The sequence below is a fragment of the Pseudomonas sp. Leaf127 genome, assembly GCF_001423155.1.
Taxonomy (GTDB): Bacteria; Pseudomonadota; Gammaproteobacteria; order Pseudomonadales; family Pseudomonadaceae; genus Aquipseudomonas; species Aquipseudomonas ovata.
In genome coordinates this window covers 15998-73206 of record NZ_LMOA01000006.1, presented here as the reverse complement: position 1 = coordinate 73206, position 57209 = coordinate 15998, and the positions used below count along the sequence as shown (strand labels likewise).

47 protein-coding genes, 1 tRNA gene and 1 pseudogene are annotated in these 57209 nt (G+C 63.1%); 26 read left to right on the top strand and 23 right to left on the bottom strand.

Going from position 1 to position 57209, the window contains the following annotated elements:
• Nucleotides 1-313 precede the first annotated feature (313 nt).
• Genes ASF84_RS06475 through ASF84_RS06465 form a run of 3 tightly spaced genes read left to right on the top strand, consistent with a single transcriptional unit; the run spans nt 314 to nt 5021 of the window.
• Entirely contained in the window at nt 314-1666 is a 1353-nt protein-coding gene (locus ASF84_RS06475) for a TolC family outer membrane protein (protein WP_082481395.1), read from the top strand.
• Nucleotides 1663-3822 (top strand): type I secretion system permease/ATPase, encoded by a 2160-nt coding sequence (locus ASF84_RS06470; RefSeq protein WP_056836428.1) that lies wholly within the window; start codon nt 1663-1665, stop codon nt 3820-3822. Before ASF84_RS06475 ends, ASF84_RS06470 begins: the two co-directional genes overlap by 4 nt.
• Nucleotides 3819-5021, top strand: a complete 1203-nt coding sequence (locus tag ASF84_RS06465) for an HlyD family efflux transporter periplasmic adaptor subunit (protein ID WP_056836426.1) — start codon at nt 3819-3821, stop codon at nt 5019-5021. The genes ASF84_RS06470 and ASF84_RS06465 overlap by 4 nt, the downstream gene beginning before the upstream one ends.
• Before the next feature lies 1 nt (nt 5022).
• Here the strand turns inward: ASF84_RS06465 and ASF84_RS06460 are convergent, their stop codons facing one another.
• Together ASF84_RS06460 and ASF84_RS06455 are read right to left on the bottom strand one after the other, a co-directional pair.
• Nucleotides 5023-5559 (bottom strand): trypsin-like peptidase domain-containing protein, encoded by a 537-nt coding sequence (locus ASF84_RS06460; RefSeq protein WP_236709377.1) that lies wholly within the window; start codon nt 5557-5559, stop codon nt 5023-5025.
• Nucleotides 5560-5956: 397 nt separating this feature from the next.
• The gene (locus ASF84_RS06455) at nt 5957-6292 is read right to left on the bottom strand and encodes a hypothetical protein (RefSeq protein ID WP_056836422.1); all 336 of its coding nucleotides are present in this window, start codon (nt 6290-6292) and stop codon (nt 5957-5959) included.
• A 205-nt stretch (nt 6293-6497) separates the two neighbouring features.
• Here ASF84_RS06455 and ASF84_RS06450 point away from each other — a divergent pair, with 205 nt between their 5' ends.
• Nucleotides 6498-6956 carry a thiol-disulfide oxidoreductase DCC family protein gene (locus tag ASF84_RS06450; RefSeq protein ID WP_056836420.1) on the top strand — a complete coding sequence of 153 codons (459 nt, stop codon included), beginning with the start codon at nt 6498-6500 and terminating at the stop codon, nt 6954-6956.
• Nucleotides 6957-6964: 8 nt separating this feature from the next.
• Here ASF84_RS06450 and hisN read toward each other — a convergent pair whose 3' ends face one another.
• Nucleotides 6965-7756 carry a histidinol-phosphatase gene (hisN, locus tag ASF84_RS06445; protein ID WP_056836418.1) on the bottom strand — a complete coding sequence of 264 codons (792 nt, stop codon included), beginning with the start codon at nt 7754-7756 and terminating at the stop codon, nt 6965-6967.
• Between the two features lie 230 nt (nt 7757-7986).
• On the opposite strand from hisN, the gene ASF84_RS06440 reads away from it, so the two are divergent.
• The gene (locus ASF84_RS06440) at nt 7987-9057 is read left to right on the top strand and encodes an RNA-guided endonuclease InsQ/TnpB family protein (protein ID WP_056836417.1); all 1071 of its coding nucleotides are present in this window, start codon (nt 7987-7989) and stop codon (nt 9055-9057) included.
• Nucleotides 9058-9360: 303 nt separating this feature from the next.
• Nucleotides 9361-10323: an endonuclease gene (locus ASF84_RS06435; RefSeq protein ID WP_056836415.1), complete on the top strand. Its 963-nt coding sequence runs from the start codon at nt 9361-9363 to the stop codon at nt 10321-10323.
• Between the two features lie 90 nt (nt 10324-10413).
• Here the strand turns inward: ASF84_RS06435 and ASF84_RS06430 are convergent, their stop codons facing one another.
• From ASF84_RS06430 to ASF84_RS06415, 4 genes are all read right to left on the bottom strand, one after another.
• Nucleotides 10414-12948 (bottom strand): PAS domain-containing protein, encoded by a 2535-nt coding sequence (locus ASF84_RS06430; protein ID WP_082481386.1) that lies wholly within the window; start codon nt 12946-12948, stop codon nt 10414-10416.
• 248 nt (nt 12949-13196) lie between these two features.
• Nucleotides 13197-14123, bottom strand: coding sequence for a carbon-nitrogen hydrolase family protein (locus tag ASF84_RS06425; RefSeq protein WP_056836413.1), 927 nt, complete (start codon nt 14121-14123; stop codon nt 13197-13199).
• 94 nt (nt 14124-14217) lie between these two features.
• The gene (locus ASF84_RS06420) at nt 14218-15123 is read right to left on the bottom strand and encodes a LysR family transcriptional regulator (protein ID WP_056836411.1); all 906 of its coding nucleotides are present in this window, start codon (nt 15121-15123) and stop codon (nt 14218-14220) included.
• 102 nt (nt 15124-15225) lie between these two features.
• The gene (locus ASF84_RS06415; protein ID WP_152035045.1) at nt 15226-15630 is read right to left on the bottom strand and encodes a hypothetical protein; all 405 of its coding nucleotides are present in this window, start codon (nt 15628-15630) and stop codon (nt 15226-15228) included.
• A gap of 229 nt (nt 15631-15859) precedes the next feature.
• Here ASF84_RS06415 and ASF84_RS06410 point away from each other — a divergent pair, with 229 nt between their 5' ends.
• The gene (locus tag ASF84_RS06410; protein ID WP_056836407.1) at nt 15860-16378 is read left to right on the top strand and encodes a hypothetical protein; all 519 of its coding nucleotides are present in this window, start codon (nt 15860-15862) and stop codon (nt 16376-16378) included.
• On the opposite strand, the gene ASF84_RS06405 is transcribed toward ASF84_RS06410, so the two are convergent.
• Nucleotides 16338-16892, bottom strand: coding sequence for an Lrp/AsnC family transcriptional regulator (locus ASF84_RS06405; protein WP_056836405.1), 555 nt, complete (start codon nt 16890-16892; stop codon nt 16338-16340). The two genes, ASF84_RS06410 and ASF84_RS06405, sit on opposite strands and share 41 nt — an antisense overlap.
• Before the next feature lie 119 nt (nt 16893-17011).
• Between ASF84_RS06405 and ASF84_RS06400 the strand changes: the two genes are divergently transcribed.
• The 4 genes from ASF84_RS06400 to ASF84_RS06385 all read left to right on the top strand — a co-directional run bounded on the left by ASF84_RS06400 (nt 17012) and on the right by ASF84_RS06385 (nt 22207).
• Complete coding sequence (locus tag ASF84_RS06400; protein WP_056836403.1) at nt 17012-18046, top strand: histone deacetylase family protein; 1035 nt, start codon at nt 17012-17014, stop codon at nt 18044-18046.
• Nucleotides 18047-18092: 46 nt separating this feature from the next.
• On the top strand, nt 18093-19145 hold the full coding sequence (locus tag ASF84_RS06395; protein ID WP_056836402.1) for an ornithine cyclodeaminase: 1053 nt from the start codon (nt 18093-18095) through the stop codon (nt 19143-19145).
• Nucleotides 19146-19313: 168 nt separating this feature from the next.
• Nucleotides 19314-20729 (top strand): amino acid permease, encoded by a 1416-nt coding sequence (locus tag ASF84_RS06390; protein WP_056836399.1) that lies wholly within the window; start codon nt 19314-19316, stop codon nt 20727-20729.
• A 341-nt stretch (nt 20730-21070) separates the two neighbouring features.
• Nucleotides 21071-22207: a sensor histidine kinase gene (locus tag ASF84_RS06385; RefSeq protein ID WP_056836397.1), complete on the top strand. Its 1137-nt coding sequence runs from the start codon at nt 21071-21073 to the stop codon at nt 22205-22207.
• Between the two features lie 26 nt (nt 22208-22233).
• Here the strand turns inward: ASF84_RS06385 and ASF84_RS06380 are convergent.
• The 3 genes from ASF84_RS06380 to ASF84_RS06370 all read right to left on the bottom strand — a co-directional run bounded on the left by ASF84_RS06380 (nt 22234) and on the right by ASF84_RS06370 (nt 24455).
• Nucleotides 22234-22306: transfer RNA gene (locus ASF84_RS06380), tRNA-Thr, on the bottom strand.
• Nucleotides 22307-22371: 65 nt separating this feature from the next.
• Nucleotides 22372-22764, bottom strand: a complete 393-nt coding sequence (locus ASF84_RS06375; RefSeq protein WP_056836395.1) for a hypothetical protein — start codon at nt 22762-22764, stop codon at nt 22372-22374.
• A 50-nt stretch (nt 22765-22814) separates the two neighbouring features.
• Nucleotides 22815-24455 (bottom strand): hybrid sensor histidine kinase/response regulator, encoded by a 1641-nt coding sequence (locus ASF84_RS06370; RefSeq protein WP_164708444.1) that lies wholly within the window; start codon nt 24453-24455, stop codon nt 22815-22817.
• A gap of 144 nt (nt 24456-24599) precedes the next feature.
• Between ASF84_RS06370 and ASF84_RS06365 the strand changes: the two genes are divergently transcribed.
• A complete protein-coding gene (locus ASF84_RS06365) occupies nt 24600-26735 on the top strand; it encodes a TonB-dependent receptor family protein (RefSeq protein WP_056836390.1) in 2136 nt (711 codons plus the stop codon).
• 217 nt (nt 26736-26952) lie between these two features.
• On the opposite strand, the gene ASF84_RS06360 is transcribed toward ASF84_RS06365, so the two are convergent.
• The 6 genes from ASF84_RS06360 to ASF84_RS06335 form a co-directional block, all read right to left on the bottom strand.
• Entirely contained in the window at nt 26953-28491 is a 1539-nt protein-coding gene (locus ASF84_RS06360; protein WP_056836388.1) for a methyl-accepting chemotaxis protein, read from the bottom strand.
• An 82-nt stretch (nt 28492-28573) separates the two neighbouring features.
• Complete coding sequence (locus ASF84_RS06355; protein WP_056836386.1) at nt 28574-29512, bottom strand: SphA family protein; 939 nt, start codon at nt 29510-29512, stop codon at nt 28574-28576.
• A gap of 40 nt (nt 29513-29552) precedes the next feature.
• The gene (locus tag ASF84_RS06350; RefSeq protein ID WP_056836384.1) at nt 29553-30086 is read right to left on the bottom strand and encodes a flavin reductase family protein; all 534 of its coding nucleotides are present in this window, start codon (nt 30084-30086) and stop codon (nt 29553-29555) included.
• A 47-nt stretch (nt 30087-30133) separates the two neighbouring features.
• Nucleotides 30134-31372: a styrene monooxygenase/indole monooxygenase family protein gene (locus tag ASF84_RS06345; RefSeq protein ID WP_056836382.1), complete on the bottom strand. Its 1239-nt coding sequence runs from the start codon at nt 31370-31372 to the stop codon at nt 30134-30136.
• A 76-nt stretch (nt 31373-31448) separates the two neighbouring features.
• Nucleotides 31449-32252 carry an SDR family oxidoreductase gene (locus ASF84_RS06340; RefSeq protein ID WP_056836380.1) on the bottom strand — a complete coding sequence of 268 codons (804 nt, stop codon included), beginning with the start codon at nt 32250-32252 and terminating at the stop codon, nt 31449-31451.
• A gap of 9 nt (nt 32253-32261) precedes the next feature.
• A complete protein-coding gene (locus ASF84_RS06335; protein WP_056836378.1) occupies nt 32262-33506 on the bottom strand; it encodes a dienelactone hydrolase family protein in 1245 nt (414 codons plus the stop codon).
• Between the two features lie 294 nt (nt 33507-33800).
• Between ASF84_RS06335 and ASF84_RS06330 the strand changes: the two genes are divergently transcribed.
• Nucleotides 33801-34829, top strand: coding sequence for an AraC family transcriptional regulator (locus ASF84_RS06330; protein WP_056836377.1), 1029 nt, complete (start codon nt 33801-33803; stop codon nt 34827-34829).
• Between the two features lie 51 nt (nt 34830-34880).
• Here the strand turns inward: ASF84_RS06330 and pcaD are convergent, their stop codons facing one another.
• Nucleotides 34881-35672 carry a 3-oxoadipate enol-lactonase gene (gene pcaD, locus ASF84_RS06325; RefSeq protein ID WP_056836375.1) on the bottom strand — a complete coding sequence of 264 codons (792 nt, stop codon included), beginning with the start codon at nt 35670-35672 and terminating at the stop codon, nt 34881-34883.
• A gap of 120 nt (nt 35673-35792) precedes the next feature.
• Between pcaD and ASF84_RS06320 the strand changes: the two genes are divergently transcribed.
• Complete coding sequence (locus tag ASF84_RS06320) at nt 35793-36149, top strand: MmcQ/YjbR family DNA-binding protein (protein WP_056836373.1); 357 nt, start codon at nt 35793-35795, stop codon at nt 36147-36149.
• 102 nt (nt 36150-36251) lie between these two features.
• Here the strand turns inward: ASF84_RS06320 and ASF84_RS06315 are convergent, their stop codons facing one another.
• From ASF84_RS06315 to gnd, 4 genes and pseudogenes are all read right to left on the bottom strand, one after another.
• A complete protein-coding gene (locus ASF84_RS06315) occupies nt 36252-38078 on the bottom strand; it encodes a glycoside hydrolase family 15 protein (RefSeq protein ID WP_056836371.1) in 1827 nt (608 codons plus the stop codon).
• A 31-nt stretch (nt 38079-38109) separates the two neighbouring features.
• Complete coding sequence (locus ASF84_RS06310) at nt 38110-38925, bottom strand: Cof-type HAD-IIB family hydrolase (RefSeq protein ID WP_056836370.1); 816 nt, start codon at nt 38923-38925, stop codon at nt 38110-38112.
• Nucleotides 38918-40444 (bottom strand): glucose-6-phosphate dehydrogenase, encoded by a 1527-nt coding sequence (gene zwf, locus ASF84_RS06305; protein ID WP_056836367.1) that lies wholly within the window; start codon nt 40442-40444, stop codon nt 38918-38920. Before zwf ends, ASF84_RS06310 begins: the two co-directional genes overlap by 8 nt.
• A pseudogene (gnd, locus tag ASF84_RS06300) lies at nt 40444-41424 on the bottom strand (phosphogluconate dehydrogenase (NAD(+)-dependent, decarboxylating)); the annotation flags it as partial. The pseudogene gnd and the gene zwf, both read right to left, overlap by 1 nt.
• 298 nt (nt 41425-41722) lie before the next feature.
• Here gnd and ASF84_RS29445 point away from each other — a divergent pair.
• Nucleotides 41723-41899, top strand: a complete 177-nt coding sequence (locus tag ASF84_RS29445) for a DUF6026 family protein (RefSeq protein WP_164708443.1) — start codon at nt 41723-41725, stop codon at nt 41897-41899.
• 37 nt (nt 41900-41936) lie between these two features.
• On the opposite strand, the gene ASF84_RS06295 is transcribed toward ASF84_RS29445, so the two are convergent.
• Nucleotides 41937-42428: a GNAT family N-acetyltransferase gene (locus tag ASF84_RS06295; RefSeq protein WP_056836362.1), complete on the bottom strand. Its 492-nt coding sequence runs from the start codon at nt 42426-42428 to the stop codon at nt 41937-41939.
• A gap of 122 nt (nt 42429-42550) precedes the next feature.
• Here ASF84_RS06295 and ASF84_RS28990 point away from each other — a divergent pair, with 122 nt between their 5' ends.
• From ASF84_RS28990 to ASF84_RS06245, 11 genes are all read left to right on the top strand, one after another.
• Nucleotides 42551-42859 carry a hypothetical protein gene (locus ASF84_RS28990; RefSeq protein WP_156684162.1) on the top strand — a complete coding sequence of 103 codons (309 nt, stop codon included), beginning with the start codon at nt 42551-42553 and terminating at the stop codon, nt 42857-42859.
• A gap of 151 nt (nt 42860-43010) precedes the next feature.
• Nucleotides 43011-44600, top strand: coding sequence for a glycogen synthase GlgA (glgA, locus tag ASF84_RS06290; protein WP_056836494.1), 1590 nt, complete (start codon nt 43011-43013; stop codon nt 44598-44600).
• 17 nt (nt 44601-44617) lie between these two features.
• Entirely contained in the window at nt 44618-46429 is a 1812-nt protein-coding gene (gene treZ, locus ASF84_RS06285) for a malto-oligosyltrehalose trehalohydrolase (protein WP_056836361.1), read from the top strand.
• The gene (malQ, locus tag ASF84_RS06280) at nt 46422-48500 is read left to right on the top strand and encodes a 4-alpha-glucanotransferase (protein WP_056836359.1); all 2079 of its coding nucleotides are present in this window, start codon (nt 46422-46424) and stop codon (nt 48498-48500) included. Before treZ ends, malQ begins: the two co-directional genes overlap by 8 nt.
• Complete coding sequence (locus ASF84_RS06275; RefSeq protein ID WP_056836357.1) at nt 48497-51301, top strand: malto-oligosyltrehalose synthase; 2805 nt, start codon at nt 48497-48499, stop codon at nt 51299-51301. Before malQ ends, ASF84_RS06275 begins: the two co-directional genes overlap by 4 nt.
• Nucleotides 51302-51318: 17 nt before the next feature.
• On the top strand, nt 51319-51708 hold the full coding sequence (locus tag ASF84_RS06270; protein WP_056836355.1) for a DUF2934 domain-containing protein: 390 nt from the start codon (nt 51319-51321) through the stop codon (nt 51706-51708).
• Nucleotides 51709-51870: 162 nt separating this feature from the next.
• Nucleotides 51871-54042 (top strand): glycogen debranching protein GlgX, encoded by a 2172-nt coding sequence (gene glgX / locus ASF84_RS06265; RefSeq protein WP_056836354.1) that lies wholly within the window; start codon nt 51871-51873, stop codon nt 54040-54042.
• A gap of 5 nt (nt 54043-54047) precedes the next feature.
• On the top strand, nt 54048-55049 hold the full coding sequence (locus ASF84_RS06260) for an acyl-CoA dehydrogenase (protein ID WP_201783667.1): 1002 nt from the start codon (nt 54048-54050) through the stop codon (nt 55047-55049).
• On the top strand, nt 55046-55816 hold the full coding sequence (locus tag ASF84_RS06255; RefSeq protein WP_056836352.1) for a PIG-L deacetylase family protein: 771 nt from the start codon (nt 55046-55048) through the stop codon (nt 55814-55816). The genes ASF84_RS06260 and ASF84_RS06255 overlap by 4 nt, the downstream gene beginning before the upstream one ends.
• On the top strand, nt 55813-56439 hold the full coding sequence (locus ASF84_RS06250) for a class I SAM-dependent DNA methyltransferase (RefSeq protein WP_056836350.1): 627 nt from the start codon (nt 55813-55815) through the stop codon (nt 56437-56439). Before ASF84_RS06255 ends, ASF84_RS06250 begins: the two co-directional genes overlap by 4 nt.
• A complete protein-coding gene (locus tag ASF84_RS06245; protein ID WP_056836348.1) occupies nt 56408-57079 on the top strand; it encodes a glycosyltransferase in 672 nt (223 codons plus the stop codon). The genes ASF84_RS06250 and ASF84_RS06245 overlap by 32 nt, the downstream gene beginning before the upstream one ends.
• Nucleotides 57080-57209: the final 130 nt, after the last annotated feature.

Here is a 57209-nt window from a genome sequence, read left to right as displayed (position 1 = left end):
GCGCGGCGCCGAACCGCCGACCGATCCGGCCTTGACCGAAGTGAGTCCCACCCGCCTGCAAAAACCGCGGCTGGATCCGGGCGCCATCCCGGCGCCGGCCGCCACGCGCCTGTCCAGTCAGCCGGCTGACAGCGTTCAGGCGCAGGATTCCCGGCCGGCTCAGGCGCCGCCGCAGCCACACGCCAGCCGAATGGACAACGCCCGGCAACACGACCCGGGTGCCGTGACGGTCGTGCCGCAACCATCAGCGCCGAGGTTCGACAGCGCACGGCAACAGGCATCACCCCCTGTGGCGGCTGCACCAGCGCCGTCAATGCCAACACCGGCACCACGGCCTGGCGCAGGCCAGAACCAGCCTTCCTACCGTGCAGCGCCAGCCGCAGCGCCACCACCGGTGCCACGCGCGGCCAGCGTTCCCACCGGCCAGCGCCTGTCGCTGGACGAAGCCGTGCGCCAGGCCGTCGGCTGGCACCCCGACATCGCCCAGGCGGTGTCCACGCTGTACCAGCAAGGCGAAGGCATCAATGTGGCTGAGGCGGGCTATTACCCGCAGATCACCGGCGGCATCCGTGGCGGCATGGACACCGGCTACGGCAGCGACCGCAATTCCCAGGCCATGAGCATTTCGCTCAAGCAGATGCTGTACGACTTCGGCAAGGTCGATAACGCCGTCGAGGCCGCCCGTGCCCGTGTGGCGCGTAGCCAGGCGCAGATTCTGCTGAGCATCGACCAGATCGCCCGCGACACCGCCTACGCCTGGGTCGAGGTGCAGCGCTACCGCCACCTGAGCGAAATCGCCCGCAAACAGATCCAGGGCGTAGGCGATATCGTCGAACTGGCCCGCCAGCGCAGCGACATGGGCGCCAGCACCCGCTCGGACCTGGTGCAGGCACAATCCCGGGCCGAGGGTGCGATGGCCAGCCTGGAAGACTACAAGGCGCAATACGCCCGCTGGCAGGCGACCTTGAGCAACCTGATGGGCCGCACCACCACCGCCGAGGTGGCCGATGAATTCCCACAGGAATCGATGACCGCCTGCTCACGCTCGCAGCCGGCCACCGACATTCTGCCCGCCGTGCTGGTCGCCCAGGCCCAGCGCACCCAGGCCGAGGCCGAGCTGGCCGGGGCCCGGGCCGATGCCTACCCGACGCTGTCGCTGGAACCGACAGTCAACCATTACCTGGACAGCGGCTACAACGACAACAACCCGGCCATCGACCGCACCCAGGCCGGCATCTACCTGAACTTCGAGGTGCCGATCTACCAGGGCGGCGCCACCAGCGCCCGCAGCCGCGCCGCCGGGCACGCCCTGAGCGCCGCCGATGCCGCCCAGGACGCCGCCCTGCTGCAAGCCAGCCAGGGCCTGGCCGAGGCACGGGCGCAAACCTCCAGCCTGGCCCTGCGCCTCAATGCCTTGCAGCGACGCCAGGGCAGCATCAGCGAAGCGCGCGAGCTGTATGGTCGCCAGTACCTGGACCTGGGCACCCGGCCGCTGCTCGACCTGCTCAATGCCGAGCAGGAAATCCACCAGTCGCGCTTTGAACTGGCCGGCACCCAGGCGGACCTGCGCCGCCTGCAGATCGACTGCCTGTACAACAGCGGCGGCCTGCGTCGCGCCTTCGACCTGGAAGCGCGCACGGTGCAGGGCGTGAGGATTCTGCCATGAACGATGCCGTGATCATCACCACTCCCGACCCCGGCCAGGCCGAGCAGCCGCCCGACTATTCGCAATGGATGGAAGCCATCCTGCTGGTGGCCCGTCATTACCGCATGGACGTCTCGGAAGAAACCGTGCGCATTGCCGCCCAGCGCCCCGACCGTGATGTCGAGGACGTGGTGCGCCAGATGGCGCGCCAGGCCGGGCTGACGATCAAGTTCGGCGGGCGCCGGTCCCACGACCTGGGCCGCTGGCGCACGCCACTGGTGGTCGAGCTGCAGGACGGTCAGATCGGCGTGGTGCAAAGCCTGAGCGAGGGCGAAGTCGGCATCGCGCTGTCTGGCGATCAGGGCCTGCAACAGCGCATGCCCTTGCAGGCGCTGGGCGAGCGGCTGCGACGCACGGTGATCATGCGCCCGGCCCGGCCGCTGTCGGATGTGCGCACCGATGACTATGTGCAGCCCTTCGATGAGCACTGGTTCCGGCGCATCGTGCTGCGCGACCTCAAGCCCTACGGCCATGTGATGATCGCCTCGCTGGTGGCCAACCTGCTGGCGATGGCCGGCGTGCTGTTTTCCATGCAGGTCTACGACCGGGTGATCCCCGCCGAATCATTGCCCACGCTCTACGTGCTGTTTGCCGGCGTGCTGCTGGCGGTGCTGTTCGACTTCACCTTGCGCATCATGCGCCTGCGCATCACCGACCTGCTGGGCAAGCGCGCCGACCTGCGCGTCTCGGACCTGGTCTACGGTCATGCGCTGCGCCTGCGCAACTCGGTGCGGCCGCGCTCCACGGGTTCGTTCATCGCCCAGTTGCGCGAGCTGGAACAGGTGCGCGACATGATCACCTCCAGCACCGCCACGGCACTGGCCGACCTGCCGTTTTTCTTTCTGTTTTTGTTCGTGTTCTGGCTGATCGGCGGGTCGCTGGTCCTCATCCCGCTGGCGGCGCTGGTGTGCATGCTGCTGCCGGGCCTGTTGTACCAGCGCCGGCTGGCGCGGCTGGCCAATGCCAACATGCGCGAGTCGGCGCTGCGCAATGCCATGCTGGTGGAAAGCATCCAGGGCATGGACGACATCAAGGCCCTGCAAGCCGAACAGCGCTTTCAGGAGCAGTGGAACCGCCTCAACGCCACCACCGCCGACACCGGCCTGCAACTGCGCAGCCTGACCAACGGCCTGGTGACCTGGACGCAAAGCGTGCAAGGCGCGGTGTTTGCCATTGTCATCGTGTTCGGCGCGCCCATGGTGATCGCCGGTGACCTGACCACCGGCAGCCTGGTGGCCGCCTCGATGCTGGCCTCGCGGATGATGGCGCCGATGGCCCAGCTCAATCATGTGCTGACCCGCTGGCAGCAGGCCAAGGTCGCGCTCAAGGGCCTCAACCACCTGATGCAGCTGCCGGTCGATCATCCGGAAAACAGCAAGCGGGTGCACCTGCCGGTGATTCGCGGCGACTTTCATATCAGGGACTCGGCGCTGCGCTACGACCCGATGGCGCCGGTGGCGCTGCACATCAACGAGCTGCGCATCCGCCCTGGCGAGCGCATTGCCGTGCTGGGCCGCAACGGTGCAGGCAAATCCACTCTGCTGCAGGCGCTGGCCGGGGCGATGGACCTGGCCACTGGCGAGCTGAGCATCGATGGCATTGCCATGAGCCACCTTGACCCGGCCGACCTGCGCCGTGACGTCGGGCTGTTGCAACAGCATGCACGGCTGTTTCACGGCACTCTGCGCGACAACCTGGTGCTGGGCGCCGGACGTGCCAGCGACCAGGAGCTGCTGGCGGCGCTGTCGATCAGCGGCGCCCTGGAATTCATCCGGCACCTGCCCAAGGGCCTGGACCACCTGATTCTGGAGGGCGGGCTGGGCCTGTCCGGCGGCCAGCGCCAAAGCCTGCTGCTGTCGCGCTTGCTGCTGCGCCAGCCCAATGTGCTGCTGCTTGACGAACCTACGGCGTCGCTGGACGACGTCACCGAAAAACGCCTGCTCGATGACCTGCTGCTGTGGTGCGAGGGCCGCACGCTGGTCATGGCCACCCACCGGCTCAGCGTGCTGCAGCGGGTCGAGCGCATCATCGTGGTCGACAACGGCCGCATCGTCATCGACGCGCCACGGGAAGCGGCCCTGGCGCAACTCAGACAACCCAGCGGGGTGCGCCCATGAGCCGTGAAGTCGCATTTCACCTGCCGTCGGCGCCCTCCTCTTACCTGGACGGTGCCGACGAAGCCGACGTGCTGCGCGCCACCCGCGTGGTGTGGATCTGCGCGCTGATGCTGGGCTGCTTTCTGCTCTGGGCGGCTTTTTTCCAAGTGGTCGAAGTGTCGAGTGGCACCGGCAAGGTGGTGCCCAGTTCGCGCGAGCAGGTCATCCAGTCGCTCGAAGGCGGGATCATCACCGAAATGAATGTCAGCGAAGGCTCACGGGTCGAGCGCGGCGATATCCTGGCGCAACTGGACCCGATCAAGACACAGTCCAATGTCGGCGAAAGCGAAGCCAAGTACCGCGCCGCGCTGGCCAGCGTCAGTCGCTTGCAGGCTGAAGTCAGCGGCAAGCCACTGGTGTTTGCCGAGTCGCTCAAGGCCTGGCCGGAGCTGACCCGCGCCGAGACCGAGCTCTACCAGACCCGCCAGCGCGGGCTCAAGGAAACCCTGGCCGGCATCGAGCAATCGTTGAAACTGGTGCGCAGCGAGCTGACCATCACCGAGAACCTGGCCAAGGCCGGTGCCTCCAGCCGGGTCGAGGTGATCCGCCTGAATCGCCAGCGCTCGGAACTGGAACTCAAGGCCAGTGAAGCGCGCTCGGACTACATGGTCCAGGCCCGCCAGGACCTGGCCAAGGCCAGCGCCGAGGCCGACTCGCTGGCCGAAGTGGTGCGGGGTCGCGCCGACTCCTTGACCCGCCTGACCCTGCGCTCGCCGGTGCGCGGCATCGTCAAGGACATCGAGGTGACCACCATTGGCGGGGTGATACCGCCCAACGGCAAGCTGATGCAGATCGTGCCGCAAGACGACCAGTTGCTGATCGAGGCGCGCATCGCGCCCCGGGACATTGCCTTTATCCACCCCGACCAGGTGGCCAAGGTGAAGATCACTGCCTACGACTATTCGATCTACGGCAGCCTGGACGGCAAGGTGGTGACCATCTCGCCGGACACGATCCAGGACGAGTTCAAGCCGGAGGTCTTCTATTACCGGGTGTTCATCCGCACCGGCGCCGACGTGCTGTACAACAAGGCCGGCAAGCCGTTTGCCATCGTCCCCGGCATGGTGGCCACCGTGGACATCCGCACCGGAGAGAAAACCATCCTCGATTACCTGATCAAGCCGCTGAACAGGGCCAAGGAGGCCCTGCGCGAACGATGATCTAGTGCATCGTGGCGACCGAGACACCGACCGGGGCCGGTACCGGCCTGCCAGTGCCCTGCTGGCTGGCGTAACGCTGCCACTCACGGCTGATCTCGGCGTACGGCATGAAGATGCTGACCTGCTCCTGCACCGGCAGGTCGGCGCGCTTGAGCTTTTGCAGGTCATCCTGCTCCAGGTAAGCAACGTTGATGCCGACCACGGTGCCGTCGGCGGCGTACACCGGCCCCCCGGACATGCCCTGCACGGTCGGGCCATCATGGGTGCCGTACATCACGCCCCCGTCCTTGGCGTCCAGGCGCACCATGGCACTCAGCGCACGGCCCTGGCCCTGGCTTTTCATGTACATGGAGTTGTAGCCGACCGCCGTGAGCGTTTCGCCGGGGCGGTACTGGCGCCACATGGGCGCGCGCTGACCGGCCTTGTGACGGAAGAACTGCACGTCGCCTCGCCCCTGGAAGACCGCCCCTGGTACATAGGGAAGATGCTTGACCGTTACGGCATATTCATCGTTCCACTGCACGGCGCTGGCCATCATCAGTAACGCCAGAGGACCTCCGGCATGAACGAGAAACGCTTGGTCTTGAACAGGATCCTTTACATACGCGGTGGACATTCCATTGCACCCGCTGATCAGCACACAGGCTGCCAGAAGTGACTTGAGGGGGGTCATGCGGCTCACATTGGGATGGATTGAAAGGTGGTGCGAATATGTCACTGAGCCATCACCAAGGCAATATGCCATTAGTGCAAGTCGACGGACGGTGGGTTTTTGTCGCCATTTTTTCGGCGCCTGAAAAAATGCTGCCGGGTACATGGAATGACCTGGCACAGGTTGACTGCGCAACCTTGCGAACCGGAAATGGACGGTCTGCTCAAGACACAGCAGGGGCTATGCAGATCGCTCGCCCCTGCTGCATCGGCACCCAAGGGATTTACCGGGGCGTGTTCAGCTTGATCACATCACCGGAAACAGTCGTGGTGTAGCCGTTGAGGACCCATGCCCAGAACCACTTTTCCTGCACCTGGGTATTGATCAGCGCATCGCCACCCTTGGCTTTGATTGCCGCATTCTGCGCACGTACAAATCGGGAGTTCTGCTGGATAGGGATCAGGTTGAACAGCATCAGACCTGTCGCACTGGCCTCGCTGTGGCCGATGACGGTGTACTCGCTGCTGTCGTAATGCTCAGTCTTCATGGGGGTGCCGGTGCAACCCGCCAGGACCAGACCACAGGCTGCAACCACAACGGCTTTGCTCAAAAACTTCACGATAAAACTCCATGCAATAACGCCCGGATCCAATTATCGGGCGGGCGGCAGTCTACCTGTAAGGCGGGTGCGTGTGAAATTTTACGCCGGCGCCCCCTCCGCCGGCTGTTAATGCCCGGGTTCATCAGTGCCCCCGGCAAATGTGCTGTTGCAGGCCTGGAGAGTTGGGCATACCTTGTCAAAAACCTATACAGAGGCACTGTTGATGTACAAGAAACCCACGTGGCCGCTGACGCTCTACTTTGACGGCGCCTGCCCGTTGTGTGCTCGGGAAATCAGGATCCTGCGGGCAAGGGCAGCGCCCGATCGCCTGCAATTCGTCGATATCAGCGCTGAGGCGTTCGAGGCCGGATCGGCAGGACTGACGCATGCGCAGATGGCGTCGCTGTTGCACGCCAGATTTGATGATGGCACCTGGGTCACCGGCCTGGACGCCACGCTCTGGAGCTGGCGGGCAGCGGGCCTGGGTGCCTGGGCAGCGCCGTTGTCGTGGCGTCTGACCCGGCCGCTGCTGGACCTTGGCTATCGGCTTTTCTGCCGCTGGCGCCCGCACCTGACCTGGCTGCCTCACCCTGACGGCAGTGCCCGCTGTCAGGATGAGCACTGCGCCGTTTCGCCTACCGGCACTGCCCCGCACGATCGCTCAGCGCCTGACAAACGCTAGCCGTGTCCTTAATCGGCCTGCTTCAACCACTCGATCACCTGCGCATGCAACTGCGGATCGCCGCACGCCACAATGGCGCCGCCATGTTGCGCAGTGCCACCGTCCCAGGCGGTCATCACGCCACCGGCGCCTTCGATGATCGGGATCAGGGCCTGGACGTCATACGGCTTGAGACTGGCCTCAATGATGACGTCGACAAACCCCGACGCCAGCATGCAGTAGGCATAGCAGTCACCGCCCCAGCGCATCAGGCGGGTCTGGCTGGCCACGCGATCAAAGGCTTCGCGCTGGCCGGGTTCGGTGAACATGTCAGGCGTAGTGGCCATCAGAATGGCCGAAGACAGGCTGTCGCAGCGACGGGTTTTCAGCGGCACGCCGTTGCACCAGGCGCCTTCGGGGGTGCCGATGTAACGCTCGCCGGTGAATGGCTGGTTCATCATGCCGAGCACCGGGCGCTGGCCGTCGTTGAGTGCGATCAGCGTGCCCCACAGCGGCAGGCCGGTGATGAAGGCACGTGTGCCGTCGATGGGGTCCAGCACCCAGGTCAGACCGCTGCGGCCGGTGACGTCCTCTTCTTCCTCACCCAGAATGCCGTCCTCGGGGTACTGGGCCAGGATATGCTCGCGCATCACCCGCTCGGCGGCCTTGTCGGCCACGGTGACCGGGTCGAAATGCGCGCCGCCCTTGTCCTCCACCGTCATCTGCGCCCGGAAATAAGGCTGGATGGCCGTGCCCGAGGCATCTGCCAGACGGTGGGCAAAGGCCAGGTACTCTTGCAAGGTGTCGTTGCTCAGGGTCATGAGGGTTTCCTGTTCTGGAGGCGCGTGATGCAGGCGCACGTGGCGTGCAGGCGCGGATCATACCGCACCTGCTGTCCTGGGCGAGGCAACCTGACGATCCTCTCTGAGTCGCATTGCAAGACCAATCAGTTTCTCTTGTGCGAATATTCTGAACATTGAGTGACAGGCTTGTTTGATTTATTTGGCTGCTTAATATTGCTGCCAGTACATTCAGCCTCCAGCCCATCGCCATGAAATCCTTCAAGACCCTCAGAGTTCGAGTGCGAGACAAGCATGCAGCACAACTGCGCAAGGCCTCTCGTGCCGTGAATTTCGTGTGGAATTACGTGAATGAGTTGAGCAGCCGGGCGATTCGCGAGCGCGGGCGTTTTCTATCCAGATTCGATATGCATCCGTATGTCAAAGGCTCCAGCAAAGTGCTTGGGCTTCACAGCCATACCATCCAGAGCGTAACGGATGAATATGTGAACCGTCGCAAACAGTTCAAAAAGCGTCGGCTCCACTGGCGTTGCTCGGATGGTGCCCGGCGCAGCCTGGGTTGGGTGCCCTTCAAGACAGGTGCTGCCGTCTGGAGAAACGGTCAGATCCTCTTCAACAAGCAGCACTTCCAGGTCTGGGACAGCTACGGCCTGGCGGGTTACTCATTCAGATCAGGAAGCTTTAATGAAGATACCCGTGGACGTTCGTATTTCAACGTCACGGTCGAGATCGAATGCACGCTATCACCGGGTCAAGACACCCTGGGTATCGACCTGGGCCTGAAAACCACCGCCACATGCAGCGACGGCGAAAAGCTTGAAAGTGGCCAATTCTATCGGGATCTGGAGGCGGCTTTGGGCATTGCCCAACGTGCCGGCAAAAAGGCGCGAGTGAAAGCAATTCATGCAAAGATTGCAAATCGGCACAAGGACGCCTTGCACAAATTCAGCAGCGCTCTGGTTGCGCGTTGCGGATTGATTGTTGTGGGCGATGTAAGCTCACTGAAACTCGTGAAAACCCGCATGGCCAAGTCGGTGCTCGACGCCAGCTGGGGTCAACTGAAAACGATGCTGGCCTATAAATGCGATCACGCAGGTATCATTTTCAGGGTTGTCAGCGAGAGAAACACCACCCAGACCTGCTCGACCTGCAAGCAATTGCCAGCGTCGAGGCCGAGAGGTATCGCAGGGCTTGGAATAAGGGAATGGACTTGTTGTGAGTGCGGTGCCACTCACGACCGCGACATCAATGCCGCCAGGAACATTCTCGCGCTCGGGCATGAGCGTCCATCTGTGGGAATCTCTGTCCTCAAGGACAGGTAAGATGCCAACCCGCCGTGTAACCTCAGGGAAATCGTAAGTTCTCCGTCCAGGCAATCACGTCTCTGACAAATCAATATGCCGGTTAAGCATTTCTAACTTGTGGAGGTGTCTGCACTGTGGCATTGAGGCTGAGTAAACGCCTTTGCCTGCCTGAAAAGGGTCCCTGTCCAGCCCGCTCACACGCCTGCGATTGAGGCATGTCCTTTCCAGCCCCTGCGCGCGCCTTTAAATTTTTCCCATTTATCAGCCCTCTCCCTGTTAGGGCTATAATGCGCGCGCCTTTATTCTGATTATGACGTCCTTATGAAAACCCTGTTTTTCGCTGTACTGCTGTCGCTGTCACTGGGCAACTTTGCCTTCGCCGCGCCGCCCGCAACCTTTGCCGACGCCAAAGTGGTCGCCAAGGAAAAGATTTACATGGATCAGGCCAACAGTGCCCAAGGCGAGTTGTATTGCGGCTGCCAGTGGAACTGGGTCGGTAAATCGGGCGGCCAGGTCGATGCCAAATCCTGTGGTTATAAAACCCGCAAACAGGAAAACCGCGCCGAGCGCACCGAGTGGGAACACATCGTGCCGGCCTGGACGTTCGGGCATCAGCGCCAGTGCTGGGCCAACGGCGGACGCGAGCATTGTATTGATGACGACCCGGTGTTCCGCAGCATGGAAGCCAACCTGTTCAATCTTTACCCGGCGGTGGGTGAAGTGAATGGCGACCGCAGCAACTACAACTACGGCATGGTCTCTGGTGTGGCGCCGCAATATGGTCAATGCACCACCAAGGTGGACTTTGAACAGCGCGTGGCCGAACCGCGTGATGAAGTCAAAGGCCTGGTGGCACGGACCACGTTCTATATGTTTGATCGCTACAAGCTGAGTATGTCGCGTCAACAGCAACAGGTCTTGATGGCGTGGAACAAACAGCACCCGGTCAGTGCCTGGGAAAAGGAACGTAATAACCGCATCACCGCGATCATGGGCCACACCAACCCATTCGTGACCGGTGCGCGCACCTGGACCCTGGATTACAAGCCGGTCGGCGATGGCCTGGTCAGCCCGATCCCGGCACGGGCGCAAGCAGCCACCGCGCCGGCAGCGGCGACCACCGCCTCGGCCGGCTCGATCATCGGCAACCGCACCAGCCAGATCTACCACCTGCCCAGCGGCTGCCCGAGCTACGACAAGGTGTCGGCCAAGAACCAGGTCGCGTTCGAATCCGAGTCCCAGGCAGTAGCCGCCGGGTACAGGAAGGCCGGGAACTGCAAGTAAGCCTGGACGCTATCTTCGCAGGAGCGGCTTTAGCCGCGAAAAGGCAAACACCTTCGCCGCCCAGCCGCTCCTGCCCACCTATCGGGGCCATTACGCCCCCATCAACGCCCTCACCCGCCCCGCCAGCGCCTCGGCGGTAAAAGGCTTGGTCAGTACCAGCCTGCCTGGACCCAGTTGCGCATCGCCAAGCGCTGCACTTTCGGCGTAGCCGGTGATGAACAGGGTCTTGAGGCCGGCACGAATCTCCTGGCCGGCGTCGGCCATCTGACGCCCGTTCATACCGCCGGGCAGGCCCACATCGGTGACCAGCAGGTCGATGCGCGCATCCGAGCGCAGCACCTTGAGCCCGGCCATGCTGTCGCCGGCCTCGATCACGGTGTAGCCCAGATCGCCCAGCACATCGGCCAGCAGCATGCGCACCGTGGGTTCGTCATCGACCACCAGGATGGTTTCGCCGACCCCGGCAAGTGCCGCCGGTATCGGCTCAATGTCGCCTTCGCTGTCTGTCGCCGTACCGAAATAGCGCGGCAAATAGAGGCACACCGTAGTCCCCTGGCCGACGGTCGAGGCAATGCGCACCTGCCCGCCAGACTGCTTGGCAAAGCCATAGATCATCGACAGTCCAAGCCCGGTGCCCTGGCCGATCGGCTTGGTGGTGAAAAACGGATCGAAGGCCTTGGCCATGATGTCCGGGGTCATCCCGGTGCCGGTATCGGTCACGCACAGACACAGGTACTGGCCTTCAGGCAGATCGTAGGCATGGGCGGCAGCAGCGTCCATGCAGTGGTTGGCGGTCCTGATGGTAATGCTGCCACCGTCCGGCATCGCGTCGCGGGCGTTGAGGCACAGGTTCAGCAGTGCGTTTTCGAGCTGGCTGGCATCGACCAGGGTCGGCCACAGCGTGGGCGCCTCCAGGGCTTCGACGTGGATGCCAGGGCCGACCGTGCGTTGAATCATCTCGACCATGCCGGCGACCAGCGCATTGACATGGGTGGGCCTGGGGTCGAGGGTCTGGCGCCGGGAAAAGGCCAGCAGCCGGTGGGTCAGGGACGCGGCGCGACGGGCGGCCCCCTGGGCGGCGCCGATGTATTTGCCGATGTCGGTCAGGCGGCCCTGGGTGATGCGCATGTCGATCAGTTCCAGGGACCCCGAAATGCCGGCCAGCAGGTTATTGAAGTCGTGCGCCAGTCCCCCGGTCAGTTGTCCGACCGCCTCCATTTTCTGCGACTGCCGCAGTTTTTCTTCGGCCTGCATCAATTCGGCCGTGCGCTCGGCCACACGGTGCTCCAGCGTGTCATTCATGGCCCGCAGCGCGGCGGTGGCACGGTCACGCTCGGCCTCGACGGTACGACGCTCCTGCACATCGATCAGCACCCCGGGAAAGCTCAGGCCCGTGCGGTCCTCGGCCAGGTCGACCCGCCCGTTGGCCTCGATCCAGTAATAATTGCCATCGGCACGCCGTACCCGGTACTGGTGGGCATAGGCGCCACCGCGCCGGATCACCTCATGGATGGCGGTAATCAAGCCGTCCTGGTCATCGGGGTGCACGGTGGTGATCACCTGCACCAGGCTCAGCCCCGTGCGCCCCAGTGCCGGGTCAAGACCAAAGGCGTCGGCAAAACCTTCATCGACCGTAAAGCGGTCCGTCAGCAGATCCCAGTGCCAGGTACCGATGATTGCTCCTGCCGCCAGCGCCAGTTGCACCCGCTGCACGTTTTCACGCGCCAGCAACTCGCTGGCGCGCAAGCGCTCCTGGGCATTGCGGCGTTCGGTCACATCGCTGAAAAAGATACCGATCGTGCGTTCGGCCGGATCGCCGACCCGCACGGCCCGCACGTCAAACCAACGCTCGAAGGCCTCGGCATAGTTCTCGAAGTTGGCCGGCTCGCCGGTCTTGGCCACATGCCCGTAGGCCTTGAACCAGAATGGCTCCAGGTCCGGTGCAAATTCGGTGACCCACTTGCCGCGCAGGTTGACCCCGGCCTGTTGCTCGAACGCGGCATTGACCTCGACAAAGCGGTAGTCGATCGGCTGATCATCGGCGTCGAACTTGACCTGGACAATCGCAAACGCCGCCTCGATGGTCTCCAGAATGGTGCGGTACAGCGCCTCGCTTTTTAGCAGGGCCTTTTCCGCACGCCGCACCCGGGTCAGGTCAAGCATCGCGCCGATCATGCGCACGGCCTGACCTTGCACGTTACGGATCACATGGCCACGGTCAAGCACCTCGGCCCAGGAGCCGTCGGCGCGATGAAAACGATACTCGTCGGACCAGGCATCGCCCTGGCCGTCGATCAAGGCATGGATCGAGTCGTGGATACGCGCCCTGTCATCGGGATGAATCTGCGCAATCCACCAGTCGCCGGTCATGTCCTGCGCGGTCAGGCGATGGCCATAGGCGTCTCGCAGGGCGTCGTTCCACTGCACATGATTGGCCTGCAGGTCCCAATCCCAGATCGCGTCGTTGGTGGCCTTGGCCGCCAGCCGATAGCGCTCCTGGGTTTCTTCGATCGCAAGCCCCGTCACTGGCGTGCAGTGTGGCGTGGCCAGGGTCAGGGCATGGGATGTCTGCACCTGCGGTACGGCGTCGAGGCCGGCGGTCTCAAGCAGACTGTGCAGGCGCATGACCTCGGCCTCCAGCGCCTCTCGGGAAAGGTGTTTCAGCACGGCCCCCACCTACGCATGTTTGTAACCACTGACGGACTCTCTGAGATCATATTAATAGCACATGGCCAGACCGGGAGCAGGATACTCCCGGCGGTCAGGCCCGCCAAAATAATCTCTTTCATCCGTTTGCGTATCGAAAAAGTGCCTTGTGCAGAGGCCATCGCGCAACAAGTGGCAGGCCGGCCCGATAAAACCGATGGCCGGTCTTATCGATTGATGAAAACCACCCCCGACCTTGCCCGCTCGTCCACGGTCAGTTCAAAGACATCCGGTCGCGAGTAATGCCCGACCACGTCAAAGTCATACCGCGCCCTGACCAGTTCACCGGTATCGATCTCGGCGGTCAGCAAGCCGGCCGCGCCCTTCAACGGCCCCGCCAGTACATCGCCCAGCGGGCCAACGATCAGGCTGCCGCCATTGATCAAAGGCCGATCGTTGTCCCAGCCCGGCACCTGGGTGCCCAGATCGGCAGGCGACGGCTGGACCTGGCAGGCGCTGATCACAAAGCAGCGGCCCTCATGGGCGATATGGCGCATCGAACTGTGCCACACATCGCGCTCATCCACGGTCGGTGCACACCAGATCTCGACGCCCTTGGCGTACATCGCGGTGCGCAGCAACGGCATGTGGTTTTCCCAGCAGATCGCCGCGCCGATGCGGCCGGCCGGCACATCGAACACCGGCAGGGTCGAGCCATCGCCCTGCCCCCAGATCAGCCGCTCGGTGCCGGTGGGCATCAGCTTGCGGTGCTTGCCGACCAGGCCCTGGGCCGGGTCGAAAAACAATGCGGTGCAAAACAGCGAGCTGCCCGCACGCTCGATGACCCCGACCACCAGATGCGCCCCTGTGCGCTGCGCGAGTCCTGCCAGCGCATGGACTTCGTCGCCGTCCAGGTCAATCGCATTATCGAAATAACGTGCATAGGCCTCACGCCCCTCCGGCAAGCGATAGCCCAGGCGCGTGCCGAAATCCTCACCCTTGGGGTAGCCGCCCAGAATCGCTTCGGGCAGCACCACCAGCGTGGCGCCCGAGGCCAGGATGGCCTCTTCATAAGACAGGATCAGTGCCAGGGTCTGGGCCTTGCCACCGGGCAGAGAGCCGATCTGAAGGGCTGCAACGGTTGAACGCGCCATAGTGAAGTCCGTGCCGAATAAATATCAGCCGATTCTAGAACGCTCGGTCATCATTGATGAATAGTGACTGGCTGCTACATGATATGAAGCACATTCATATCAGGCTGAAGCATTCGATCACAGCAGCCTTCGCTTCGATGACCGAGGCTTCGACCAACTCCTGCGTGCGCCAGCCCAGCTCGATCGGATAGCGGCGCAGCGCAATCGGGCATGGCAACACTTGCAAACCGCACAAGCGGGCAATGGCCTGGGCCGCATGGTCCGGTACGGTGGCAATCGCAGCGGTGCCCTTCAGCAGGTAAGGCAACGCGGCAAAATGGGTGGTCGAGGCCACTACCCGGCGTTTCAGGCCCGACAACGCCAGCCCTTCATCGACCACGCCGATAAAACCGCCCGAGGAAATCAGGATCTGCTCGTGCTCGACAAACTGCTCGACACTGAAGGTCGCCGGGTCCAGCCGGGTGTGTTCCGGATCGACCAGGCAACTGTAGCCTCCTTCGCCCAGCAGTTGTCGGCTGAGCACCCGGCTGGCAATACTGCCACTGGTAATGGCCAGGTCGATGCTGCGCTCGAGCAAGGCATCACTGACGATCTGGCTGTGGGTCTGGCGAAAGATCACCCGCAGCTGCGGGGCGCGTCGGGCCAGCACGGCCATGAGCGTGCGGCCGATGGCGATTTCGAAATCGTCCGACAGCCCAAGGGTCACCGACCGTCCGGCAAAGCTTTCAGGCACCGGCAAGGCCATGCTCAGGCTCTGCCGACACTTGTCCAGGGCTTCGGACACGACGGGCTTGAGCTGGTTGGCCAGCAAGGTCGGCGTCAGGCCCCGGCCGGTGCGCACGAACAGCGGATCGCCATACACCACCCGCAAGCGCGCCAGCGCTGCACTGACGGCCGACTGGGTGACGCCCAGCCGCAACGCAGCGCGGCTGGCGCTGCCTTCGTGGTGCAAGGCCTCGAAGACCTTGAGCAGGTTGAGGTCGGTGTGGGCGATGTTCATCGGGTCATACCCTTGGCGAAGGTCGCGCCTGAACGTGGCGCGATCAGGCGCTGAAGGGCTACCGTATGCCGATCAATGAGGGTAGCCCCTGAACAGGCTTTATCAGTCTTTTTTCTTTTCCTTGACCAGCTCGTCGTAGTCGGAATTGATCGCGAAAGTCTGCGCCAACCAGGTCTCATCAGGCTTGTACAACTGCATGCGCAGCCCGGCCGGCCCTTCCCGCATGCCCACCAGATACACCAGGGTCACATACCGGGTGCCGACGGTGCGCTCCTCGATGAGTTCATGAAACTTGTACTCCCCACCGAAAGCCTTGCTCATGTACTGGACCATCTGTTGCCTGTCTTCAGGGTCCATGTCCTTCTTGACGCCCATCGTATCGATAGCCTTGTCGAACTGCCTGGCCTGGATCTGTTCGAACAGCCGCTGCGGGACACCGCTGTAATCGTCGGCGCCAGCGGTCGTGCTCAACAGCGCCAGCGTCATACCCGCCATGAGTGCTTTCATGCCTTTTCCCTTCTGTGTACGAATGCGAACGGCCGGTGCCATGCCGAGGGTGATCAACATGCCTGTGACTGAAAAAGCCGCCGCAAGTTCGCAGGCGCGGCTTGAACCGCGAAGTATACGCATGACATAGCCCCAGGCCACCATCTGCGGTCTGCCGCAGACCGTCCTGGCGAATATTTCCCCGTTCATGCTGTCCCTTGCAGTTCACAACCAATGGAGCACAGCAGTCATGGGCCTGGATATTTGTGCCTACAGCAAACTGGTGGAAGCGCCTGACGCCAGGCGTGATCAGGACGGTGAACTCGAAGACTGGGAGCACTACCGCCAATTTCGCGAGAGCAATGACTTTCCGGGCCGGCTTGAAGGCCTCAAGCCTGACGTTGCCTATGAGGTGAGTGGCGAAACCCTTGAGTTTCGCGCCGGCAGCTACACCGGCTACTGCGCCTGGCGCAACCAGTTGGCGCAGATGGCAGGTTATCCCCTGACCCGCTATGAAGGCCCTGACGGTGAGACCGAGGGGTATGACGCCGGCGCCTGGTTTTCCAGCGAAGGGCCTTTCTTCGAGCAGATCAATTTCACCGACAGCGACGGGACCCTGGGGCCGAGCGCCAGCGCCAGGCTGGCCGCAGACTATGCCGCCCATGCCGACAAGGCCGAGCAGATCGGCGGCGTGTTCTGGGCGCTGTACCAGCAGTGGCAACAAGCGTTCAGCCTGGCGAAAGACGATGGAGCGGTGGTGTTTGGTTGAGTGTCAGGGGTGACTCAGGACGTGCCCGGTTCGGTATCGCGATACGGTTGCCGGTCTTGACCTCGCGCAGGGCCAGGCTGGACTGGATGGAGGCGATGCCCACCTGGCGCCTGAGCACCTGCTCGATGAAGTCACTGTAGCTGTCGAGGTCTTCTGCCAACACTTGCAGCACATAGTCGGCATCGCCGGTGATCTTGTGACAGGCCAGGACCTCGGGTAACTGCGCAATCACGGCCTCGAAGTCATCTGGCGCATGGTCGGCGTGGGTAGAAAAGCGGATGTGCACGAAGGCCATGATATCCAGCCCCAGCATGCGCCTGTCGAGGTTGGCCTGGTAGCCCTTGATCACGCCGGCCTCCTCCATGCGCTTGCGCCGTCGCCAGCACGGCGTCAGGCTTAACGACAGCCGCTCACTGAGTTCGGCGTTGGAAATACTCGCATCGTCCTGCAGCAACTCAAGGATCGCCAGGTCGGTTTCATCAAGACTGATGCGCTTGGATAATTTTTTCTTCATCGAGTCATTCCTGAGTAAAAAAACCCGAATTTTTTTAAAAGGTACGAATACAAAGCAAAGAAAGCGCCCCGGGGTCGGAACAGAATAGTTTCACCGGCTCACATTAACGGATGCGCAGAATGTTTACAGTTTTTAGTGATTCCCACCGCCTGCATCACGGCACCGAATTGAAAGACGGTGTGCTCAAGCCTTCGTTCGAACAGCCCAGCCGGGCAGACACTGTTCATCACCGCGTCAAGCAGGTCGGCCTCGGCCAGATCATTGAGCCGCGAGCCTTTGACCGGGCGTGCTATGTCAACGCCCACAGCGAGCGCTACGTCAGTTTTCTGGAAACCGCCTGGGCGCAGTGGTCCGCCACCGGACGCACCCACGATGCCTTGCCGCTGGTATGGCCGGTGCGCGACCTGGCCAACCAGCAAGTGCCCGCGTTCATCGACGGCCAGTTGGGTTTCTATGCCATGGATGCCGGCTCACCGATTACCGCCAGCACCTGGCAAGCGGCCAGGACCAGCGCCGACATCGCCCTGACCGGCCTGGCGCTGCTCGATGAAGGCCACGACAGTGCCTTTGCCCTCTGCCGGCCGCCCGGCCATCACGCGGCACGCGAATACATGGGTGGCTACTGCTATCTCAACAACGCCGCCATCGCCGCCCAACAAGCGATCACGCAAGGCGCCCAACGCGTCGCGGTGCTGGACGTCGACTTTCATCACGGCAACGGCACCCAGAACATTTTCTATGACCGCCGTGACGTCATGTTCGTCTCGCTGCACGGCGAGCCGGCAGTGTCTTATCCGTACTACTCGGGCTTCAGCCACGAAGTCGGTGTCGGCCACGGCGAGGGCTTCAACCACAACTACCCATTGCCGAAAAACACCACCTGGCAACGCTATCGCGATGCCTTGCTGCATGCCTGCAAGCAACTCCAGCAGTTCGCCCCGCAGGTGCTGGTGATCTCCCTCGGGGTCGATACGTTCAAGGACGACCCGATCAGCCACTTTCTGCTCGAAAGTGACGATTTCATTGGCATCGGCGAGCTGATCGCGAGCATCGGTTGCCCCACGCTGTTCGTCATGGAAGGCGGCTACATGGTCGACGAAATCGGCATCAATGCCGTCAACGTGCTGCATGGCTACGAAAGCAAGCGCGCCTGACATTCCCAAGCTGCACCTTTCAACCAGTCAATCCAGGAAGCACACCATGACGCTTTTCATCGACGTCGATCAGGCCGCGCGCCTGTTCACCACGGTCGGCATTCGCCAGGCCATTCGCGAAATGGCCCGCTATATCGAAGCCGACTACTTGCGCTGGGCCGAATTCGACAAGTCGCCGCGCACCGCCAATCACTCGCCCAACGGGGTGATCGAACTGATGCCGACCGATGATGGGCAGCAATATGCGTTCAAGTACGTCAACGGCCATCCGGACAACGGTCAGAACGACCTGCTGACGGTCATGGCCTTCGGGGTGCTGGCCGACGTCCACAGTGGCTATCCCACCCTGCTCAGTGAACTGACCCTGACGACCGCCGTGCGCACGGCCGCCACTTCCGCGCTGGTCGCGCAATCGCTCGCCCGGCCCGGGGCAAGCTCGATGGCAATCATCGGCAATGGTGCCCAGAGCGAATTCCAGGCCCTGGCCTTCCATGAAATGCTGGGCATCGACGAAATCCGCGTGTTCGATATCGATCGGGCCGCCTCGCTCAAGCTCAAGCAGAACCTGGCGGCCTTCCCTGGGCTGCGGGTGATCATTGCCGACTCGATACAGGAGGCGGTCAAGGGCGCGCACATCGTCACCACCGTGACCGCCGACAAAGCCTATGCAACGATTCTCACCCCCGACATGGTCGAGCCCGGCATGCATATCAATGCCGTAGGCGGCGACTGCCCGGGCAAAACCGAACTGCACGCCGACATTCTGCGCAATGCCCGGGTGATCGTGGAATTCGAACCACAAACCCGGATTGAAGGCGACATTCAACAACTGGAAGCCGACTTTCCCGTCACCGAGTTCTTCAGGATTGCCCAGGGTGAAGTACCAGGCCGTGAGCGCACCGATCAGGTCACGGTCTTCGATTCGGTGGGCTTTGCCCTGGAAGATTTTTCATCCTTGCGCTACCTGCAGGACCTGGCACGACAGCACTCGATCGGCGAGCGCATCCACCTGGTGCCGACGCCGGCCAACATCAAGAACCTCTACCAGTTGCTCGACCCGCAACCGCTCAGGGCCGGGCATTTGCGCTCGGCCACCTGAGCCGCCGGGGCTGAGCCTGCACGTAGCCCTGCATCACCGTCAATAGCCGTTATCTCTGACAAGAACACTCGCGGGATGATTCGCGCGTTGCGTCCTGACGCGTGAACCGACGCACCCGATTTCTACTTTCTGCCAAAACTCAAAAACATAAAATCAAGAGGTTTTGTAATGAAATCGACGCCACCAAGGCTGGCCGACCAGCCTGCACTGCAGCGCACGCTCAGCAATCGCCACATCCAATTGATGGCCATGGGAGGAGCGATAGGAACAGGCCTGTTCATGGGCTCCGGCAAGATCATCAACCTGTCAGGCACCTCGATCATCCTGATCTACATGATCATCGGCCTGTTCGTATTTTTCGTCATGCGGGCCATGGGCGAAATGCTGCTGTCCAACCTGAACTTCAAGACCTTCGCCGACTTTGCCGGCGCCTACCTGGGCCCCAGGGCGGCTTTTTTTCTCGGCTGGTCCTATTGGCTGAGCTGGAGCGTGGCGGTCATCGGTGATGCCGTCGTGGTCGGCGGGTTCTTCCAGTACTGGTTTGCCGATGTCCCGGCGTGGATGCCCGCCGTCGGCATGCTGGCGACCTTGTTCGCCTTGAACGTGCTGACCGTCCGGCTTTTCGGTGAAGTGGAATTCTGGTTCGCGATCATCAAGATCATTGCTGTCGTGACCCTGATAGGCGTCAGTCTGACGCTGATTGCAACGTCGTTCGTATCCCCCAGTGGTGTGACGGCATCCTTGAGTCACCTGGTGGACAGGCAGGCCGCCTTCCCCAATGGCCTGCTTGGCTTCTTCGCCGGCTTTCAAATGGCAATCTTCTCGTTCGCCGGCACCGAACTGATCGGTACGGCCGCCGCAGAAACCCGCTCGCCGGAGAAAACCCTGCCCAAGGCCATCAATGCCATCCCGCTGCGCATCATCCTGTTCTATGTGCTCGCGCTGACCTGCATCATTGCCGTGACGTCCTGGCAACAGGTTTCACCCATCAAAAGCCCTTTCGTCGAGCTGTTTCTGGTGGCGGGGTTTCCGGCGGCGGCCGGCATCGTCAACTTCGTGGTCCTGACCTCGGCGGCCTCATCGGCCAACAGCGGTGTATTTTCATCCAGCCGCATGCTGTTCGGGCTGGCCAATCAGGGCAATGCGCCAACGGTCTTCCAGCGCCTGTCGGGCAACAGCGTGCCGCTGATCAGCCTGGCGTTCACCTGCCTGCTGATGCTCATCGGTGTGCTGGTGCTGTTTATCGTGCCGCAAGTCATGACGGCGTTCACCATCGTGTCCACCGTGTCGGCGATCCTGGTGATCTTCACCTGGTCGACCATCCTGGCGTCCTACATTGCCTACCGCAGAAAGCGTCCCGAGCTGCATGCACGCTCGGCCTTCAAGATGCCGGGCGGCGTGCCCATGGCCTGGCTGTCCCTGGCTTTCCTGGGCTTTGTGCTGTGCCTGCTGGCGTTGCGCCCTGACACCCGGATCGCCTTGATGGCCATGCCGGCCTGGTTCATCTGGCTGGCCATTGCCTACCAACTGACCCGCAGCCGCAAACCAGAGCCGCTGGCGGACTCGGCGGGCGATTACAGTTGAGGCATGACTGACCTGTGTCCTGCGGTATTGCAGCGGGCATGCTTAGAGGCCGTCAACTTCACCCACGGCGTGCGGCTGTTTACGCCGTCGGACACGGCGTCATTTCGGATCACAGCGAGTGTGTTCAGGCAAAAAATCAATGAATAAGAGAGCTGGGCATTTCATTTTCTGGCCATCTGTGCGGCAATGACAGGCTTGTGGCATCGCCTTGAAAGACTTCAAGTCAAGCCGGCCCTGTACCTGCCAAAGCACTATGGAACACCCAGACTTACCGTCGGCGCTCTTGCCCTGTCGCGAGGGTGCCCGGCGGCGGCTCATACTCTCTTATTAGGATCACCAGCGTGCGCCTGCCCGATTTTATCGTCAAGAACGCTGAGCCCATCCTCCAGGCCTGGGAAGACTTTGCGAGAACCATCGAGATTTCCGGGGTGGCATTGGACAGGGAGTCCTTGCGCGATCATGCCGCGCAGATGCTTGAAGCCATCGTGGCGGACCTGCGTACCAAGCAGACCCGCTCAGAGCGCATTGCCCGCTCCCACGGCCAGGGGCCGGTTGCCACAGAAGAAACACCTGCCGAAACCCATGCTGTCACACGCTTGATGGCAGGTTTTACCATCGACCAGATGGTTTCTGAGTACCGCGCCTTGAGAACCAGCGTCCTCAATCAGTGGATGAAGGAAATCAAGTCAGGGGCAGACTTTGATGCCGACGACATGAATCGTTTTCATGAAGCCATCGACCAGGCACTTGCCGAATCCATTGCCAGCTACTCAAGGGCGGTAGACGTCTCGCGCACTGTATTTCTGGGCATCCTGGGTCATGATCTGCGTACACCACTTGGCGCCATCATGCTGGGCGCCGACAGCATGCGACGTTCGGCCGACACCAGCCCCCGCGGGGTCAAGCTCTCCAATCAGATCTACACCAGCGTGAAACGCGCCAACCAGATAGTGGGCGATCTGCTCGATCTGACACGCTGCCAGATGGGGCCGGGTATTCCCATTAAAACCACAGCACTGGACCTGTTGCCTTTGTGCGAGCGTATCGTCGATGAAATCCGTGCGTTTCATCCGGGTGTCCACCTGAACTTCATGGCTCACGCAGCGGTGACCGGCCAGTTTGATGGTCCTCGCATGGAGCAGGTCTTTTCCAACATCATCAGCAATGCGATACAGCATGGCGATAACCGAACGCCCATAGCAGTCACCCTGGCACAGGCAGACGGTCACGCAATCTTTACCGTCCACAATACCGGTGAGCCTATCCCGGAGGCGGCATTACCGTTCATCTTCAATCCCATGGGGCGTTTTTCGCAGCGCTCGGTTGCCGACCACCCGCCGACAGAGGGACTGGGCCTGGGGCTTTATATTGCTTCGGAAATTGTCACCGCTCATACGGGTGTTCTTGACGTCATTTCAGATAGCGTACAAGGCACTGTCTTTACGGTGACGGTGCCGATGCAGAGACCGGCAGCCTGAGTCGGGGTCGACAGTGTTCAGGCTGATGCCGGCAAGAGGAGTCGAACCCCTGACCTGCGCATTACGAATGCGCTGCTCTACCGACTGAGCTATGCCGGCATTATCTGGAGCGCAGCGATCAGTACGCCGCTGCACCTTCATTTCAGCATAGCCGTATTTGTCCATTAGTCCGTGGTGTTCAACCGTTCGACTTGAGTCCCACTGAACACCGTCTGCAAGGCACTTTTCAGCACAGCGACCTGCTCTGGAACAGCATCGCTACCTCGCGGCAGCTCAGCCAGAAAACGCGAGCCACCAAAGAACTCGACAAACTCGGGCTTGACCACCACTTCCAGACTGGCTGGGCACAAGACCACTTTCTCGATGGCATCGGACCGTTCATATTCCGCCTGGTCGGTATGAAAACCGATCCCCTCCTCCACACTGGCGTGATCGTCATCGTCCAGGCGCGTAATGATCATGAAGTTGGCAGGCGCTTGCGCATCATCACCCAGCGCCACCACCAGGACATTGTCTTCTTCGTAGCATTTTATGGTCGACGCAAAAAAACGCTTCATGCTTATCCTTCTCGATCAGGCTTGAGCAGCTTTGGACAGCAGTCATGCATTCAAGCAATCCCGTTCGGCCCATCCAGCACCTGCCGGACCTTGCGCGCCAGGTCTTGCGGCATGCACGGCTTGGACACCACGTCGAACTCCGAGCCGCCCATGTCGGTGCGCTCGATGGCGTTTTCCGCATATCCGGTGGTCAGCAGCACCTTGACCTGCGGGTGACGGCGCTTGACCTCGCGGGCCAGCATCACGCCGTTCATGCCACCGGGCATGATCAGGTCGGTGAACAGCAGGTCGTACTGGGCGCCTGACTCGAACTTGCCCAGTGCCTCGCGGGCATTGAACACGATCTCGGTGCTGTAGCCACAATCGTCCAGCACCATCTTGGCCAGTTCGGCCACGTCCGGGCGGTCTTCGACGATCAAAATCCGCTCGCTGCCCTGGCGTTGTTCGCCAAGGTGTTTCACCTCGTGATTGGCCACACTGGCTTCGTCCACCGGGAAATACAGGCGCAGAGTGGTGCCGACGTTTTCCTCGGTGTAGATACGGGCGGAACCACCGGACTGTTTGGCAAAGCCATAGACCATCGACAGGCCAAGGCCCGAGCCCTTGCCTTCGTCCTTGGTGGTAAAGAATGGGTCCATGACCCGGTCGCGGATGCTGGCCGGCATGCCGACACCGTTGTCGGTGATGGCGATGCTCACATAATGGCCTGGCCTGAGCCCGTCGGTGGACAGGCTGGCCAGGTCGTGAATGACCACATTGCGGGTTTCGATAAAAATCTTCGGATCGGGCCGACCGAACAAGGCATCACGGGCATTGTTGAAAATATTGAGCAGTGCCACTTCGGCCTGGGTCGGATCGATGCGGCAGTTGCGCAGCGCCGGCTCCAGGTCGGTCTCGACCCGCACACCGGCACCGAAGGTACGCTCGATCATCGGTTCGCTGGCGTTGACCAGACCGTTGAGGTTGAGCACCCGGCCATGCAGTTTCTGTTTGCGGGCAAAGGCCAGCAATTGCTTGGTCAAGGTGCTGGCACGCTCGACCGCCGCCTTGGCGTGATAAACGCTGCGTTGCACCCGTGGTCCATCGACCTGTGGCTTGTCGGCAGCGCTGCCAATCAGGTCGATATAGCCGCCCATCACCTGCAGCAGGTTGTTGAAGTCGTGGGCGATACCACCGGTCAACTGGCCCAGCGCTTCCATTTTCTGCGACTGGCGCAGCGCGTCCTCGGCGTCGCGCCGCCGGCTGATGTCCAGTTGCGAGGCGAAGAAATAGATCAGCTCGCCGCTGTCGTTGAAAATCGGCGAGATGAACAGCGCGTTCCAGAAGGTCGAGCCATCCTTGCGGTAATTGAGCACTTCGGTGGAGATATCGGTACGGTCGGCAACGGCTTGGCGAATGTCGGCAATCACCTGGCGATCGGTTTCCGGCCCTTGCAGGAACCGGCAGTTATGCCCCAGCACCTCGGCATCGCTGTAGCCGGTCATTTTCAGGAACGCCTGGTTGGCGAAAATGATCGGGTTGTCCGGCCGGTTGGGGTCGGTAACGATCATCGGCATCCGGGTGGTTTCCACCGCCGCAAAGAAGATGTTCTTGCCCTGATGGGAAAGATCACCGGTTGCCGCATTGTCGACCCGTGTTTTATCGTGCGCCACGCCCAGCCACTCCCGTGATATTAATCCGCAACTACTCATCGCCTACGACTGGTGTCAGGGGCAAAGAGTTCGATTCGGCGCGGTTAATGTGCCGCGACGTGACGTCGCGGACCGGCGCAGCATCGAATCAGCGCACAACTGTAACCCTCTCGCTCCGCTACCCGCTTTCAAGGATCAAGGCCCATGCCCCCCCAAACTACCCCTCTGTTTGCCATCAGTGCCCTGAGCGCTGCCCTGGCGTGCGCGCCACAGGCATTGGCGGCCAGCCAGACCGTCACATTGACGGGCATCGAGGTCAATGCCAGCGAAAGCAATCCGGTGCAGGACGCCCGGGAGCGCCTGCAGCGTGTGCCCGGCGCCACCAACGTGGTGGACCTGAACCGGGTCGAACAAGGCCGGGTCAGCAGCAGCGAGGATGTGTTCAGGTATCAGCCGGGCATTTATGCGCGCACCGCCCATAACGAAGGCAGCAAGCTGTCGATTCGCGGCTCGGGCCTGAACCGGGCGCCAGGCGGCCATGCTTCGGGCTTGTTCGAGATGTTCGACGGCCTGCCGTTGACCGGCCCGGGCGGCACGCCTTATGAACTCAAGGAGCCGCTGTGGCTGAGCCGGGTCGAGGTGTATCGCGGCGCCAACGGCTTCGAGCGCGGCGCGCTGGCGTTGGGCGGCGCGGTCAATTACGTGACCCACACCGGCTACGACGCCCCGCGCCTGCAAGTGCGCTATGAACTGGGCAGCCATGGCTACAGCAAGCGCCAGATCAGCTCCGGCCAGGTGCTGGGCGACCTTGACTATTACGTCAGCCTCAACGACTCGCGCACTGACGGCTTTCAGGACCAGACCGCCGGCAACAGCCAGGGCATGGCCGCCAATGTTGGCTATCGCTTCAGCCCCGACCTGGAAACCCGCTTTTATTTCCGCTACCGGGAAAACGACTACGAAACCCCGGGCCGCCTGACCCGCGAGCAGATCCGCCACGACCCGCGCGCGGCCAGCCCGGTCAACGTGGCCCGCGACAACAAGCGTGTGCAGCCGGGCAGCACCTGGCTGGCGAACAAGACCACGCTGTACCTGGATGACAATTCGCGCCTGGAAACGGGCCTGGTCTATCACGACTACCCCATGGACCTGCGTGAAGGCACCAACCGCCTGAAAGTCGCCTACACCGACATCAGTGGTACGTTGAACTACATTCGCCAGGACCAGCTGTTCGGCCTCGCCAGCCAGACCACCGTGGGCCTGCGCCACACCAAGGGCCTGCCGAACAACGGCACCTCGGAGTTCGTGCGCAGCCCGGCCGGCAATACCGCAGGCTTTGCGCCGGGCACCCGCACCCGCGACTACAGCTACCTGGGCTCGGACAGCGTGCTGCATGCCTCCAATGAGCTGGAGCTGGCCCCGGACCTGTGGCTGACCACGGGGGTGGCGGCGATCTACACCCGGCGCGAAACCGAAGTCACCTACCCCGATGCCCGTGACCCGTTGAGCATGAGCACTTGGGACTATGCCGCCCGCCTGGGCTTGCGCTACCAGTTAACCCCGCAGACCCAGGTGTACGGCAACCTCAGCCGTTCGGTGGAGCCCCCGCATGCCTGGTCAATGATCTGGGGCTCGAACAAGGTTTTTCCCGCCGGTAGCGGCGCCGCCACCGGCCTGCAAAGCGGCGGTGTCGAGCTGGATAACCAGACCGCGACCACTGTCGAACTGGGCGCGGCGGGTCAAGCCTGGGTGGGCGACTGGTCTATGGGGTGGTATTACTCACAGTTGAGGCATGAGCTGTTGAGCGTCGAAATCCAGGCCGCCACGGCCACGACGTCCTCGATCATTGCCGAAAGCAACGCCAGCCCGACCGTGCATCAGGGCATCGAGCTGAGCCTGGACAGCCCGTTATGGCAAGGCCCGGCCGGCCGCCTGAACCTGCGCCAGGCGTACACCTGGAGCGACTTCCACTACCGCGACGACGACCGTTTCGGCGACAACCGCCTGCCCGGCCTGCCGCAGCACTACTACCAGGCCGAACTGCGCTTCACCCATCACAGCGGCGTGTACGTCGGGGTCAATACCGAGTACGCCTCCAGGGTGGCGGTGGATTACGCCAACTCGTTCCATGCCGACCGCTATGCCTTGCTGGGCGCCACCCTGGGCTACCACTCGCCCGACGAGCAATGGCAGACCTGGCTGGACCTGCGCAACCTGACCAACCAGCGCTACGCCACCACGGTCACGCCGGGCTACAACGACAACGGCGTGGACGTGGCACGTTCGACGCCGGGCGAAGGTGCGGGTGTGTATGCCGGGGTCTCGTGGAGCTTGCGCTGATGCCGTAGGAGCGCGCGCTGCCGGAATGCCGGACCACCGCGAACGGCTGCGTAGCAGTCGTAAATTTTCAGCGTTTCCGAGATTTTGCGGTCATTCGCTGTAGATTTTCAGCGTTGCGAAAATTTTGCGAGCGCTACGCACTCGGTCGCGGGCAAGCGCGCTCCTACCCGGGGTGAATTCAATATTCAATAAAATCAGTAAGTTATTTTTCAGGCCGTTACCGGTCAAAGCGTTCCGCCAGGTTGCGCAAGGCCTCGAGCTGGCGGTCAATGGCCTGGCTGATGCTGTGCCCTTCTTGCGCCTTGCCGGCGCTGACCCGTGACCGTTCGGCGACCTGTACTACCTGGCGGTTGAGATCCTCGGCCACCTGGCCTTGTTGCTCCATCGCACTGGCAATCTGGATGCTCATCGCCGAAATGTGTTCGAGCGCCTGATTGACGCCGACAAAGCTGGCATTGACCGACAGCACCGCCTCGCTGCCCTGCCCGGCCAGGGCCTGACCTTCGCGGGCCAGGCGCACGGTGTTTTCCGTGCGCTGGCGAAACCCCGATAACAGCGGCTGAATGTCTTGCGTGGCCTGCTGCGTACGGCTGGCCAGTTGGCGCACTTCATCGGCCACCACGCTGAACCCGCGTCCCGCCTCCCCGGCCCTGGCCGCCTCGATGGCGGCGTTGAGCGCCAGCAGGTTGGTCTGTGCGGCGATTGAACTGATGGTGTCGGTCATCGTGCCAATGGCCTCGGTGGCCGAAGCCATCTGCGTGGCGGCGGTGCTGATGTCAGTGACGGCGTCGGCCAGGCGCTGCATCACGGCCAGGCTTTGTCCGCTCAGTTGCTGGCCCTGGGCAGACAGGTCCGTGGCCTGGCGGGTGGCCACGACGCTGTCATGCAGGTTGCGCGACACCTCTTGAATGGTCGCGGCCATCTGGGTCAAGGCCACCACCGATTGGTCCGATTCGCTGCGCTGCTGCTCAAGCCGGCCCGCTTCGGTCTCGATCAGTGCCACCAGGGCCGTCATGTGCCGGTCAATCGTGCGACCGCTCAGGCCGATGCGCGACAGGGCGGCCTGCAGGCGGGCTTCGGCGCTGAACAAGGCCATGTGCAACAGGGCGCCACTGCCATCTTGCCCGCTGTAGGCCTCGGCCAAACCGGCCTGGGCAAACACCTTGGGGTGCGCCGCCAGAACCTGATCGACCCGCCGCGTGAGACGCGCTTGCTGCCACAGCCCCAGCGCGAGGCCCGCGCCCAGCAGCACGCCCCCTTGCCACAGCGCCGACGGCAATGCTGGCAACAGCAAGGCCAGGACGCCGGCGCCGGCCAGGGTTGGCCCCAGTGCGGCGGCCCACCTGGCCAGCCAGCGTCCCCGACTCAGCGGTCGGCCGTAAAGATGCCAGTGTGCGTAGACACGCTCGGCACGCTGGATCTGCCCGGCACTGGCCGGCAGGTAGACCGCACCATACCCTTGCACGCCGCTGTCACCGAAGACCGGCTTGACGTACAGGTTGAACCACAGCCGTTCGCCACTGGCGTGACGGTTGCAGATCAACCCCATCCACGGCCCCGGTTGGCGCAGGCTGGCCCACAGGCTCTGGAATACTGCAGCCGGCATCGTGCCGTGGCGCAGCCGGGCAAAGGTCTGCCCGACCAGCGCGCTGCCCGGGTAACCATGAGCGGCAGCAAAATCCTCACTGCAATGCTCGATGCACCCGCTGGGGTCAGTGCGGCAGATCAACGCCGCCGCCCCTGCTGAAGTCGACATAAGAACCTCCCCGCCCTGTTGCATACATGCACATCAGCAAAAAAGCCTGCCGCGAGGCAGGCAAGGAGCCGGGTACGGTGCGTCAGAAATGGTGCACGTAGCGAGCCTGCACGCGCGTCCCTTCAGGACGGTTTTCGGCGTCCTGCTCGAAGTAGGCGTTGAAGAACAGGTGATCGTCGGGCGAGAAGCTGTACATGGCGCCCGGCCCGATGGCCCAGACCTTTTCCCGGCGCCCGGACACTTCATGGCCATCGAAGCGGGTGTCGCTGATCTGCTTGAGCCAGTAGCCGTTGAGCCCCAGGCGCAGGTGCTCGGTGACGGCGTATTCGGTGGTGAAGTTGGCGTGCAGCGCCTGGCCGGCCTGCATGTCGTCCAGGTCGCCCAAGGCGCGTACCGGCGCGTTGTTCTTGCCGTTGTACAGGTAGTGGGCGCGCAGCGAGGCGGTCCATTTCGGGGTGAACCAGTAGGTGGCGGCCCAATAGGGGTTGAAAGACCAGGCATTGTTGCCGGGGTTGATGTCGCGGTCACGGTCGTACTCACCGGTGGGCAGGTTGACCTGCAGTTCGATGCGATGCACAAAGCGCGGACCGTCCGGCCCCATGATCGGGTCGAACTGGATGAACGGCCCGATCAGCAGGTCGCCCACCCCGCTGCGGGCCTTGAGCGCGGCATTGTCCAGGCCGTCGTCGACATCGATGTGGGCGATGATCGGCACCAGCATGTTCAGGCCCAGGCTGGCATTGCCGACGCGCAGGTCCGACAGGTAGCTCAGTTGCGTCAGGGCCAGTTGATAGTCCAGTTCGTGCCTGGGCAAACCCAGGTCATTGCCGTCCTTGTCGCGCAAGTGGTTGGCTGAATAGTTCTGCAGGTATTGCTGCACGTACCAGCCGCCGCCGGCCGGCAAGCCGCCGTCCATGAAGCTGGTCAGCCCCAGGTTGAGCGCTGGCAAGTCGTAGGCACAGGCTATTTGCGTACTCGCAAGGCCCGCACTGCAGGCGCAGATTGAAAGCAGTTTTCTCATGTTGGTTCCCCGTTACGGCCTATCAGGCGTGGCGGCAGGTTCACAAGGCCGGATGCTGGGCGGCTACGCGATAGCGTCCGGCGTGAAAGACCAGCGGTTCTGCGTCGCTGTGTCGGCATTGTTCGATCTGGCCCAGGAAAATCAGGTGGTCGCCGCCTTCGTACTGGGTGACGTTGCGGCACACCAGCACCGCCACCACGTCATCGAGCACCGGCATGCCGGCCTTGCCCTCGCTGAAGGACACGCCGGCAAACTTGTCGCTGGCGGGCCTGGCGAATTGCGAAGACAAACCATGCTGGTCGGCGCCCAGTACGTTGATGGCAAAGTGACTGGCATCGAGAAAATCGCCCAGGCTCGGCGCCGAGCGCGCCAGGCTCCAGAGCACCAGTGGCGGGTCAAGGGACACGGATGAAAACGAATTGGCGGTCATGCCGATGTTGCGTCCGTCAGCGGTGCGGGTGGTGATCACGGTCACTCCGGTGGCGAACTGGCCCAGCAGGTTGCGCAGGTCGCGCACCTCCAGGGTGTGCGCATCCAGAAGATCGGCAGGGTTCAGGGCGGTGGCGGCATTCATGGTCGGTTCCTCGGTTTTTTGTAGGAGGCGCTCTTCAGAGGTGCCCTTCAGGCAGCCTGTTGACTCATCTTCTGGATAAAGCTCTGGCACTGGCCGGCGTCGAACCACCAGGGGGCGAAACGGCGCGGGTCGTCAAAGGCATTGGTGATGGCGTGGGCCAGCGGCTGCGACTGGCTGGCCGCGCCCAACAGTTGCAACAGGTGCGGGGCCGGTGGTTGCAGCATGCTGTTGGTCCACTTGACCACGTCACCGGCATAGGCCCAGTACTGCTCGAAGGTCTGCTCCATCCAGGCGCGGCTGAAGGCTTCGGTGCCCTGGGCCAGAATCGCGTCCAGGTATACCTGGCTGCACTTGGCGGCGTTATTGGCGCCTTGTCCGGTGATCGGGTCGTTGACCACCAGCGCATCGGCCATGCCGAACACACTACGACCGGACGGCAAGGTCAGCACCGGGCGGCGGACCATGGGTGTGAAGCGCCCGGACAAGAAGCCCTTGTCATCGGTCAGGCTCAGGTCGGTGCAGCGCTCGGCCTCCCAGGGCAGGTAGCGGCGTACCAGCTCCAGGCTCTTTTCCAGGTGTTGTTCGGGGCTGGTGATGCCTTGCCAACAGTCCATCGGACCGCCGGGAATGCCTTCGAAGACCATGATTTCGCACGGCCCGCTCAAGGTCAGCGCAGGGAATACAAAATACTCACCGACGCCTGGAATCAGGTTGAACGCCACCCGTGAATACGGCGACACCGGTGTCATGCCCTTGACGTAGGTCAAGGCCAGGGAGCGTTGCGGGCTGCTGAACACGGTGCGCACCGGGTCCCTGGCGAACAGGTTGACCACCTCGCCCTTGCCGGCCGCGAGCAGCACCAGGTCATGGCTGGCCGACAGGGCTTCCAGCTCGGCAAGGCCGACATCTTCGATCAGCAGGTCGCCGCCACGTTGCACGAACGCCTCCATCCACACCGGCATTTTCAGGCGCTGGTCGACCGACTGGGCGCAGCGCTCCAGGCGGGCGCTCCAGCTGAACAGCGACTGGCCGGGCACTTCGGGGTTGACCACGTTCAGGCCGATGCCCTCGACGGCCGGGCATTGCTCCTGCCAGAAGTCGATGCCCAGGTCGCGCTCGGTCTGCAGCGCGCTGTTGAACATGCACTGGCTGGACATGACCTTGCCGTCACGGATTTGCTCGGCTGTGCGGTTGGTGGCCAGGGTCACCTGATACCCGTTGGCCAGCAGGCCCAGGGCCAGTTGCAGTCCGGCCTGGCCGGCTCCGACGATAGCGATACGACGCATTGTTATTCTCCATTGGCTCGAAGGATCGGCCCCGCACAGGCGGCGCCATCGGGTTGATGAACAGGGGGTGGCCGGGTCATTCGGCCAGGCGCGGGATGGCCGGCAGGTTCTGCTCGGGACCCATCACCGAATAGCCGCCGTCGACCGCATAGTCGGCGCCGGTGACAAAGCTGGCCGCCGGCGAGCACAGGAAGGTGACCACGTTGGCGACCTCCTCCGGCTCGCCCAGGCGTCCCAACAGGTGGTAGGCCGCCGCGACCCGGTCGGCCTTGGCGCGGTCGCCGCCGCTGACCTCGGCGATGACCCGCGACCAGGTCCAGCCCGGCGACACCGAGTTGACACGAATGCCATCACCGGCCAGGTCCATGGCCATGCTGCGGGTCAATTGTTTGATCGCGGCCTTGGACACCGGATAGAGCCAGCGCCCGGTCTGCGCGCATCCGGCCGAAATGGAGCTGAAATTGACGATGGCACCGCGCCGTTGCCTGAGGTCCTCGTGCAGCGCCTGGGCCAGGGCGACCGCCGACACCAGGTTGATGTCCAGCGCCCGCAACCAGTCCTGGCGCGATGAGGCAAAACCGTCGTCCTGATAGGTGCAGGCCAGGTTGATCAGCAGGTCCACCGCCCCCCATTGCCCACGCACCCGGGCCAGGGCCGTGTGCAGGGCCGCATCATCGGTGATGTCCACGGCCACGAAGGTCGCCTGCTCACCCAGCAGGCGCGCGGTCTGTTCACCGGCTTCGCGGTCGATATCCAGCAGCGCCACCCGGGCGCCGGCCGCGATCAGCCCGCGGGCCACCGCCAGGCCGATAAGGGTGGCGCCGCCACTGATCAGTGCGAGTTTGCCTTGCAGGGCCTGGCCATTGAGAAAACCGGACATGACAGCTCCTTATACGCTGAGGTGGGCGCTGTCGGCCCAGTTGGGCATCAGCGTGTTGGACGGCAGGGTTTCATCGCGCAGCTTGTCGGCAGTAACGCGACCGGCCACGGGCAAGCCGTGCGGGTCCAGCAGGCCGATCTGCACCAGCACGCTGGCCTGGTCCCAGTAGATGTGCTCGTGGCACAGTTTCGGCCCGCGAAACCGGACCACGCCCAGCATCGGAATCTCGACGATACGCCCGGTGGGCGGCACCCCCGGCAGCAGCCAGTCGATGACGCTGTCATGGGTAAAGGTCATGATGAATTCGTCGACGATCTGGGTCTGGCCGACGGTGCGCGAAATCGGAGTCAGGGCCATATCGGCGGGGTTGCCGTGCACGAAGTGGTGCTGGTAGAAGCGGCTGAGCTGGGCATGCCCGACCCCGCCGGTCATGGTCGGGATGTGATTGACGTAGGGCTCGGCGACCATGGTCGCCATCGTGGCGGGCACATCGCGAGTAGCGAACTCATGGCGGATGTGTTCTTCCCACAGCGCCGACAGGTCGTAGTCCGGGCCGATGCTCAGGCGCAAGGCCGCCACGGTGCGTTCATGGGCGATCTGTGCGGCGGCCTTGTCGAAATGATGACCGGCAGGCCGGGCAAAGGCGTGGTCGACGCCTGGGTACACATGGGTGGTCAGGCCCTTTGCCTGGCCGGCAGCGGCCTGGATCTGCGCCTGGGCGGGGGCCGGGCAGAACTGATCGTTGCCGGCCAGGTGCAGCACCAGGCGCCGGCCTTGCAGGCCTTCGAGCTCATGCAGGGCGGTTTCGATGCCGACACCGTAGTAGCCCACCGCGCAGGCCACCTCGGGCAACCGGCAGGCGGCCAGGTACGCCAGCTTGCCGCCCAGGCAATACCCCACCACCCCTTGTGGCCCCGGGGTGCATTCAGGCAACCGGCTCAGGGCTTTCAGGCTGCTGGCGATGTCGTCGACGCCCGCGGCTTCATCGAAGGCCTGGTACAAGGAAAAGGCGATGGCGAAGTCTTTCTCGCTATAGCCCAACTCAACGCCCGGCACCTGGCGCCAGTACAGGTCGGGCACCAGCACCGTGTAGCCCTCCTCGGCCAGGTCATCGGCCACCTGGCGCATGGCCGGGTTGACGCCAAAGATTTCCTGGCACAGCACCACGCCAGGGCCGCGCCCGCCGACAGCGGTGGCCAGGTAAGCCTGAAACTCGCCGGCCGGGCTTGTAACCGTGATAGAGCGACCTTTCATGGGAATGTTTCCGATGCGATGGACATGGCAAACATTCTTGCGGCACGGGCGGCAGGCGCACTATCCGATCAGCGCAAGGGCTGTCCGGCGGGTGCATAAAGTTTCACCTCCGTTTGCGGCTCATAAAGTGGCGCGGCGCTTGCAGATACCCCCTCAAAGGCCCGCTCAAGTGGCCATTGGAAACAGCAGAGGCACCGCAGTATCCGTTTGCCGCAGGCACTGTCCGGATACTGCAGACGCCCGGTAACAGGGTGGCGCACTCTGCTCGCAAACCGTGCGTGCGCGAGGTAGAACATGAACACTTCCATTGAATCGGCCACCAACAGCAATCGCCTTGAACAGGCGCCGTTGTTCAATGCCAGAAACCGCCTGTTCGTGCTCAACGATGCCGAAAGCATCCGGCAAAACGTCGGCACGGTGTTCAAGCCACATGAGCTGCGGGCCACCGGGCCTTCAAGGGCAATCAGTGCGGCCATGCACCATTTGCAGCGCGGCAACCTGTCACTGAGCCGGCTGGAATACGGCGCGCCGGTCTCGATTGACCCGGGTCGGCTGGAAAGCTTCTTTCTCGTGCAAATGCCCCTGCGCGGCAGCGCCGAGATCGACTGCGACGGCCAGGTCTTTACCTCTTCGCCCCTGTGCGCCTCATTTATTTCCCCGGAGGTGCCGGTGTACATGCGCTGGGCGGCCGACGCCCCGCAACTGGCCTTGCGCCTGGAGCGCAGTGACCTGGAGCGCCATTGCCAACAGCACCTGGGCCACCACCTGGACAAACCCTTGCAGTTCTCCCCGCAACTGCACCTGGACAGCCCTGGCGGCGCTTACTTCCTGCAATTGCTCGGCACCCTGATGGAAGCGTTGTGCTGCGCCGGCCATCCACTGCACCAGCCGCTGGTGTTCAAGCAGTTCGAATCGACCCTGCTCAATGCCCTGCTCTACGGCCAGCCGAACAACCTGCCGCTGGCCTCCGGTGCAGACACCGCTCGCAGGCTCTCGCCCTGGTTCGTCAAGCGTACCGAGGAATTCATTCACGCCCATGCCCACGAGCCCTTGACCGTCGAGCAACTGGCCGCGTATGCCGAGGTCAGCGTGCGCACCCTGTTTGCCGGCTTTCGCGAGTACACCGGCACCAGCCCGATGGCCTACCTGCGCGATGTGCGCCTGGAACAGGTGCATCAGGCGTTGTGCGCCGGGCACGACGTGTCGGTCACCGATGTGGCGCTGAAGTGGGGGTTTGCCCATCTGGGCCGGTTTTCACAGGAATACCGCAAACGCTACGGCGAGTTGCCGTCGACAACCTTGCGCTGTCGTTCGGGCGGGTGAATATGTGTCGGGGCCAGGCACAGGCCCGGACCCGACACCGTGCAGGCGGGATTACTGCGCGGTCAGAAATGCCAGGATCGGGCGGGTGAACGCCTCATCGGCTTCGACGCTGGACAGATGCGCGGCGTGCAGGTCGACCTGGCGGGCGCCCTTGATGCGTTCAACCATGAAGCGCCCGTGCTCGGGCGTGGTCACCGGATCCTGGGTGCCACACACCACCAGCACCGGCAGTGTGATCGAGGCGATCTGCTCGCGGTAGTCGGCATCACGCACCGCCGCACAGCTGGCGGCATAGCCTTGAGGCGAGGTCTGCGCCAGCATGCCGACGATCGGCTCGACGAGGGCCGGTTCGCGCTCGACGAACTCAGGGGTGAACCAGCGCGAAATGGACGCATCGCGCAGTGCCACCATGGCCGCCTGGCCGTCGCGCAGCACGGTTTCGATGCGCGGGTTCCAGATTTCGGCGCTGGCGATTTTCGCGGCGGTGTTGCACAACACCACCCGGTGCAGGCGCTGCGGGGCATTGATGGCCAGCCACTGGGCGATCAGACCGCCCATCGACAGCCCCAGGAACGAGACCTTGTCGATGTCCAGCGCATCCAGCAGGGCCAGCACGTCGCGGCCGTTCTGTTCGATGCTGTACGGGCCTTCGGTCACCAGCGAGCGGCCATGGCCACGGGTGTCGTAGCGCAACACGCGAAAATGCTCGGTAAAGGCCGGCATCTGGGCGTCCCACATGTGCAGGTCGGTGCCCAGCGAGTTGGACAACACCAGCACCGGCGCATCAATCGGGCCTTCAAGCAGGTAGTTGAGTGGACCATCGGCAAGTTGCACGGCAGACATTCGAGGCTCCTGACAGGATAAAGCCTGCACACTACAGATTGGGCGAACGCGGCGACAGTCCGCTGACCGATTATTCGTGCGACTATCGAACACCTTCACGTCTCACAGGAACGCCACACCATGCACAGCGAAGCCATCGCCGAATTCTGCCTGCAACTGCCCGGTGCCCGGGAGGATTACAAATGGGGCGGCGTGCGGGTGTTTTCCGTGGCGGACACCAAGATGTTCGCGCTGATGCACCTGGCGGGGGACGGCCTGGCCTTCAAGGTCGCGGCCGAGCTGTTCCTGGGTTACGTCGACCGCCCCGGCATCCGCCCCGCCCCGTATCTGGCCCGCGCCCACTGGATCAGCCTGGCCCGGCCCGAGACCTTCAGCGACGAAGAAATCCGCGACCTGCTGACCCGCTCGCACCAGTTGGTGGTAGGCAAGCTGCCCAAGCGCCGGCAGGCAGGATTACGCTTGGATGACACAGCCTGAATACGCTGCATGATCGGCCTGAAAATCAATCCTGTGGGAGCGACCAACGGTCGCGAATGGCGCAGGTTTATTCGCGTCCGTTGGTCGCTCCCACAGATCACATCACCCTATTTCCACTGCCGCTTCGCCGGTGCGCTCGCGTATCGGGCACGGTGCCTGGGCGCGGTGCAGGTTCAGGGCGGTGTTGATGATGCCGATATGGCTGAACGCCTGCGGGAAATTGCCCAGCATGCGCTGATCCTTGACGTCGTATTGCTCGGCCAGCAGGCCCACGTCGTTGCACAGCCCGCACAAGCGCTCGAACAGCGCACGCGCCTCGTCCATGCGGCCCAGCAACACATAGACGTCGGCCAGCCAGAACGAGCAGACCAGGAACGTGCCCTCGCCGCCGCTGACGCCATCGCTGGTGCGTTCGCTGTCATAGCGCAGCAACAGGCCATCCTGCATCAGCGTACGCTCGATCAGCTCTACGGTGCCCAGTACGCGTGGATCGTCGGCCGGCAAGAAGCCGGTCATCGCGATCTGCAACAGGCTGGCGTCGACTTCCTTGGAGCCATACGACTGCACAAAGCTGCCCAGTTGCTCATCAAAGCCATGGCGGCAGACATCGGCATGGATTTCTTCGGCCACTTCGCGGCAACGCTGCGCCAGGCGGCGGTCACGGTCGCTGGTGGCGATGCTTGCCAGTTGCTTGGCATTGCGGTCGAAGGCCACCCAGGCCATGACCTTGGAGTGGGTAAAGTGCCGTGGTTCACAGCGGATTTCCCAGATGCCGGCATCCGGCTGGCGCCAGACCTTTTCCAGATACGGCATGACCAGGCGCGAGATACCGATGCCACGCGGGTGCTGCGGCATGCCGCTGCGCATGGCATGGGTCATGGCATCGGCCACTTCGCCGTATACGTCCAGTTGCAACTGGGTGGCCGCGCCGTTGCCGACCCGCACCGGTTTCGAGCCTTCGTAGCCGGCGAGCCAGGGCAGTTCGTATTCCTGCAGCCGGCGTTCGCCCGCCAGGCCATACATGATCTGGATCTGCTCGGGATTGCCGGCGATCGAGCGCAGCAGCCAGTCGCGCCAGGCCGTGGCCTCTTCCAGATACCCCAGGTTGATGAAGGCCAGCAAGGTCATGGTGGCGTCACGCAGCCAGCAGTACCGGTAATCCCAGTTACGCTCGCCGCCGAGTTCTTCAGGCAGCGAAGTGGTCACCGCCGCGACAATGCCGCCGGTGGGCGCATAAGTCATGGCCTTGAGGGTGATCAACGAACGCTTGACCTGTGCGCTCCAGGCGCCCACCTCAGGGCAGTGCCCGGAGAAATCAAGCCAGAAGCGCTCGGTGTCCCTGAACGCCCGGTCGATGTCGATGGCGGCCTGTACCGGTTCGTTGGACGGCTGCCAGGCCAGGCAAAAGGTCTTGCGCTCACCGGCCGCCACCTGAAAGCGGCTGCCGGTGTGGTGGTCCTTGGGGTGCAGGTCGACCGGGCTGTGCAGCACCAGCATGTCGGGGCCGGCCACGGCGGTCAGTACATGCGGCTCGCGCTTTTCCACCCAGGGCACGGTGCTGCCATAGTCGAAGCGGATGGCCAGGTCCATGACGAACTCGACCTGCCCTTCCAGCCCGACCACGCTGCGCACCACATGCCCCTGGGTGTTCATAGGCATGAAATCGACCAGCATGGCGCGACCCGTATCGGTGTGAAACTCGGTTTCCAGGATCAGGGTGCCGTCCTGGTAGCGCCGCTCGGTGCGCCTGATTTCGGCAGACGGGGCAATCTTCCAGCAACCGTTGTCGCTGTTGCCCAGCAAGGCGGCAAAGCACGCCGGTGCGTCAAAGCGTGGAAAGCACAGCCAATCCAGTGAACCGTCCCGTGATACCAGTGCTGCCGTCTTGCAATTACCCAACAGGGCATAGTCTTCAATCAGTGCAGCCATGGTGGGTCTTCCTTCTCTAAACGTCAGTCATTCATTCACGCTGCAGCAGATCGCGCAGGATCGCTTGCGCCACACCCTCCTCGGTGTTGCTGCCGGTCACCCGGTCGGCCTGACTGCGCACCTCGGGGCGAGCCTGGCCCATGGCGATCGACAGCCCGGCCACGCGAAACATCGCCACGTCGTTGTGACCGTCGCCAATGGCAGCGGTCTGCGCCATGTCGATGCCCAGGTGCTCGGCCAGCGCGCGCAAGGCGGCGCCCTTGTTGGCCTGCAACGCGGTGATGTCGAGGTAATAATCCTGTGAACGCGCGGCCAGCGCACGGCCTTCAAGCCGGGCGGCCATCTGGCTTTCCAGCGCCTTGAGTCCGGCAAAATCGCGACTGGATGCCACGATCTTGTCGACGCGGTCCAGGTACGGCGTGAAGCTGTCGACCCGTACCGGCTCATAGCCCAGCGCGCTGCGCTCATGGCCGACGTAGGCGCCCTCGAGGTCACGCAGCAGCCACTGATCGTCGGCGAACATCCAGACATCCACGGCGTGCCCGGCAAAAGTATCCAGGCACAGGCGCACCGCCTCAGGATCAATGCGGTGCGCGGCCAGAAGGCTGCCGTCGGGATTGACCAGCGTGCCGCCGTTGAAGCCGGCGGTGGGCAAGTCGAGCTGCAGGCGCTCGATCACCTCGCGCATGGCCCGTGGCGGCCGGCTGCTGGCGAGGGTGAAGGCAATGCCCTCCTCGCGCAGTTGCCCGACGGCGGCCACGGTAGCGTCGCTCAGGCTGTGGTCAGGTTGCAACAGGGTGCCATCCATGTCGGACAGCAAGAGGCGAATCGGCGTGTGATCAGCCATCGATCTGCCGCCATTCGCGGTTGTCGTTGCGCAACAGCTCGTCGCTGGCCTCCGGGCCACTGCCACCGGCAATGTACGGCTGGACCTCGGGGTGCTTGGCCCAGGCATTGAGGAACGGTTGCACCGCACGCCAGCCGTTCTCGATGTTGTCGGCGCGCTGGAACAAGGTCTGATCGCCGGTCAGGCAGTCGTAGATCAGGGTCTCGTAGCCGGTGGAAGGCTGCATCTCGAAGAAGTCCTTGTAGGCGAACCCCAGATTGATGTCTTCCATTTCGAGGTTCGGCCCCGGGCGCTTGGCCAGCAGGTCGAACCACATGCCCTCGTTGGGCTGGATCTGGATGCGCAGGAAGTTGGGCTTGAGCCGGTCAACTTCGGTGTCGCGAAATTGCGCATAAGGCGCCGGCTTGAAGCAGATGGCAATCTCGGTGCTGCGCGTGCTCAGGCGCTTGCCGGTGCGCAGGTAGAAGGGCACGCCGACCCAGCGCCAGTTATCGACCATGACCTTGAGCGCGACGTAGGTTTCGGTGTTGCTGTCCGGCGCGATGTTCTCTTCGTCGCGATAGCCCAGCAGATCGGCGCTCTTGTTGCCGGTGTACTGGCCACGCACCGAGTTGGCCAGCGCTTCCATTTCGCTCCAGGGGCGGATGGCGCCGACCACCTTGGCCTTTTCGCCGCGCACCGCATCGGCGCCGAACGCAGCCGGCGGTTCCATGGCGACCATGGCCAGCAGCTGGAACAGGTGATTGGGCACCATGTCGCGCAGGGCGCCGGTGTTTTCATAGAAGCCGGCACGGGTGCCGACCCCGACGGTTTCAGCGGCGGTGATCTGCACGTGGTCAATGTAGTGGTTGTTCCAGAACGACTCGAACAGCCCGTTGGAGAAGCGGCTGACCAGGATGTTCTGCACCGTTTCCTTGCCCAGGTAATGGTCGATGCGATAGATCTGCTTTTCGCTCATGACCTTGAGCAGGCTTTCGTTGAGAGCCATGGCGCTGGCCAGGTCGTGACCGAAGGGCTTTTCGATCACTACGCGGCGAAATACGCCGCCGCGCTCCTTGAGCAGCTTGGCCGTGCCCAGGCGCTTGACCACTTCGCTGAAAAAGCGCGGGGCGGTTGCCAGGTAGAACGCCGCGTTACCGGTACCGGTGCTTTCGATCTTGCTGGCAATGCTCTGGTAGGTGCTGTCGTCAAGAAAGTCGCCCTGGATGTAACTGATGCGCGCCGCCAGGCGCTGCCACAGCTCAGGGTCGAGGGCGTCGCCGCCCTCGGTGTTCTTTTTCGCACCTTCTTCGCGCATGAAGGTTTCGAGTTTCTGCGCGAATTCGGCGTCGGTGGCGGCGTTGTGGTCGACCCCGACAATGTGCAGGTGGTCGTCCACCAGACCGTCGCGGGTCAGGTTGCACAGCGCCGGCATCAGCAGGCGCTTGACCAGGTCACCATGGGCACCGAACAGAAACAACGTGGTGGGCGGCGCCACTTCCGGATTTTTTTCAGCTTCAGTCGAATGCCCCAGACCCATTATTTAGGCTCCTTGTGACCACCGAAACCGAAGCGCATGGCCGACAGGATCTTGTCGGCGTAGGTGCTCTGCTGGCGCGAGCGGAAACGGGCAAACAGAGCGCTGGACAACACCGGTGCCGGCACGGCCTGTTCGATGGCAGCCTCGATGGTCCAGCGGCCTTCGCCACTGTCGGCCACCGAGCCCGAATAGGCGTCCAGGGCCGGATCAGTGGCCAGTGCGTCGGCGGTCAGGTCCAGCAGCCAGGACGAGACCACACTGCCACGGCGCCAGACTTCGGCGATGTCGGCCACGTTCAGGTCGAAGCGCTGCTCGGCCGGCAGGTGGTCCGAATTCTTCTGCTTGAGGATGTCGAAGCCTTCGGCGAAGGCCTGCATCATGCCGTACTCGATGCCGTTGTGGATCATCTTCACGAAGTGCCCGGAACCGGCGGGGCCGGCATGGATATAGCCCTGCTCGGCACGCGGGTCGGCCGAGGCCGCACGGTCGCGGGTACGCTCGATGTTGCCAATGCCCGGTGCCAGCGTGGCGAACAACGGGTCGAGGCGTTGGACGATGGCCTGCTCGCCGCCGATCATCATGCAGTAGCCGCGTTCCAGTCCCCAGACGCCACCGGAGGTGCCGACGTCGACATAATGCAGGTCCTTGAGCGCCAGCGCCTGGGCACGACGAATGTCATCCTTGTAGAAGGTGTTGCCGCCGTCGATGATCACGTCATCGGGCTCAAGCAACTGGCTCAAGGCCTCGATGGTCTGCTCGGTCGGCTCACCGGCCGGCAGCATCACCCAGACCGCACGCGGCGCCTGCATGGCGGCAACCAGGCCGGCCAGGTCGGTCACGGCGGTGGCGCCTTCGGTGGCCAGGGTGGTGCGCGAGGCTTCGTCACGGTCGTAGACGACGGTGGTATGGCCACTTTGCATCAAACGTCTGGCGATATTGCCGCCCATGCGGCCAAGTCCAACGATCCCGAGTTGCATGAAATGTGGCTCCCTGAGGCATGTTCTTGAGAAATAAAGCGCAACGTTAAAGCATGCAGGTTAGTCCAGCCAGGGTATTGATCGTTCCCGGCCAAGCTGAACGCACGCTGTCGCACGGGTAATAGTCACTGTGACATCACGGACCGATAAGTCACGCTACCGCTGAAAAATATAAAAGTTCCAATCCACCGGGAAAGAAATCAGAATCGCCGCCGACAGGACGCCCGGCCAGTGCACATGAGAAATGATCGCCATGGCTTGCGCGTTTGCAAGATTGAACCCGCCATTTGCGAGGTGAGCAATGGGCACCGTACACGCAGTACTTGCACCCCAGACCCTGTATGTCAGCGTGCGCCGCGACGAGCTGCGTGCACTCAAAGAGGAACGCGCCCGGCTGCAGCATCAACTGGCGCAAGCCACCCGATTACTGCAACAGGCCCGCGAGGCCGGCTATGGCCGGGAAACCGACGCCGTCTAGTTGCTACTTGACCGCGCCTGCGACCAGGGTCGTGCGCTCAGAGTGACTTCTGCCAGAACAGTGCCCGTCCCATCGACGGGTCCAGTTGGTAGCTCTCAAAGCCCTGCTTTCTATACGCCGCCAGTGCTACATCATTGCCCTCGAGCACCTCGAGGGTCAACTTGCAGCAACCACGCTGGCGGGCAATTTCTTCGACCTTGACCAGCATTTTCTGGCTGATGCCCTGCCCACGGTACTGGGCCAGCACCACCACGTCATGAATATTGACCAAAGGCCGACAGGCAAAGGTTGAAAACCCTTCGAAACAGTTGATCAGCCCCACAGGCTCCCCTGCGATAAAGGCCAGCACGCTGAAGGCGTGCGCGCGCTTGGCCAGTTCCCTGGCCAGTTGCTGGCGGGTGTCCATGGGCAAGGGCTCGCCGCCACCCATGACATCCTCGGCATAGTGATTGAGCACAAAACCGATGGCATCGGCATGGACCGGATTGGTGTAGCTTGCTTGCAGTACCAGCACCTCTGGGGATTGCATGGGGTTCCTCGTCACAATCGGCAGGCAGAATCGCACTATGCCCCGTTAATGGGCATGGGGCGGGCGATTCTAGCGCGACAACGCCGAAAGTGATCCAGTTGATGTGCAGGAATTTTCAACTAATGCGCAAGAAGATGTCATCCGATGCCGAAGGAAATGACCTACAGGCAATTCAAGCTGCCCATACAGTGGCATCACAGCAGGCCTATGCCCCTGGAAAGGTACTTCCGGCCAATAGTATCGGACAATCCGACGAACGGTATGGAACTCACCTTTATGCCCTTAACGTGCGTTTCAGACCCTTCATTTTCAAGGTTTTTACCCAATTGGATCGCTGCCAAGCCGCATGCCAGACATTTGCCAATAAAAAAGTCGAAACTTATGAAAAAGCACCGGGTCATCTGCTAAGAGGCGCCTATGCTGGGGAATGATCTGGCTCATGGCACCTACCACCCTGTCCTTTAAGCTGCAGAGACAGCAAACGGGTACTGATCTTGCGTGAAAATCTGTACCCGGCCGCAGGACATGGCCTGGGAACACTGGAAAGACCGCATCAACACTTGTATTCATTGGGAGAACACGATGATAAGCGCCGCTGTAAAAACCCAGCAGGGAGAGAGTTTTGGTCAGCCGGCCAGCGAGCTGAATCATCTGCCGGTTCTGGGCAGGCCCCAGATACCCGTACTGCATCTGCCACCCGCACCTCAACACACGATTTCGCAGGTCAACCGCCGCAAGGTGCTGTTTGTCACCTCGGAACTGGCCGACCTGGTCAAGACCGGCGGCCTGGGGGACGTGTCTGCCGCACTGCCCCGCGCCATGCGTCACCTGCACGATGTGCGCGTACTGATGCCGGGTTATCCGCAAGTGATCAACAGCGGCAATCCGATTCACATCATCAGTGAACTGGGGGGCCATGCCGCCCTGCCGCCCTGCAAGGTCGGGCGCATGGACATGAAGGACGGCCTGGTCATCTATGTACTGATCTGCCCCGAGCTGTACGAACGCGAAGGCACGCCGTACGGCGACAAGAACGGTCGCGACTGGAACGACAACCATATTCGCTTTGCCCGCCTGGGCCTGGCGGCCGCCGAATTTGCGGCCGGTGCCGTCAAGACCCAGTGGTGCCCCGAGCTGGTCCACGCCCATGACTGGCCAGCAGGCCTGGCACCCGCCTACATGCGCTGGCGCGGCCAGAGCACCCCGAGCATCTTCACCATCCACAACCTGGCCTACCAGGGCACGGTCAGCCCGACCACCTCGCGTGAGCTGGGCATTCCAGAAGAAGCGCTGGGCAGCGAAGGCATGGAGTTCTACGGCAAGCTGTCGTTCATCAAGGCCGGCATGGCCTACGCCAGCCATATCACCACGGTGAGCGCCACCTATGCCCGGGAAATCACCACCCCCGAGTTCGGCTGCGGCCTGGAAGGTTTCCTGCAGAGCAAGGCCGAACGAGGCCAGCTCAGCGGCATTCCCAACGGCATCGACGCCAGCTGGGACGCCGCGACCGACCCGCACCTGATCTGCCACTTCGCGCCCAATGAGTGGCTGCGCAAGGAAATCAACGCCGACTACGTGCGCGAACTGTTCGAACTGCAGCCCTCCAGCGGCCCGTTGTTTGCTGTCGTATCGCGCCTGGTTTATCAGAAGGGTCTGGACCTGACCATCGGGGTGGCTGAACACATCGTTGCCAACGGCGGGCAGATTGCAATCATCGGCTGCGGCGAACCCGAAGCTGAAGAATCGATGCGTGAGCTGGCTGCACGCTTTCCCGGCAGGATCAGTGCACGGGTCGGCTTCAACGAAACCGATGCACGGCGCATGTTTGCCGGCAGCGATTTTCTGCTTATGCCTTCGCGTTACGAACCCTGTGGCCTGAGCCAGATGTACGCCCAGCGCTTCGGCTCGCTGCCGGTGGCACGCAATACCGGCGGACTGGCCGACACCATCGAAGATGGCGTGACCGGTTTTCTGTTCAACGAATCGACCATCGAGAGCTACACCGACGCACTGAACCGCGCCTTCAAGGTTTTCGAAAACACCGAACTGCTCAATGCCATGCGTTGCCGCGCCATGGCAGCACCCTTCAACTGGCAACAGGCGGTTGAACCCTATGCCGAGCTGTATCAGGACTTGCTGAAGAAAAACCTGGGCGCTGCCCTGCACTACTGACACCAAAGAGGTTACGGATGCCCCTGCGTACAGAACCTGACTGGCGCCACGGCGCCGTCTTGCTTGACCCGGAACAGACCCGTTTTGCCCTCTGGGCGCCCGATGCCGACACCGTTACCCTGCTGCTCGATGACGGTCAGGCATTGGCCATGCCCGCCCAGGCCGATGGCTGGTTCGCGCTTGAAACCCGGGCGCCGGCCGGCACGCGCTACCGGTTCAGAATAAACGACCAGCTTGAAGTGCCCGACCCGGCCTCACGCGCCCAGGACGGTGATGTCCATGCCTGCAGCGTGGTCGTCGACCCGAATGCCTGGCATTGGCAGCACCCGGACTGGCAAGGTCGTCCCTGGCATGAAGCGGTCATCTACGAGGTGCACGTCGGTGCCCTCGGCGGTTATGCCGGAGTCGAGAAACACCTGCCACGCCTGGCTGCCCTGGGCGTCACGGCCATCGAACTGATGCCGCTGGCGCAGTTTCCCGGCGACCGTAACTGGGGCTACGACGGGGTCTTGCCGTACGCCCCCCAGGCGTCCTACGGCACCCCGGAACAGCTCAAGCAACTGATCGATGCCGCCCACGGCCACGGCCTGATGGTGATTCTCGATGTGGTCTACAACCACTTCGGGCCGGACGGCAATTTTCTGGGTGCCTATGCCCGCGAATTCTTCCGCACCGACCTGCACACGCCGTGGGGCGATGCCATCGACTTTCGTCGCCCTGAAGTGCGCCGCTTCTTTATCGACAATGCCCTGATGTGGCTCAACGAGTACCGCTTCGACGGTTTGCGCATGGACGCCGTGCATGCCATCCGCGACGCCACCTTTCTGGAAGACTTTGCCCTGCAAGTACGCGCCGCCATCGAGCCGGGCCGGCATGTCTGGCTGAATCTGGAAAACGAGTTCAACCAGGCACACAAGCTCGAGCAGGGCTTCGATGCGCAATGGAACGACGACGGGCATAACACCCTGCATGTCTTGCTGACCGGCGAAACCGATGCCTACTACCAGGACTTTGCCGCGCACCCGACCCAGAAGCTGGCACGATTGCTTGGCGAAGGGTTTGTGTATCAGGGCGAAACGACGCGCCACGGTGAAGCGCGTGGCGAACCGAGTGCGCACTTGCCGCCCACCGCCTTCGTGCTGTTCCTGCAGAACCATGACCAGATCGGTAACCGCGCCCTCGGCGAGCGCCTGCCACGCCTGGCACCGCCACAGGCATTGAAGGCCGCCACGGCCTTGCTGTTGCTGTCACCGATGATTCCACTGCTGTTCATGGGCGATGAATGGGCGGCCAGCGAGCCGTTCCTGTTCTTCACCAGCCACCACGGTGAACTGGCCGACGCCGTGCGCGAAGGCCGGCGCAACGAGTTTGCCGACTTTGCCGCCTTCGCCGATCCCGAGCGACGCGAGCACATTCCCGACCCCAACGACCCGCAGACGTTCGAAGCCTCAAGACCCGCCCTGGCTGCGCTGGACCTGGAAACCGACCAGGGTCTGGACCACCGCCAGTGGCTTGAGCTGTACCAGCACCTGCTGCAACTGCGTCATCGCGAAATCATTCCGCGCCTGCCCGGCAGCTTTGCCCTGGGCGCCGAGGTACTGGCCGAGGGTGCCGTCAGCGCACGCTGGCAACTGGGCGATGGCACGATCCTGCGCATTGACCTGAACCTCGGCGAACAAGCGGCCAACATGCAGCCTGTACGCAGTGAAGAGGTGCTTTTCGGCAGCCCACGACATTCGATCGAACCTTCCCGAAACGGCATCCTCGAACCTTGGACGGCGATTGTCAGCCTGACAGCCCATGATGCAGCGGAGAGCCGGGATGAGTAGTGAGCAATTGGAAAAGCTGGCCACCGAGGCCGGCCTGTCGGTGCACTGGGTCGATGCCAATGATCGCCCGCAGACCGTCAGCCCCGAGGTTCTGGTCAAGGTGCTGGAAGCGCTGGGCCATGCGGCTGACAGCCGCGAAGCCATTGATGCCAGCCTGCAACGCCTGCAGACCGAACGCCTGGGCGGCAGCGCCCCGCCGCTGCTGACTGTCGAGCAGCACACCGCGTTGAACCTGTCGGCGTGGTTTGCTCCGCACACGCCCTTTACGTTGCACCTGGAAGACGGCACGACGGTCGAGTCGCAGTTGACCGAGGACGCCCTGTTGCCGGCCCAGGCCATGATCGGCTACCAGCGCCTGACCATCGATGGGCAAACGCTGACCATTGCCGTGGCGCCCCCCAGCGCCTACAGCATGGCCATGGCCTGCGACGATCCGGTGCCGCGGACCTGGGGCCTGAGCGTGCAGGTCTACAGCCTGCGCCGTGAGGGCGACGGCGGCTTTGGTGATACCCAGGCCCTGGAGGCCTTTGCCCGCAGCGCCGGTGAGCGCGGCGCCGACGCCTTGGCGATCAGCCCGCTGCATGCGATGTTCGCCAATGACCCGGAACGCTACAGCCCTTATTCGCCGTCCAGCCGCCTGTTTTTCAACAGCCTGTATGCCTCTCCCGGCCTGCTGCTGGGCGAACGTGCGTGGCGCCAGGCCATTGAAGACAGCGGCCAGGCCGAGGAACTCAAGCGCCTGGAACAACTGGCGCTGATCGACTGGCCCGCAGCGGCCAAAGCCAAATGGCAGGTACTGCGTACGCTTTACGACGGTTTTGTGGCCGGTGATCACCCCCTGCTGGAAGACTTCAACAGTTTCCGTCACGCCGGCGGTGAAGCGCTGGAAAATCACTGCCGCTTTGAAGTTCTTTGCGAGCAGGCCAGCGCGCTGGGTATCAGCGGCAACTGGCACGAATGGCCGGATGACTTCAAGCAGCCGGACAGTCCGGCCGTGGCCGCCTTTGCCGCCGAGCACACCCGGCAGATCGGTTTTCATGCCTTTACCCAATGGCTGGTCGCCCGCGGCCTGGAACGCGCCCAGACGGCCGCACGCAGCAGCGGCATGCGCGTGGGCCTGATCGCCGACCTGGCCGTGGGCGCCGACGGTGCCGGCAGCCAGGCCTGGAGTCGTCAGGACGAACTGCTCTCGGCACTGACCGTCGGCGCGCCCCCTGACATTCTCAACCGCGCCGGGCAAAGCTGGGGCATCTCGGCGTTTTCGCCCGAAGGCCTCAAGCGCAATGGCTTTCGTGCCTTTATCGAAATGCTCCGGGCGTGTTTTGCCCACGCCGGCGGCCTGCGCATCGACCATGTGATGGGCCTGCAACGCCTGTGGGTCATCCCGGTGGGCGCACCGCCCACCGAGGGCGCCTACCTGAACTTCCCGATCGACGACATGCTGCGCCTGCTGTGCCTGGAGTCGTGGCGGCACAAGGCGATCGTGCTTGGCGAAGACCTTGGCACCGTGCCGGCCGGCCTGCATGACAAACTGTCGAGCCGCTCGATCCTGGGCATGCGCGTCTTGCTGTTCGAACAGCGCAATGGCGTGTTCAAGCCGATCCTGGACTGGTCGCCGGACGCGCTGGCCACCACCAGCACCCACGACCTGCCGACCCTCAATGGCTGGCTCAACGAACTGGACATCGAGTGGCACACCCGTCTCGGCCATGTCGATGCGCAGGCCCAGCAGCACTGGCGCGAGGAACGCAGCCGCGAATACGACGGCCTGCGCCAGGCCTTGAGCCAGAACAATGCAGGCTTTGCCGCCGACACCGAAGACGGCAGCCTGATCATCGACGCGAGCATCCGCTACCTGGGCCATACCCGTGCGCCACTGGTGCTGTTGCCCATCGAAGATGCCCTGGGTTTGCTGGAGCAGGCCAACCTGCCCGGCACCATTGACACTCACCCCAATTGGCGGCGCAGGCTTTCGCCGGCGCCTGTTAACCTGCTGGACGAGCAAGACGCTGCCCGGCGCCTGGAACTGTTGTCACAGGCCCGTCAGCAAGCTGCGGAGCGTGACCGATGAGTACCACCGTTACCCCCAAGGGTCCTGCGCTGTTGCGCGCCACCCAACGCCTGCAGTTTCACAAGGACTTCACCCTCGACGACGCTGTCGCCCTGGTGCCATATTTTGCCCGTCTGGGCATCAGCCACATCTACGCCTCGCCGTTGCTCAAGGCGCGGGCCGGCTCCATGCACGGCTATGACGTGGTCGACCCGACCGTGATCAATCCGGAGTTGGGCGGCGAAGACGCCCTGCGCCGGCTGGTGGCGGCCCTGCGTGAGCACCGTATGGGCCTGATTCTGGACATCGTTTCCAACCATATGGCGGTTGGCGGTGCCGACAACCCGTGGTGGCTGGACCTGCTGGAGTGGGGCCGTGGCAGCCCGTTCGCGATGTTCTTCGACATCCAGTGGCACTCGCCAGACCCGCTGCTCAAGGGCCAGTTGCTGCTGCCCTTCTTGGGCGACGACTACGGCAAGGTGCTGCAGGCCGGGGACATTCCGCTGCGCTTCGACGCCGGGCAAGGCCGCTTCTACATTGAGCATTACCAGCATCACTTCCCGATCTGCCCGGTCAACTACGGTGCGATCCTGCTCAGCGCCGGACACCCGGCGCTCAGCGAACTGGCCGAGCGTTTCACGGCGCTGGACCAGTATCCGCAGGCTTATGAACGTGCGCGCCAGCTGCGCGAACAACTGGCCGAAGCCGCTGGCGAACCGGCCGTGCTCAAGGCCCTGGAAAGCGGCCTCAAAGCCTGGGACTCCAGCCAGCCCGAAGGCTTCAAGCGCTTGCATCAGTTGCTTGAAGACCAGCATTACCGACTGGCCAGCTGGCGCACTGCCGGCGACGACATCAACTGGCGGCGCTTTTTCGACATCAACGAACTGGGCGGCCTGCGGGTCGAGCGCCCGGCGGTGTTCGAAGCCACCCATGGCAAGATTTTCCAGCTGATCACCGAAGGCCTGGTCGATGGCCTGCGCATTGACCATGTCGACGGCCTGGCGGATCCGCGCGGTTACTGCCGCAAGCTGCATCGGCGCGTACAAGGCCTGCTGGCCCAGCGGCCTGCCGAGGCGCAACTGGACCATCTGCCGATCTACGTCGAAAAGATCCTGGGCAGCGATGAAGCCTTGCGCCAGGACTGGTTGATCGACGGCACCACCGGCTATGAATTCATGAACCAGGTGTCGCTGCTGCAACACGACCCCAAGGGCGAGGCGCCGCTGGGCGAGCTGTGGCGCCAGGTCAGCGAACGCACGGCGGTGTTTGCCGAAGAAGAACTGGTTGCCCGTGACCTGGTGCTGCATGGCACGCTGGCCGGCGACTTCGAGAACGTTGCCCAGGCACTGCTGCAGGTGGCCCGCAGCGACCTGATGAGCCGCGACCTGACCCTGGGGGCCATTCGCCGGGCCCTGCTGGCGCTGGTGTGCAATTTTCCGGTGTATCGCACCTACATCAGTGTGTGCGGACGCTCGGCCGAAGACGAACGGTTCTTCCAGCAGGCCATGGAAGGGGCACGCACCCAGCTCAATGAAGGTGACTGGCCGGTGCTGGAATGGCTGCAACGCTGGCTGGGTGGCACCTCATGGCGTTCGCTGCCACGCGGCAAGCTGCGCAAGCTGTACCGCAACGCCTGCGTACGCTTCCAGCAGCTGACCTCGCCGGTGGCAGCCAAGTCGGTGGAAGACACTTCGTTCTACCGCTCGGCGGTGCTGCTGTCGCGCAACGATGTCGGCTTCCATCCCGGACACTTCAGTGCGCCGGCGGCTGACTTTCATGCTGTCTGTGAAGCGCGCCAGGCGCATTTCCCCGCCAACCTGCTGGCCACCGCCACCCACGACCACAAGCGTGGTGAGGACACCCGCACGCGCCTGGCCGTGCTGAGTGAACAGGCTGGCTGGTATGCCGAACAGGTCGAACGCTGGCGCCAACTGGCCCAACCGCTCAAGGACGGCGATGTCAGCATTAGTGGCGGTGACGAGCTGATGCTGTATCAGGCCCTGCTGGGCAGTTGGCCGCTGGACCTGGAACTGGACGACGAAAGCGCTCGCCAGGCCTATTTCGAGCGTGTCAGCCGCTGGCAGGAAAAGGCCCTGCGCGAAGCCAAGCTGCAAAGCAGCTGGGCCTCGCCAAACCAGGCCTATGAAGGGGCTTGCCGGGCGTTCCTCGAACGCCTGCTACTGGCTCCGGAGACACAACCGCTGCGCCAGTCGCTGGGCGCGACCGCGCAGCGCCTGGCACCTGCCGGCGCCCTCAACAGCTTCGCCCAGATCTTGCTGCGCATGAGCGTGCCGGGCGTGCCGGACCTCTATCAGGGTACGGAATTCTGGGACTTCAGCCTGGTCGATCCGGACAACCGGCGCCCGGTCGACTACCAGGCCCGTGCCAAGGCCCTGGCCGAGCCTGCACCGGTCAGCGAGCTGCTGACGCACTGGCGTGACGGACGCGTCAAGCAAGCCCTGATTGCCCGCACCTTGAACCGGCGCGCCGAACAGGCCGACCTCTTCGCTCACGGCGACTATATTGCTTTGGAAGTGACCGGTCGCCATGCCGACAACGTGCTGGCTTTTGCACGATTCTGGCAAGACCGCTATGCCGTTGTTCTGGTACCGCGCATCTGCAATGAACTATTGGGCACGGCATCAACTCCATTCATACAGACCGATGGCTGGGGCGACACGCGTGTGCTGCTGCCGTTTGCTGACCCTGACAGTGCCTGGCAAGGGCTGTTCGATGAAAAGGTCGGCCTGAGTGAAAAGGAGTTGCCGCTCAGCGATGCGCTCAAGGAATTTTCTGTAAACCTGTTCATACAAACCTTGTAATACCCGGGAGTGTCGAGATGAGTGCCGACGAAAAAAGAATCCGCGAATTTGCGTACCAGATATGGGAATCGGAAGGTCGGCCGGACGGCCATGACAGCCGCCATTGGGAAATGGCACGCAAGCTGGCCGAGGCGCAAGCCTTGGCGCCTGACAAAAGCCCCGCACGCAAAGCCAGCAAACCCAAACTACCCAGCGTCGAGGGTGTTGATGATGGCAAACCGGTTCCGGCCAAGCCGGCCGGCAAGGCCGCGTCGGCTGCCAAACCGGCGGCCAAGGCAGCACCCAAGCCTAAGCCTGCCGCGGCGGCCAAGGCGCCGGATGCGGCGGACAAGCCGGCCTTGAAATCGGCCTCCGAGCCTGCACCAAAGCCTGCTGTAAAAAGACCCCGCAAGCCCGCCGCGCCTTGATCGCGTGACGGTTCCATGCCACAGCGCCGGCTGATTCGCGGCGCTGATGGCGTTGATTGACCCTGCTTTTTCTCGACCTTGTCGGGCCTTGGCCGCGATAACGGGAACGGCCGCCCGTAAAACACCTTTTCAGGCACTAAAATCTTATTTCAGGAAACAACCATGAGCACGTCGTCGAAAAAAGCTTCCCATGACACCCCTGAATCCAAGCCTTCCATTTCACGTCTGCGTGAAGGTCTGCCCTTTCCACTCGGCGCCAACTGGGACGGCCTGGGCGTCAACTTCGCCCTGTTCTCGGCCAACGCCACCAAGGTCGAGCTGTGCCTGTTCGACTCCACCGGCGAGGTGGAGCTGGAACGTATCGAACTGCCCGAATACACCGATGAAATCTTCCACGGTTACCTGCCCGACGCCCATCCAGGGCTGGTTTACGGCTATCGGGTATACGGCCCTTATGATCCGCGCAATGGTCATCGCTTCAACCACAACAAGCTGCTGATCGACCCTTATGCCAAGCAATTGGTCGGCGAGCTGAAATGGTCCGAGTCGCTGTTTGGCTACACCATCGGCCACCCCGATGGCGACCTGAGCTTCGATGAGCGCGACAGCGCACCCTTTGTGCCCAAGAGCAAGGTCATCGACGAAGCCTACACCTGGGGCCGCGACCAGCGTGTCGGTACGCCGTGGGACAAGACCATCCTCTATGAAACCCACGTACGCGGGTACACCAAGCTGCACCCGGCCGTACCTGAGGAATACAAGGGCACCTTCCTGGGCCTGAAAGTGCCGGAAGTCATCGAACACATCCGCAAGCTGGGCGTGACCTCGGTCGAGCTGCTGCCCATCCATGCCTTCGTCAATGACCAGCACCTGCTGCAAAAGGGCATGACCAACTACTGGGGCTACAACAGCATTGCCTTCTTCGCCCCGGACCCGCGCTACCTGGCCCATGGCAAGATTGCCGAGTTCAAGGAAATGGTCGCGCACATGCACAAGGGCGGCCTGGAGGTCATCCTCGATGTGGTCTACAACCACACCGCCGAAGGCAACGAACTGGGCCCTACCCTGTCGATGCGCGGTATCGACAACGCCTCTTACTATCGCCTGATGCCCGATGACAAGCGCTTCTACATCAACGACTCCGGCACCGGCAATACCCTGGACCTGAGCCACCCGTGCGTCTTGCAGATGGTCACCGACTCGCTGCGCTACTGGGCCTCGGAAATGCATGTCGACGGCTTCCGCTTCGACCTGGCGACGATTCTGGGCCGCTACCACGACGGCTTCGACGAGCGCCACAGCTTCCTGGTCGCCTGCCGCCAGGACCCGGTGCTGCGCCAGGTCAAGCTGATCGCCGAGCCCTGGGACTGCGGCCCGGGCGGCTATCAGGTCGGTGGCTTCCCGCCGGGCTGGATGGAGTGGAATGACAAGTTCCGCGACACCGTACGCGCCTTCTGGAAAGGCGACGAAGCGCAGTTGCCTGACTTTGCCGCACGCCTTACCGCCTCGGGCAACATGTTCAACCAGCGCGGCCGTCGCCCACAGGCGTCGGTGAACTTTATCACTGCCCACGACGGCTTCACCCTGCACGACCTGGTGTCGTACAACGACAAGCACAACGAAGCCAACGACGAAAACAACCAGGACGGCAGCAACAACAACCTGTCCTGGAACCATGGCGTCGAAGGCCCGACTGACGATGGCGAGATCAACACCCTGCGCCTGCGCCAGATGCGCAACTTCTTCGCCACCTTGCTGCTGGCCCAGGGCACGCCGATGCTGGTCGCTGGTGACGAGTTCGCCCGAACCCAGCATGGCAACAACAATGCCTATTGCCAGGACAGCGAGATCGGCTGGATCAACTGGAACCTGGACGGTGACGGCGAGGCCTTGCTCAAGTTCGTCAAACGCGTGATCAAGCTGCGCCAGAGTTACCCGATCCTGCGTCGCAGCCGTTTCCTGGTGGGCGACTACAACGAGGAAATCGGCGTCAAGGACGTCACCTGGCTGGCGCCGGACGGCAATGAAATGAGCGTCGAGCAGTGGCAGGACCCTAACGGTCGTTGCCTGGGCATGCTGATGGACGGTCGCGCCCAGGAAACCGGTATTCGACGCCCCGGTGCCGACGCCACCTTGCTGCTGGTGGTCAATGCGCATCACGAAGGCGTGGAATTCACCCTGCCCGAGGTGCCGGAAGGCACGCATTACACTTGCCTGATCGACACAAACCTGGACGATGCACCGCGCAAGACGCGCCTGGAGTCGGGCAGCACCTACACCGTCACGCCACGCTCGCTGCTGCTGTTCGAACTGCAGCACGACGAACAGGCGTAACCGTCATGCTGGCCGCATTCTTCGACCAGCACAGCCTCACCCGGGCCGGCACCGCTGAATTGAGCGTGTGCCTGCAAGAGATGGTCAGCCAGGGCCTTGATCGTCTGCCGTTACCGGCAGACGGCCAGACCCTGGCGCGCTGGCAGGCCCTGGCCTGCGTAGCCGGCCATGACCTGGGATTATGCAAGTTCTACGAAGGCCACACCGATGCGCTGGCAATCATGGCCGAACTGGGTGCGCCGCAGGTTCCTGCGGGCAGCACCTGGGGGATGTGGGCCGCCGAACCACCGCAGGCCCGCGTGCGGGTCAGCGGTGTCGGCGACACCGTGCGCCTGGATGGCCTCAAGGCCTGGTGCAGCGGCGCGCCGGTGCTCAGTCACGCGCTGTTGACCGCCTGGGACGAGCAGAACCGCCAGCAACTGGTCGCGGTGGCGCTCGATCAGCCCGGCGTACAGGTGACCGACGAGGGCTGGTGCGCGGTGGGCATGGGGGCAACCGCCAGTGTCGAGGTAAGCTTCGAGCACGCCGTCGGCTGGCGGGTCGGCGCGCCTGGTGCTTACCTGCAACGCCAGGGCTTCTGGCAAGGGGCAATCGGCATTGCTGCCTGCTGGTACGGGGCGGCCCAGGCACTGGCGCGGTATCTGCCGCGCCAACTGGCGCAACGTGATGAACCGCACGCCCTGGCGCACCTGGGTGCCGTGGATGCGGCGCTGTACAGCGCCGTGCAGGTGCTGCGCAACGCGGCCGTGCAACTTGACCAATATCCCTTGGCAGACGCTGAACACCTGGCCCGGCGCTGCCGCGCCAGTGTCGAGGCGTGTGTCGATACCGTGATCAGCCATGTAGGCCGGGCGCTGGGCGCCGGGCCTTATTGCAAGGACACAGGATTTGCCCGTTTGATGGCCGACCTGCCCGTATTCCTGCGCCAGAGTCATGCCGAGCGTGACCTGGCGATACTCGGCCTACTGGCCGTGAAGCACGCACCCATCCAGGAATGGAACCTATGAATGAAGGCTTCGTGGTCAGCGACGACGTCGATGGTCGCGGCACCCCGCTCAGTGCCTGGCAGGCCTCAAGCAGGCTGGCCGCCGTACCCGCCATCAGCGCCGACCTGCTGGTGCCCTCAGAGTGCCGGGCAGTGATCGTGGCGCCGCATCCAGACGATGAAGTGCTCGGCTGTGGCGGCCTGATGAGCCAGCTGCACCTTCTTGAACGCGAACTGTTGCTGATTTCGGTCACCAACGGCACCGCCAGTCACCCGGGCTCGGCCCTCTGGCCGGCCTCGCGCCTGGCGGCGGCCCGCCCTGAAGAAAGCACCGAGGCGCTGCAGCGGCTCGGCCTGCCGGCTGACCTGCCCTGGCTGCGCAGTGCGTACCAGGACGGCGCCGTGGTCGAGCGCGAAGCCGAACTGCAAGCCTTTCTGGAAAGGCACCTGCTGCCCACCGACGTGGTGTTCGGCACCTGGCGCGGCGACGGGCATGGTGATCACGAAGCCGTGGGGCGTGCGTGCGCCAACGCCTGCGCGGCAGTCGGTGCGCAGTTCAACGAAGTGCCGATCTGGGCCTGGCACTGGGCAGGCCCGGAAGACGAGCGCCTGCCCTGGGAACGTGCACGCAAATTGCTCCTGGACCCGGCCTTGCTGGCACGCAAGCATGATGCCGTGCAGGCCTTTGTCAGCCAGTTGCAAGGCGATCCGGCCATCCGCCTGGCACCGGTACTGCCTGTATGGGCACAGGCGCGCCTGTTGCAACCGTTCGAACTGGTGTTCCTATGAGTGTGGCGGACGATTATTTCGATGACCTGTTCCAGAACACTGACGATCCCTGGGCCTTCCGCCAGCGCTGGTATGAACGGCGCAAGCGGGCGCTGACCCTCGCCACCCTGCCCCGCGAGCACTATCGGTCGATTTTCGAGCCCGGCTGCGCCAATGGCGAGTTGAGCGCCGCCCTGGCCGGGCGCTGTGACCGCTTCTTGGGCTGCGACACCTCAAACCGTGCAGTGAACCTGGCCCGCCAGCGCCTGGACGGTGTGGCCCACGCCACGGTCATCCAGGGTCGCCTGCCCCACGACTGGCCCGAAGGTCCTTTCGACCTGATCGTGTTCAGCGAACTGGGTTATTACCTGGACGCACAGGACCTGCAGCAATTGATCAGGCGCGCGCTGACCTCGCTCAGCGACGACGGCCAATTGCTGGCCTGCCATTGGCGCCCGGCCATCGAAGGCTGTCCGCTGGATGCCGAACAGGTGCACCGCTTGCTTGCCGAGCACTTGCCTCTGCACCGGACCTGCACACACCGGGAGGCGGACTTTCTTCTGGATGTATTCAGCCGTGACAGGCTTTCAGTCGCGCAAAAGGAGTTCGATGATGATCGGCGTGCTCATCCCGGTTCACAATGAAGAACAGTTGCTGGACCTGTGCCTGGCCACCGTGCAACTGGCCGCCGTGCATCCGGGCCTGCACGGCGAGCCCGTGTGCATTCTGGTGGTGCTCGACAGCTGCACCGATCGTTCGGCCGAGATTGCCCGTCGTCGCGGCGTGATGACGCTGGAAGTGGAGGCCCGCAACGTTGGTCAGGCGCGTGCGGCCGGCGCCCAGGCACTGGTTGACGCAGGGGCGCGCTGGCTGGCGTGCACCGATGGCGACAGCACCGTGGCCGAAGACTGGCTGTACGAGCAACTGCTGCTCGACGCCGATGCCGTATGCGGCACCGTGACCCCAAGCCAGTGGTGCGAACACTATTCGCCAGCGGCCAGGGCCCATTACCTGAGCCTGTACCAGCAGCGCGACGATCATCGCCATATCCACGGTGCCAACCTGGGCATCAGCGCCCAGGCCTACCAGCGCGCCGGCGGATTCCCGGCGCTGGCCTGCCATGAGGATGTGCACCTGGTTCGCCAGCTGGAAATCACCGGCGCCCGCATCGCCTGGAGCTGCCGCCCGCAGGTGACCACCAGCACCCGCCTGGACCCGCGGGCACAGGGCGGGTTTGGTGATTACCTGCGGKCGCTGGAAGCGGCTRCGCCGYWGCCTGTGTAACGGCCRARCGGCTTCATACGCGSCCCCTGTCTGYAGGAGCGCGCTTGCCCGCGACCGAGTGCGAAGCGCTCGCAAAAATTTGTGAAACGCTGAAATTTTACGACTGCTAACGCAGCCGGTCGCGGGCAAG

What these genes read in the sequence shown, in the direction of transcription:
- ASF84_RS28990 (WP_156684162.1), top strand. Translation starts at nt 42,551, where the DNA reads ATGCGCAAGAAGATGTCATCCGATGCCGAAGGAAATGACCTACAGGCA.
- ASF84_RS06420 (WP_056836411.1), bottom strand. Translation starts at nt 15,123, where the DNA reads ATGAACATCGCCCACACCGACCTCAACCTGCTCAAGGTCTTCGAGGCC.
- ASF84_RS06350 (WP_056836384.1), bottom strand. Translation starts at nt 30,086, where the DNA reads ATGAATGCCGCCACCGCCCTGAACCCTGCCGATCTTCTGGATGCGCAC.
- ASF84_RS06440 (WP_056836417.1), top strand. Translation starts at nt 7,987, where the DNA reads ATGAAATCCTTCAAGACCCTCAGAGTTCGAGTGCGAGACAAGCATGCA.
- ASF84_RS06345 (WP_056836382.1), bottom strand. Translation starts at nt 31,372, where the DNA reads ATGCGTCGTATCGCTATCGTCGGAGCCGGCCAGGCCGGACTGCAACTG.
- ASF84_RS06470 (WP_056836428.1), top strand. Translation starts at nt 1,663, where the DNA reads ATGAACGATGCCGTGATCATCACCACTCCCGACCCCGGCCAGGCCGAG.
- hisN (WP_056836418.1), bottom strand. Translation starts at nt 7,756, where the DNA reads ATGACCCTGAGCAACGACACCTTGCAAGAGTACCTGGCCTTTGCCCAC.
- ASF84_RS06335 (WP_056836378.1), bottom strand. Translation starts at nt 33,506, where the DNA reads ATGAAAGGTCGCTCTATCACGGTTACAAGCCCGGCCGGCGAGTTTCAG.
- ASF84_RS06355 (WP_056836386.1), bottom strand. Translation starts at nt 29,512, where the DNA reads ATGAGAAAACTGCTTTCAATCTGCGCCTGCAGTGCGGGCCTTGCGAGT.
- ASF84_RS06410 (WP_056836407.1), top strand. Translation starts at nt 15,860, where the DNA reads ATGGGCCTGGATATTTGTGCCTACAGCAAACTGGTGGAAGCGCCTGAC.
- glgA (WP_056836494.1), top strand. Translation starts at nt 43,011, where the DNA reads ATGATAAGCGCCGCTGTAAAAACCCAGCAGGGAGAGAGTTTTGGTCAG.
- ASF84_RS06460 (WP_236709377.1), bottom strand. Translation starts at nt 5,559, where the DNA reads ATGATGGCCAGCGCCGTGCAGTGGAACGATGAATATGCCGTAACGGTC.
- ASF84_RS06425 (WP_056836413.1), bottom strand. Translation starts at nt 14,123, where the DNA reads ATGGCGCGTTCAACCGTTGCAGCCCTTCAGATCGGCTCTCTGCCCGGT.
- ASF84_RS06405 (WP_056836405.1), bottom strand. Translation starts at nt 16,892, where the DNA reads ATGAAGAAAAAATTATCCAAGCGCATCAGTCTTGATGAAACCGACCTG.
- ASF84_RS06315 (WP_056836371.1), bottom strand. Translation starts at nt 38,078, where the DNA reads ATGGCTGCACTGATTGAAGACTATGCCCTGTTGGGTAATTGCAAGACG.
- ASF84_RS06330 (WP_056836377.1), top strand. Translation starts at nt 33,801, where the DNA reads ATGAACACTTCCATTGAATCGGCCACCAACAGCAATCGCCTTGAACAG.
- ASF84_RS06465 (WP_056836426.1), top strand. Translation starts at nt 3,819, where the DNA reads ATGAGCCGTGAAGTCGCATTTCACCTGCCGTCGGCGCCCTCCTCTTAC.
- ASF84_RS29445 (WP_164708443.1), top strand. Translation starts at nt 41,723, where the DNA reads ATGGGCACCGTACACGCAGTACTTGCACCCCAGACCCTGTATGTCAGC.
- ASF84_RS06340 (WP_056836380.1), bottom strand. Translation starts at nt 32,252, where the DNA reads ATGTCCGGTTTTCTCAATGGCCAGGCCCTGCAAGGCAAACTCGCACTG.
- treZ (WP_056836361.1), top strand. Translation starts at nt 44,618, where the DNA reads ATGCCCCTGCGTACAGAACCTGACTGGCGCCACGGCGCCGTCTTGCTT.
- ASF84_RS06370 (WP_164708444.1), bottom strand. Translation starts at nt 24,455, where the DNA reads ATGAGTAGTTGCGGATTAATATCACGGGAGTGGCTGGGCGTGGCGCAC.
- ASF84_RS06270 (WP_056836355.1), top strand. Translation starts at nt 51,319, where the DNA reads ATGAGTGCCGACGAAAAAAGAATCCGCGAATTTGCGTACCAGATATGG.
- pcaD (WP_056836375.1), bottom strand. Translation starts at nt 35,672, where the DNA reads ATGTCTGCCGTGCAACTTGCCGATGGTCCACTCAACTACCTGCTTGAA.
- ASF84_RS06250 (WP_056836350.1), top strand. Translation starts at nt 55,813, where the DNA reads ATGAGTGTGGCGGACGATTATTTCGATGACCTGTTCCAGAACACTGAC.
- ASF84_RS06360 (WP_056836388.1), bottom strand. Translation starts at nt 28,491, where the DNA reads ATGTCGACTTCAGCAGGGGCGGCGGCGTTGATCTGCCGCACTGACCCC.
- ASF84_RS06310 (WP_056836370.1), bottom strand. Translation starts at nt 38,925, where the DNA reads ATGGCTGATCACACGCCGATTCGCCTCTTGCTGTCCGACATGGATGGC.
- ASF84_RS06415 (WP_152035045.1), bottom strand. Translation starts at nt 15,630, where the DNA reads ATGAAAGCACTCATGGCGGGTATGACGCTGGCGCTGTTGAGCACGACC.
- glgX (WP_056836354.1), top strand. Translation starts at nt 51,871, where the DNA reads ATGAGCACGTCGTCGAAAAAAGCTTCCCATGACACCCCTGAATCCAAG.
- ASF84_RS06320 (WP_056836373.1), top strand. Translation starts at nt 35,793, where the DNA reads ATGCACAGCGAAGCCATCGCCGAATTCTGCCTGCAACTGCCCGGTGCC.
- ASF84_RS06395 (WP_056836402.1), top strand. Translation starts at nt 18,093, where the DNA reads ATGACGCTTTTCATCGACGTCGATCAGGCCGCGCGCCTGTTCACCACG.
- ASF84_RS06390 (WP_056836399.1), top strand. Translation starts at nt 19,314, where the DNA reads ATGAAATCGACGCCACCAAGGCTGGCCGACCAGCCTGCACTGCAGCGC.
- ASF84_RS06475 (WP_082481395.1), top strand. Translation starts at nt 314, where the DNA reads ATGCCAACACCGGCACCACGGCCTGGCGCAGGCCAGAACCAGCCTTCC.
- ASF84_RS06435 (WP_056836415.1), top strand. Translation starts at nt 9,361, where the DNA reads ATGAAAACCCTGTTTTTCGCTGTACTGCTGTCGCTGTCACTGGGCAAC.
- ASF84_RS06275 (WP_056836357.1), top strand. Translation starts at nt 48,497, where the DNA reads ATGAGTACCACCGTTACCCCCAAGGGTCCTGCGCTGTTGCGCGCCACC.
- ASF84_RS06295 (WP_056836362.1), bottom strand. Translation starts at nt 42,428, where the DNA reads ATGCAATCCCCAGAGGTGCTGGTACTGCAAGCAAGCTACACCAATCCG.
- ASF84_RS06430 (WP_082481386.1), bottom strand. Translation starts at nt 12,948, where the DNA reads ATGCGCCTGCACAGTCTGCTTGAGACCGCCGGCCTCGACGCCGTACCG.
- ASF84_RS06260 (WP_201783667.1), top strand. Translation starts at nt 54,048, where the DNA reads ATGCTGGCCGCATTCTTCGACCAGCACAGCCTCACCCGGGCCGGCACC.
- zwf (WP_056836367.1), bottom strand. Translation starts at nt 40,444, where the DNA reads ATGGGTCTGGGGCATTCGACTGAAGCTGAAAAAAATCCGGAAGTGGCG.
- malQ (WP_056836359.1), top strand. Translation starts at nt 46,422, where the DNA reads ATGAGTAGTGAGCAATTGGAAAAGCTGGCCACCGAGGCCGGCCTGTCG.
- ASF84_RS06255 (WP_056836352.1), top strand. Translation starts at nt 55,046, where the DNA reads ATGAATGAAGGCTTCGTGGTCAGCGACGACGTCGATGGTCGCGGCACC.
- ASF84_RS06365 (WP_056836390.1), top strand. Translation starts at nt 24,600, where the DNA reads ATGCCCCCCCAAACTACCCCTCTGTTTGCCATCAGTGCCCTGAGCGCT.
- ASF84_RS06375 (WP_056836395.1), bottom strand. Translation starts at nt 22,764, where the DNA reads ATGAAGCGTTTTTTTGCGTCGACCATAAAATGCTACGAAGAAGACAAT.
- ASF84_RS06400 (WP_056836403.1), top strand. Translation starts at nt 17,012, where the DNA reads ATGTTTACAGTTTTTAGTGATTCCCACCGCCTGCATCACGGCACCGAA.
- ASF84_RS06450 (WP_056836420.1), top strand. Translation starts at nt 6,498, where the DNA reads ATGTACAAGAAACCCACGTGGCCGCTGACGCTCTACTTTGACGGCGCC.